56 protein-coding genes and 1 tRNA gene (1 of these 57 running past the window's edge) are annotated in these 57,671 nt (G+C 30.5%); 36 read left to right on the top strand and 21 right to left on the bottom strand.

Annotated features, from left to right (window positions below):
- Positions 1-90: 90 nt before the first annotated feature.
- On the top strand, positions 91-318 hold the full coding sequence (locus tag ACEWL1_RS05120; RefSeq protein ID WP_409232204.1) for a hypothetical protein: 228 nt from the start codon (positions 91-93) through the stop codon (positions 316-318).
- Positions 319-329: 11 nt separating this feature from the next.
- On the opposite strand, the gene ACEWL1_RS05115 is transcribed toward ACEWL1_RS05120, so the two are convergent.
- Positions 330-1,106, bottom strand: coding sequence for an alpha/beta fold hydrolase (locus tag ACEWL1_RS05115; protein WP_409232203.1), 777 nt, complete (start codon positions 1,104-1,106; stop codon positions 330-332).
- 82 nt (positions 1,107-1,188) lie between these two features.
- On the bottom strand, positions 1,189-1,911 hold the full coding sequence (locus ACEWL1_RS05110) for a pyridoxine 5'-phosphate synthase (protein WP_409232202.1): 723 nt from the start codon (positions 1,909-1,911) through the stop codon (positions 1,189-1,191).
- Positions 1,912-1,984: 73 nt separating this feature from the next.
- Here ACEWL1_RS05110 and ACEWL1_RS05105 point away from each other — a divergent pair, with 73 nt between their 5' ends.
- The 8 genes from ACEWL1_RS05105 to murI all read left to right on the top strand — a co-directional run bounded on the left by ACEWL1_RS05105 (position 1,985) and on the right by murI (position 9,817).
- The gene (locus tag ACEWL1_RS05105; RefSeq protein WP_409232201.1) at positions 1,985-2,641 is read left to right on the top strand and encodes a CBS domain-containing protein; all 657 of its coding nucleotides are present in this window, start codon (positions 1,985-1,987) and stop codon (positions 2,639-2,641) included.
- Between the two features lie 3 nt (positions 2,642-2,644).
- Positions 2,645-3,544, top strand: a complete 900-nt coding sequence (locus tag ACEWL1_RS05100; protein ID WP_409232200.1) for an NAD kinase — start codon at positions 2,645-2,647, stop codon at positions 3,542-3,544.
- Positions 3,545-3,649: 105 nt separating this feature from the next.
- A complete protein-coding gene (gene porG, locus ACEWL1_RS05095) occupies positions 3,650-4,327 on the top strand; it encodes a type IX secretion system protein PorG (RefSeq protein ID WP_409232199.1) in 678 nt (225 codons plus the stop codon).
- A gap of 3 nt (positions 4,328-4,330) precedes the next feature.
- Positions 4,331-5,083, top strand: a complete 753-nt coding sequence (locus ACEWL1_RS05090; protein ID WP_409232198.1) for an isoprenyl transferase — start codon at positions 4,331-4,333, stop codon at positions 5,081-5,083.
- Positions 5,076-7,601: an outer membrane protein assembly factor BamA gene (bamA, locus tag ACEWL1_RS05085; protein ID WP_409232197.1), complete on the top strand. Its 2,526-nt coding sequence runs from the start codon at positions 5,076-5,078 to the stop codon at positions 7,599-7,601. The genes ACEWL1_RS05090 and bamA overlap by 8 nt, the downstream gene beginning before the upstream one ends.
- 69 nt (positions 7,602-7,670) lie before the next feature.
- Positions 7,671-8,405 (top strand): OmpH family outer membrane protein, encoded by a 735-nt coding sequence (locus ACEWL1_RS05080; protein WP_409232196.1) that lies wholly within the window; start codon positions 7,671-7,673, stop codon positions 8,403-8,405.
- 36 nt (positions 8,406-8,441) lie between these two features.
- On the top strand, positions 8,442-8,951 hold the full coding sequence (locus ACEWL1_RS05075) for an OmpH family outer membrane protein (protein ID WP_409232195.1): 510 nt from the start codon (positions 8,442-8,444) through the stop codon (positions 8,949-8,951).
- A 71-nt stretch (positions 8,952-9,022) separates the two neighbouring features.
- Positions 9,023-9,817: a glutamate racemase gene (gene murI / locus ACEWL1_RS05070; RefSeq protein WP_409232194.1), complete on the top strand. Its 795-nt coding sequence runs from the start codon at positions 9,023-9,025 to the stop codon at positions 9,815-9,817.
- 1 nt (position 9,818) lies between these two features.
- On the opposite strand, the gene ACEWL1_RS05065 is transcribed toward murI, so the two are convergent.
- Positions 9,819-10,781 (bottom strand): PorP/SprF family type IX secretion system membrane protein, encoded by a 963-nt coding sequence (locus tag ACEWL1_RS05065; RefSeq protein WP_409232193.1) that lies wholly within the window; start codon positions 10,779-10,781, stop codon positions 9,819-9,821.
- A 161-nt stretch (positions 10,782-10,942) separates the two neighbouring features.
- Here ACEWL1_RS05065 and ACEWL1_RS05060 point away from each other — a divergent pair, with 161 nt between their 5' ends.
- Complete coding sequence (locus ACEWL1_RS05060) at positions 10,943-11,956, top strand: M20/M25/M40 family metallo-hydrolase (protein WP_409232192.1); 1,014 nt, start codon at positions 10,943-10,945, stop codon at positions 11,954-11,956.
- Positions 11,957-11,987: 31 nt separating this feature from the next.
- On the opposite strand, the gene ACEWL1_RS05055 is transcribed toward ACEWL1_RS05060, so the two are convergent.
- A complete protein-coding gene (locus ACEWL1_RS05055; protein ID WP_409232191.1) occupies positions 11,988-13,043 on the bottom strand; it encodes a radical SAM protein in 1,056 nt (351 codons plus the stop codon).
- Positions 13,044-13,735: 692 nt separating this feature from the next.
- A tRNA-Met gene (locus ACEWL1_RS05050) sits at positions 13,736-13,808 on the bottom strand.
- A gap of 139 nt (positions 13,809-13,947) precedes the next feature.
- Between ACEWL1_RS05050 and era the strand changes: the two genes are divergently transcribed.
- Positions 13,948-14,829, top strand: coding sequence for a GTPase Era (gene era, locus ACEWL1_RS05045; protein ID WP_409232190.1), 882 nt, complete (start codon positions 13,948-13,950; stop codon positions 14,827-14,829).
- An 8-nt stretch (positions 14,830-14,837) separates the two neighbouring features.
- Here era and ACEWL1_RS05040 read toward each other — a convergent pair whose 3' ends face one another.
- Complete coding sequence (locus ACEWL1_RS05040) at positions 14,838-15,569, bottom strand: SIMPL domain-containing protein (RefSeq protein ID WP_409232189.1); 732 nt, start codon at positions 15,567-15,569, stop codon at positions 14,838-14,840.
- 79 nt (positions 15,570-15,648) lie between these two features.
- Between ACEWL1_RS05040 and der the strand changes: the two genes are divergently transcribed.
- Together der and ACEWL1_RS05030 are read left to right on the top strand one after the other, a co-directional pair.
- On the top strand, positions 15,649-16,962 hold the full coding sequence (gene der, locus ACEWL1_RS05035; RefSeq protein ID WP_409232188.1) for a ribosome biogenesis GTPase Der: 1,314 nt from the start codon (positions 15,649-15,651) through the stop codon (positions 16,960-16,962).
- Between the two features lie 83 nt (positions 16,963-17,045).
- Positions 17,046-19,424 carry a GAF domain-containing protein gene (locus ACEWL1_RS05030; RefSeq protein ID WP_409232187.1) on the top strand — a complete coding sequence of 793 codons (2,379 nt, stop codon included), beginning with the start codon at positions 17,046-17,048 and terminating at the stop codon, positions 19,422-19,424.
- Positions 19,425-19,426: 2 nt separating this feature from the next.
- Here ACEWL1_RS05030 and ACEWL1_RS05025 read toward each other — a convergent pair whose 3' ends face one another.
- The gene (locus ACEWL1_RS05025; protein ID WP_409232186.1) at positions 19,427-20,635 is read right to left on the bottom strand and encodes a Pycsar system effector family protein; all 1,209 of its coding nucleotides are present in this window, start codon (positions 20,633-20,635) and stop codon (positions 19,427-19,429) included.
- Between the two features lie 35 nt (positions 20,636-20,670).
- Between ACEWL1_RS05025 and ACEWL1_RS05020 the strand changes: the two genes are divergently transcribed.
- Positions 20,671-24,354, top strand: coding sequence for a metallophosphoesterase (locus tag ACEWL1_RS05020; RefSeq protein ID WP_409232185.1), 3,684 nt, complete (start codon positions 20,671-20,673; stop codon positions 24,352-24,354).
- Here ACEWL1_RS05020 and ACEWL1_RS05015 read toward each other — a convergent pair.
- From ACEWL1_RS05015 to ACEWL1_RS04990, 6 genes are read right to left on the bottom strand one after another with little or no spacing between them, the layout of a single operon-like run.
- Positions 24,337-25,173, bottom strand: coding sequence for a hypothetical protein (locus ACEWL1_RS05015; RefSeq protein WP_409232184.1), 837 nt, complete (start codon positions 25,171-25,173; stop codon positions 24,337-24,339). The genes ACEWL1_RS05020 and ACEWL1_RS05015 overlap by 18 nt on opposite strands.
- Before the next feature lie 11 nt (positions 25,174-25,184).
- The gene (locus ACEWL1_RS05010; RefSeq protein WP_409232183.1) at positions 25,185-26,012 is read right to left on the bottom strand and encodes a TPM domain-containing protein; all 828 of its coding nucleotides are present in this window, start codon (positions 26,010-26,012) and stop codon (positions 25,185-25,187) included.
- A complete protein-coding gene (locus ACEWL1_RS05005; protein ID WP_409232182.1) occupies positions 26,009-26,446 on the bottom strand; it encodes a TPM domain-containing protein in 438 nt (145 codons plus the stop codon). Before ACEWL1_RS05005 ends, ACEWL1_RS05010 begins: the two co-directional genes overlap by 4 nt.
- Positions 26,446-27,051 (bottom strand): LemA family protein, encoded by a 606-nt coding sequence (locus tag ACEWL1_RS05000; protein WP_347175489.1) that lies wholly within the window; start codon positions 27,049-27,051, stop codon positions 26,446-26,448. The genes ACEWL1_RS05005 and ACEWL1_RS05000 overlap by 1 nt, the downstream gene beginning before the upstream one ends.
- Before the next feature lie 18 nt (positions 27,052-27,069).
- Positions 27,070-27,399: a MerR family transcriptional regulator gene (locus ACEWL1_RS04995; RefSeq protein WP_409232181.1), complete on the bottom strand. Its 330-nt coding sequence runs from the start codon at positions 27,397-27,399 to the stop codon at positions 27,070-27,072.
- Positions 27,399-28,370: a M23 family metallopeptidase gene (locus ACEWL1_RS04990; RefSeq protein ID WP_409232180.1), complete on the bottom strand. Its 972-nt coding sequence runs from the start codon at positions 28,368-28,370 to the stop codon at positions 27,399-27,401. Before ACEWL1_RS04990 ends, ACEWL1_RS04995 begins: the two co-directional genes overlap by 1 nt.
- A gap of 210 nt (positions 28,371-28,580) precedes the next feature.
- Here ACEWL1_RS04990 and alaS point away from each other — a divergent pair, with 210 nt between their 5' ends.
- The 10 genes from alaS to ACEWL1_RS04940 all read left to right on the top strand — a co-directional run bounded on the left by alaS (position 28,581) and on the right by ACEWL1_RS04940 (position 39,007).
- Entirely contained in the window at positions 28,581-31,217 is a 2,637-nt protein-coding gene (alaS, locus tag ACEWL1_RS04985) for an alanine--tRNA ligase (protein ID WP_409232179.1), read from the top strand.
- Positions 31,218-31,307: 90 nt separating this feature from the next.
- Positions 31,308-32,258 carry a GSCFA domain-containing protein gene (locus tag ACEWL1_RS04980; RefSeq protein WP_409232178.1) on the top strand — a complete coding sequence of 317 codons (951 nt, stop codon included), beginning with the start codon at positions 31,308-31,310 and terminating at the stop codon, positions 32,256-32,258.
- Positions 32,259-32,327: 69 nt separating this feature from the next.
- Positions 32,328-33,053, top strand: coding sequence for a DUF6498-containing protein (locus tag ACEWL1_RS04975; protein WP_409232177.1), 726 nt, complete (start codon positions 32,328-32,330; stop codon positions 33,051-33,053).
- A gap of 90 nt (positions 33,054-33,143) precedes the next feature.
- On the top strand, positions 33,144-33,554 hold the full coding sequence (locus ACEWL1_RS04970) for a hypothetical protein (protein ID WP_409232176.1): 411 nt from the start codon (positions 33,144-33,146) through the stop codon (positions 33,552-33,554).
- Positions 33,555-33,556: 2 nt separating this feature from the next.
- Positions 33,557-34,060 carry a hypothetical protein gene (locus tag ACEWL1_RS04965; protein ID WP_409232175.1) on the top strand — a complete coding sequence of 168 codons (504 nt, stop codon included), beginning with the start codon at positions 33,557-33,559 and terminating at the stop codon, positions 34,058-34,060.
- 216 nt (positions 34,061-34,276) lie between these two features.
- Complete coding sequence (locus tag ACEWL1_RS04960; RefSeq protein ID WP_409232174.1) at positions 34,277-35,599, top strand: hypothetical protein; 1,323 nt, start codon at positions 34,277-34,279, stop codon at positions 35,597-35,599.
- Positions 35,600-35,615: 16 nt separating this feature from the next.
- The gene (locus ACEWL1_RS04955) at positions 35,616-35,909 is read left to right on the top strand and encodes a hypothetical protein (protein ID WP_409232173.1); all 294 of its coding nucleotides are present in this window, start codon (positions 35,616-35,618) and stop codon (positions 35,907-35,909) included.
- Positions 35,891-37,846 (top strand): tetratricopeptide repeat-containing sensor histidine kinase, encoded by a 1,956-nt coding sequence (locus ACEWL1_RS04950; protein WP_409232172.1) that lies wholly within the window; start codon positions 35,891-35,893, stop codon positions 37,844-37,846. Before ACEWL1_RS04955 ends, ACEWL1_RS04950 begins: the two co-directional genes overlap by 19 nt.
- 56 nt (positions 37,847-37,902) lie before the next feature.
- On the top strand, positions 37,903-38,556 hold the full coding sequence (locus ACEWL1_RS04945) for a response regulator (RefSeq protein ID WP_409232171.1): 654 nt from the start codon (positions 37,903-37,905) through the stop codon (positions 38,554-38,556).
- Positions 38,557-38,611: 55 nt separating this feature from the next.
- Positions 38,612-39,007, top strand: a complete 396-nt coding sequence (locus tag ACEWL1_RS04940; RefSeq protein WP_409232170.1) for a hypothetical protein — start codon at positions 38,612-38,614, stop codon at positions 39,005-39,007.
- Here ACEWL1_RS04940 and ACEWL1_RS04935 read toward each other — a convergent pair.
- A complete protein-coding gene (locus ACEWL1_RS04935) occupies positions 39,004-39,312 on the bottom strand; it encodes a rhodanese-like domain-containing protein (protein ID WP_409232169.1) in 309 nt (102 codons plus the stop codon). The two genes, ACEWL1_RS04940 and ACEWL1_RS04935, sit on opposite strands and share 4 nt — an antisense overlap.
- Before the next feature lie 24 nt (positions 39,313-39,336).
- Positions 39,337-41,079, bottom strand: coding sequence for an aromatic amino acid hydroxylase (locus ACEWL1_RS04930; protein ID WP_409232168.1), 1,743 nt, complete (start codon positions 41,077-41,079; stop codon positions 39,337-39,339).
- A gap of 142 nt (positions 41,080-41,221) precedes the next feature.
- On the opposite strand from ACEWL1_RS04930, the gene ACEWL1_RS04925 reads away from it, so the two are divergent.
- The 5 genes from ACEWL1_RS04925 to ACEWL1_RS04905 are packed head-to-tail and all read left to right on the top strand — an operon-like array spanning position 41,222 to position 45,926.
- Positions 41,222-42,343, top strand: a complete 1,122-nt coding sequence (locus tag ACEWL1_RS04925) for a carbohydrate-binding family 9-like protein (protein ID WP_409232167.1) — start codon at positions 41,222-41,224, stop codon at positions 42,341-42,343.
- A gap of 4 nt (positions 42,344-42,347) precedes the next feature.
- On the top strand, positions 42,348-43,424 hold the full coding sequence (locus tag ACEWL1_RS04920) for a family 10 glycosylhydrolase (RefSeq protein WP_409232166.1): 1,077 nt from the start codon (positions 42,348-42,350) through the stop codon (positions 43,422-43,424).
- A 43-nt stretch (positions 43,425-43,467) separates the two neighbouring features.
- Positions 43,468-44,985, top strand: coding sequence for a 2,3-bisphosphoglycerate-independent phosphoglycerate mutase (gene gpmI / locus ACEWL1_RS04915; protein WP_409232165.1), 1,518 nt, complete (start codon positions 43,468-43,470; stop codon positions 44,983-44,985).
- A gap of 8 nt (positions 44,986-44,993) precedes the next feature.
- Positions 44,994-45,515 carry a thioredoxin family protein gene (locus ACEWL1_RS04910; protein WP_409232164.1) on the top strand — a complete coding sequence of 174 codons (522 nt, stop codon included), beginning with the start codon at positions 44,994-44,996 and terminating at the stop codon, positions 45,513-45,515.
- A gap of 3 nt (positions 45,516-45,518) precedes the next feature.
- Positions 45,519-45,926 (top strand): BT0820 family HAD-type phosphatase, encoded by a 408-nt coding sequence (locus ACEWL1_RS04905; protein WP_409232163.1) that lies wholly within the window; start codon positions 45,519-45,521, stop codon positions 45,924-45,926.
- Positions 45,927-45,928: 2 nt separating this feature from the next.
- Here the strand turns inward: ACEWL1_RS04905 and ACEWL1_RS04900 are convergent, their stop codons facing one another.
- Positions 45,929-47,197: an acetyl-CoA hydrolase/transferase family protein gene (locus tag ACEWL1_RS04900; RefSeq protein WP_409232162.1), complete on the bottom strand. Its 1,269-nt coding sequence runs from the start codon at positions 47,195-47,197 to the stop codon at positions 45,929-45,931.
- Between the two features lie 138 nt (positions 47,198-47,335).
- Here ACEWL1_RS04900 and map point away from each other — a divergent pair, with 138 nt between their 5' ends.
- Genes map through ACEWL1_RS04885 form a run of 3 tightly spaced genes read left to right on the top strand, consistent with a single transcriptional unit; the run spans position 47,336 to position 49,114 of the window.
- Positions 47,336-48,139 (top strand): type I methionyl aminopeptidase, encoded by an 804-nt coding sequence (map, locus tag ACEWL1_RS04895; RefSeq protein WP_409232161.1) that lies wholly within the window; start codon positions 47,336-47,338, stop codon positions 48,137-48,139.
- 9 nt (positions 48,140-48,148) lie between these two features.
- Positions 48,149-48,346 (top strand): gliding motility protein GldL, encoded by a 198-nt coding sequence (locus tag ACEWL1_RS04890; protein ID WP_409232160.1) that lies wholly within the window; start codon positions 48,149-48,151, stop codon positions 48,344-48,346.
- Positions 48,347-48,388: 42 nt separating this feature from the next.
- On the top strand, positions 48,389-49,114 hold the full coding sequence (locus tag ACEWL1_RS04885; RefSeq protein WP_409232266.1) for a class I SAM-dependent methyltransferase: 726 nt from the start codon (positions 48,389-48,391) through the stop codon (positions 49,112-49,114).
- Here ACEWL1_RS04885 and ACEWL1_RS04880 read toward each other — a convergent pair.
- Together ACEWL1_RS04880 and ACEWL1_RS04875 are read right to left on the bottom strand one after the other, a co-directional pair.
- Positions 49,111-50,394: a hypothetical protein gene (locus tag ACEWL1_RS04880; RefSeq protein ID WP_409232159.1), complete on the bottom strand. Its 1,284-nt coding sequence runs from the start codon at positions 50,392-50,394 to the stop codon at positions 49,111-49,113. The two genes, ACEWL1_RS04885 and ACEWL1_RS04880, sit on opposite strands and share 4 nt — an antisense overlap.
- An 84-nt stretch (positions 50,395-50,478) precedes the next feature.
- A complete protein-coding gene (locus tag ACEWL1_RS04875) occupies positions 50,479-51,456 on the bottom strand; it encodes an FAD:protein FMN transferase (protein ID WP_409232158.1) in 978 nt (325 codons plus the stop codon).
- Between the two features lie 128 nt (positions 51,457-51,584).
- On the opposite strand from ACEWL1_RS04875, the gene ACEWL1_RS04870 reads away from it, so the two are divergent.
- The 4 genes from ACEWL1_RS04870 to ACEWL1_RS04855 all read left to right on the top strand — a co-directional run bounded on the left by ACEWL1_RS04870 (position 51,585) and on the right by ACEWL1_RS04855 (position 55,100).
- Positions 51,585-52,451 (top strand): OmpA/MotB family protein, encoded by an 867-nt coding sequence (locus tag ACEWL1_RS04870; protein WP_409232157.1) that lies wholly within the window; start codon positions 51,585-51,587, stop codon positions 52,449-52,451.
- 74 nt (positions 52,452-52,525) lie between these two features.
- A complete protein-coding gene (locus ACEWL1_RS04865; RefSeq protein ID WP_409232156.1) occupies positions 52,526-53,701 on the top strand; it encodes a hypothetical protein in 1,176 nt (391 codons plus the stop codon).
- A 350-nt stretch (positions 53,702-54,051) separates the two neighbouring features.
- On the top strand, positions 54,052-54,513 hold the full coding sequence (locus ACEWL1_RS04860; protein ID WP_409232155.1) for a mobile mystery protein A: 462 nt from the start codon (positions 54,052-54,054) through the stop codon (positions 54,511-54,513).
- Positions 54,504-55,100 (top strand): mobile mystery protein B, encoded by a 597-nt coding sequence (locus ACEWL1_RS04855; RefSeq protein WP_409232154.1) that lies wholly within the window; start codon positions 54,504-54,506, stop codon positions 55,098-55,100. Before ACEWL1_RS04860 ends, ACEWL1_RS04855 begins: the two co-directional genes overlap by 10 nt.
- A gap of 144 nt (positions 55,101-55,244) precedes the next feature.
- On the opposite strand, the gene ACEWL1_RS04850 is transcribed toward ACEWL1_RS04855, so the two are convergent.
- The 3 genes in view from ACEWL1_RS04850 to ACEWL1_RS04840 are tightly spaced (at most 41 nt apart) and all read right to left on the bottom strand, a layout consistent with a single transcriptional unit that may run on beyond the window.
- Positions 55,245-55,610 carry a Na(+)-translocating NADH-quinone reductase subunit F gene (locus ACEWL1_RS04850; protein ID WP_409232153.1) on the bottom strand — a complete coding sequence of 122 codons (366 nt, stop codon included), beginning with the start codon at positions 55,608-55,610 and terminating at the stop codon, positions 55,245-55,247.
- 2 nt (positions 55,611-55,612) lie between these two features.
- Complete coding sequence (locus tag ACEWL1_RS04845; protein WP_409232152.1) at positions 55,613-56,971, bottom strand: DEAD/DEAH box helicase; 1,359 nt, start codon at positions 56,969-56,971, stop codon at positions 55,613-55,615.
- 41 nt (positions 56,972-57,012) lie between these two features.
- Positions 57,013-57,671 carry the 3' portion of an alpha/beta hydrolase gene (locus tag ACEWL1_RS04840; RefSeq protein WP_409232151.1) on the bottom strand. It continues 139 nt past the right edge of the window, so 659 of the gene's 798 nt are visible here — the last part of the coding sequence; its start codon lies off the right edge, out of view — the gene reads right to left on this strand; the stop codon is at positions 57,013-57,015.

Below are 57,671 nucleotides of genomic sequence, written 5' to 3'. Positions count from 1 at the left end.
AAAGGCAGCTATTTTTTTACTAAGTTATAAAAATGAAACATTCTGTCAGTTTTTTAACGATAAGGTTGTACTTTGCACTAAACTCATATTATGAAAAAAATAGTTCAGATTACACTTATTTGCTTTTTAGCATTATCTATGACAGGTTGCGCTACGCTTCTTGGTGGCCCAGTTACAGAATATCAAAAAACAAAACCTGCACCAGGACAACCTCAAAGAGAAGTTAGAGTTATCGCTTTAATTGCTGATATTATATTATTTTTACCTGGAACAATTGTTGATTTTGCGACTGGAGCAATTTACAGACCGAGACAATAATATTTTTACTTTTATCGTTTTAGAAAACTTTCAACAGCCGTTAAAAAATCTGTTGGATTTTCGGCATGCAACCAATGTCCTGCATTTTTTATGGTTACAATTTTATGATTCGGAAAATGCGCATTAATTATTGACTCTTCTCTTGAAGTTATATACCCAGAATTTTCTCCTTTTAAAAACAAAGTTTCTCCATCAAAAATGGTAAAAGAAGGCAAAGCTGCACCAATTTCATGATTGTTTTCTGTTAAAGAAGGCAAGTTGAAACGGAAGTCTAATTTTCCTTTTTCTTTCCAATAAATATTTTGTGCTAAAAATTGACGAACTCCGACTTCTGGAATCTTTTCTGCAAGTTTTTCATCCACCAAAGCTCTTGAAGTTTGCTTTGTAAAATCAATAGAATTTAAAGCGTCTAAAATATCTTGATGATGTGGTTTATACATTCTCGGAGAAATGTCTGCAACCATTAATTTATCTACTAATTCTGGGTATTCAACTGCAAAAAGCATTACTGTTTTTCCGCCCATAGAATGCCCTAAAAGATGTACTTTTTCTAATTGATAATGCTCTATATAATTGCGTACATCTTCTACCATTAATTCATAGTCAAATGCATCTGCATGAAAACTACGACCGTGATTTCTTTGATCTATCAAATGAACCTGAAAAGTGTCTGACAATTTAATCCCTATCGATTTCCAATTATCGCCATTGCCAAAATAACCGTGTAAAATTAACAACGGTTGTCCTTCTCCAAGGATTCTAGAATGTAATATTTGTTTTTTTGACATCTCTTTTAGATTGTTAGAGTTTTGAATTGTTAAAGAGGTCTCTACTCCGCTCGACCAGATATTATCCTTTCTACTTTTGCCTTTAGCCTTTTGCCTTTAATCTGAGTAAATACATATTTACCACATTTTCTAATCCTAAATACAAAGACTCAGAAATTAGCGCGTGACCAATAGAAACTTCTGCTAAATTCGGAATATTCTCTTTAAAAAACTGAATATTTTCTAAACTTAAATCATGTCCTGCATTAATTCCTAAACCTAAGTTATTTGCTAAAATTGCAGCTTCTGTATATGGTTTTATAGCATTTTTATTACCTAATTCAAACTGAGTAGCAAATTCTTCTGTGTACAATTCTATTCGGTCTGCTCCTGTTTTTGCAGCTGCTTCAATCAATTTTAAATCTGTATCAATAAAAATTGAAGTTCTAATTCCTGCATTTTTAAACTCAGAAATTACTTCTTGTAAAAAAGATTGATTTTTTATGGTATCCCAACCCGCATTTGAAGTCAATGTATCAACACTATCAGGAACCAACGTTACTTGTGTTGGTTTTATTTTCAACACCATTTCCATAAATTTCGGAATTGGATTTCCTTCAATATTGAATTCTGTTTTTACAATTTCTTTTAAATCATACGCGTCTTGGTAGCGAATATGACGCTCATCTGGTCTTGGATGAATAGTAATCCCTTCTGCACCGAAAGATTCGATATCGCCAGCAACTTTTATAAGATTTGGAACATCTCCACCACGAGAATTACGCAACGTAGCAATTTTATTTACATTTACACTTAACTTTGTCATCTTCTAAAATTAAACCACAAAAGTACAGATTTCATCAAAAATTATTAGCCTTTTTATCTTATATTCGTATCGCATGAATATTACAGAATACATATTAAACGACTTTATGCCTTTAACAACGCAAAGTACAGTTAAAGAAGCATTAAAACTTTGTGAAACCTATCCAATTACGCATATTCCGGTTGTAGACAATGCACATTTTGTTGGTTGCATTTCTCAAACTGATGTTTTAACGATAGAAAATAAAGAAGAGTTATTAAAAGAATCTGTAGATATATTTGAACACTTTCAAACAAACAACAACGAATCTTTGCTAGAAGTATTAAAGATTTTTGCGGATAATGAAACAAACATTCTTCCGGCAATTGCAAATCAAAAATACCTTGGTTACCTAGATCTTAATAATGTTTTAGATGAATTTTCTCAAACACCATTTTTAAATGCTGAAGGCATTGTTTTGGTCATTGAAAAAAGCACGAAAGACTATACGATGAGCGAAGTTTCTCAAATAATTGAGTCCAACAACGGAATTGTTTTAGGCGGTTTCGAATCGAAAAGATCTAGCGACAAAGTAGAAGTTACACTTAAAATTTCATCACAAGAAATAAATGAAATTATTCAAACTTTTAGACGTTATGATTACACTATTATTAGCGAGCATAAAGATGATATTTATTTGGAAGAATTAAAAAATAGATCAGATTATCTACAAAAATTCTTAAATACCTAGTCAATGAAAAAAGTAGCAATTTACGGTCAGTCTTACAATACAAACTCAATTAATGAAGTATTGTTATTGATTGACGTTTTGCAAGAAAAAAAAATCGTTGTTTTCTTTGAAAAAGAGTTTTATGATCTTTTTCAGAAAGAAAATTTACTACCAAAAAAGTATCCAACATTTTCTCATTTTAATGATTTAAACAACTCGTTTGATTTATTTTTTACAATTGGCGGAGACGGAACTATATTAAGATCTATAACGTATATACGTAATTTAAATATTCCTGTATTGGGAATTAATACGGGTAGACTTGGTTTTTTAGCAACCATCCAAAAAGAAGAAATTAACCAAGCTGTAGAATTATTATTACTTGAAGAATACAAAATTCAAGAAAGAACACTTTTAAGTGTAAAAACAACCCCGAAAACAGAAGAGCTTTCTGAAATTAATTTCGCCCTAAACGAAGTTACTGTTGCTAGAAAAAACACTACTTCTATGATTGGAGTAAAAACATTTTTAGACGAAGAGTACTTAACAAATTATTGGGCTGACGGATTAATTGTTTCAACTCCAACAGGATCAACCGGGTATTCTTTAAGCTGTAACGGGCCCGTTGTTTTGCCAGATTCTAAAAGTTTAGTTATTACACCAATTGCACCGCATAATCTAAACGCTAGACCCTTAGTGATTTCGGAAAACACAAAAATTAAACTAGAAGTAAGTGGTAGAGAAGATACCTTTTTAATGTCTTTAGATTCTAGAATTGCAACCATCAATGAGGACACTCAAATTTTTATCGAAAAAGCAGCTTTCACTATTAAAACGATTGCACTTACCAATCAATCGTTCTTAAAAACATTAAGAAGTAAATTATTGTGGGGAGAAGACACTAGAAACAACTTAAAACATTAATTACAGACTACAATATTTCCCTAAAATAATAGTTATTCAAAAAAGACAAGTTATTAACTTTATAAAGCAAATTGAATTAACTATATTTGCACGCTATTTTTTAAGATGAAGAAACAACTTTTAGCAATAGTATTTATTTGTATCACAAGTATTTCATGGGCACAAATAAATGAAATTGGAGTGTTTATCGGGGGAAGCAATTATGTTGGTGATGTAGGAAGAACTACTTATATGTATCCAAATAACATTGCTGCAAGCCTTATTTACAAACACAATTTAAATCCAAGAATTGCTTTAAGAGGTACTTTAAGTTATTTACCTATCAGTGGAGATGATTCAAAATCATCAAATTTAGTTAGAGTAAATAGGAATTTTAATTTTAAGAATTCTATAAAAGAAGTAGCCGTAGGAATTGAATATAATTTTTTTGAATATGACATGACTTCTGAAGATAAAATATACACACCGTATATTTTACTAGAAGTTGCGGCATTAGGTTATGATAGTGTTGAGTCTGAGATTGTTCCAGGACAATACAATTTAAAAACTAAAATTTCATATGCAATTCCGTTTGGATTAGGGTTTAAAGGAAAGTTGAGTGATAATATTGGATTTGCATTAGAAACAAGAGTAAGATATACATTTACTGATGATTTAGATTATACAACAAGCAACGTTCCATCATTAAATTTTGGAGGAAACTCTAACGATTGGTATATGTTTACTGGAATTTCATTAGTATACGCATTTGGAAGACCAGCTTGTTATGCAGAGTTAAGATAATATATGGATAAAAAACTACACATTAATTTACAAAAAGTACCACAACATGTTGCTGTTATTATGGACGGTAATGGTCGTTGGGCTAAAGGTAAAGGTATGGAACGTATTTTTGGTCATAGAAATGCCTTAACAGCAGTAAGGGAATCTATAGAAGCAGCTGCAGAAATTGGTGTAAAAGTAATTACGTTGTACGCTTTCTCTACAGAAAATTGGAATCGCCCAAAAATGGAGGTAAATGCTTTAATGAAACTCTTAATTACATCATTAAAAAAAGAATTGCCCACTTTTCAAGAAAACAGTGTTAAAGTAAATGCTATTGGAGACATTACTAGTTTGCCTGACAATGCTCAAAAAGTATTATCTGAAGTTATCGATATTACTAAAAACAATTCTAAAATAACTTTAACTATGGCATTAAGTTATGGTTCTAGAGAAGAAATTGTTAATACTATCAAAAACATATCTAAAAAAGTTGTTAATAACGAACTTCAAATAGAAGAAATTGACGAAAAAGTTATTAATAATCATTTATATACATTTAATTTGCCCGATGTTGATTTAATGATTCGTACAAGTGGCGAGCAGCGCATCAGTAATTTTTTGCTTTGGCAGATGGCATATGCCGAATTGTATTTTACAAATATACTTTGGCCAGATTTTAGAAAAAGCGATTTTTTTGACGCAATAATTGAATATCAAAATAGAGAACGACGCTTTGGTAAAACAAGCGAACAAATTGAAACACCAAATGAGTAAATATACTATTGTAGTACTATTTTTATTAAGTTTTTTAACTGTAAATGTTAACGGACAAACCAATAATACATCATCTAAAGATACAATCCCAACACAAATATCTTATGTAAAAGGACAAGAATATGTTTTAGGAGGAATTACAGTTACTGGATTAAAAAAGTTTAGCGAAGAAACAGTAAAAATATTTACTGGTTTAAGAAACGGACAACTTATTAAACTGCCTGGAGATAAATTAACAAGCGCAATTAAAAAGCTTTACGAAAGCAAACAATTTAGCGATGTTGATGTATATATTTCAAAGCTTGATGGTGATGTTGCTTATTTACAATTTAACGTAACAGAATTACCACAATTAAAAGAAGTTACTTTTTCTGGAATTAAAAAATCAAAAAGAAAAGAATTAAAAAAAGATACAGATCTTAAAACTGGCGCAATGGTAACTGACAATTTAATTGTTACCTCAACCAATTATTTTAAAAAGAAATTTACTGACAAAGGTTTTTTAAAAACCAAAGTATCTATAAACACATCAAAAGACACTTCAGACATTAATGTTGTAAATATAGATGTTCATATAGATAGAGGAACACGTATTAAAATAAAAGATATTTCTTTTATTGGCAATAAAGAATTTTCTGACAGTAAGCTTAGAAAAGCGATGAGCAATACCAAAGAAAAAATGTTTGGTAGGTTTTGGAAATCTTCTAAATATATTGAAGATAATTATAGAGAAGATTTAGAAAGCATTTTAGAAAAATATAGCAGAAATGGTTATAGAGATGCACGTATTTTAAGCGACAAATTAGTTTGGAATGACGACAATACAATTAGTTTAGAAATTGAAGTAGAAGAAGGAAGACAATACTATTTTAGTGATATTAATTATGTTGGAAACAAAAACTTTACGGTAAATCAATTGTCAAGAATACTTGGTATCGACAAAGGCGATGTTTATAACGGAACTGTGTTAAAAGAAAGAGTAAAAGGAGATAACACTCCAAATTCTCAAGATTTACAAACCCTGTATCATAATAACGGATTTCTTTTTGCTACAGTTGATGCCGTTGAAACAAAAGTAGAAAACGACTCCATTACAGTTGAGGTTAGAATTCGTGAAGACGAAAAAGCAACTATTAAAAAGGTTACTGTTTTTGGAAACGAAAAAACTAACGACCACGTAATATATAGAGAATTAAGAGTAAAACCAGGAGATTTATTTAATAGAGCAGAAATCATTAGATCTATTAGAGAAATAGGTCAATTAGGTTTTTTTGACACAAATGTTACTCCAGAAGTAAAACCAGATTGGCAAAATAAAACTGCCGATATCGATTTTACAGTTACAGAAAAAGGAGGTAGTCAAATAGAATTACAAGGTGGTTATGGTGGTGGTGCTTTTATCGGAACGTTAGGATTATCGTTTAACAATTTCGCTATTAGAAACATGTTTAAAAAAGAAGCTTACAAACCTTTACCAACAGGAGATGGTCAAAAACTATCTTTACGTTTACAAGCAAGTAGAACATACAGCACCTATAGTTTTTCATTTACAGAGCCATGGCTAGGTGGTAAAAAACCACAATCATTCTCATTCTCAATTTACAACTCAAATCAATATCAGTACGATTATAGAACGGGTATTGTAGATAAAGATCAAAATTTAAGTATCGTTGGTGTTACGCTTGGTCTTGGAAAAAGATTGCAATGGCCAGATGATTATTTTCAACTATCACAATCTATAAGTTACCAAAACTTTAGTTTAAACAATTATGGGTTTAGAGTTGGTACAGATATTTTAAGCAATGCCAATTTAAATAATTTATCCTATAATATTCAGTTAATTAGAAACTCAGCCGGACCATCACTAATATTCCCAACCTACGGATCAGAATTTAGTATTGGTGCTAAGTTAACATTCCCTTACTCGTTAGTAAACGGAAAAGATTATACAAACATTAGCCTAGCTGAAAAGTATAAATGGATGGAATATTACAAGTTAAGTTTTAAAGGAAAATGGTACACAGCATTTACAGATAAACTTGTTTTAATGATGAATGCTGAAGGTGGATTCTTAGGAAACTACAGCAGTAAAGTTGGTGCAACTCCATTTGAAAGATTTTTTGTCGGTGGAGATGGGTTAGCCGCTTATCAATTAGACGGAAGAGAAACCATTGGATTAAGAGGATATGAAAACAGTCAGCTTTCTTCTATTCAAGGTGGAACAATATATAATAAATTTCAATTAGAATTACGTTATTCTATTACTGACAAACCTGCAACTTCTATTTATACTTTAGGTTTTTTAGAAGCTGGAAATTCTTACGACAATTTTAGCAGTTATAATCCGTTTGAATTAAAAAGGTCTGCTGGTGTTGGAATACGTATTTTTATGCCTGCGTTTGGATTGCTAGGAATTGATTTTGCTCACGGATATGATGCATTACCAATTTATAACAACTCTCCAAATGCTCCAAAATCTGGTTGGCAAACACATTTTATTATTGGAAGGCAGTTCTAAAAATTAGATATCTAGCTAGTAAAGTATTCTATTTTTGGCACGGTTTTTTCAAAACAAAAACTATTAAAGATGAAAAAAATATTCGTATTAATCGTTGTTTTGTTTACCCTACAAAATAGCATTGCGCAAAAGGGTCAGAACCTAGCATATATAGATATGGAATATATTTTAGAAAATGTTCCTGAATATGTAACCGCACAAAATAATTTAAATGCTAAAGTTGAAAAATGGAAAAGCAATTTATCTAAATTAGAAAGGCACATAGAAGTTCTTAAAACAGATTTAGCAAACGAAAAAGCAATTTTAACAAAAGATTTAATTGAAGAAAAAGAAGAAGACATTACTATAAAAAAAGAAGAACTGGCAAGATTAGAGTCTCTATATTTTGGTCCGCAAGGAGATTTATTCATTTTAAGAAAGCAATTGGTAAAACCAATACAAGATTTGGTTTATAATTCGGTTCAAAGTATTGCAAAAAGAAAAAAATATGACTTTGTTTTAGATAAATCTAGCGAATTAGTCATGTTATATTCAAATAAAAAATACGATATTAGCGAACTCGTTTTAGCAAGCATTGTTAAAGACCGAAAAATTAAAACTTCTAAAGACAATGTTGCTGCAAAAAAAACAGCAGCTCAAGAAAAGTTAGAAGCAATAAAACAAGCTAGACTAAAGAAAATTGAAGATCAGAAAAAAGCAATACAAGCAAAAAGGGAAGCTAAAATAAAAGAAAGAGATGCTAAAAGAAAATTACTTTTAGAAAAAAAGAATGCTGCAAAAAAGAAAAACGAAAAGAATAAATAACAAAGAATAAATAAATTAAAATTAAAACAAGGAGAAATGAAACAATTTAAAAAGTTATTATTAATAGCTGTATTTATGTTAGGTGTAGGAGGAGTTGCCAATGCACAAAAAATCGGTCATATAGACACTGCTAAGTTAGTGCAAAATATGCCAGATACTAAAAAAGCAAACTCTGAACTAGAAAAGATTCAAAAAACATATAAAGATGATATTGAGGCTAATATAAAAGCTTATCAAACGAAAGCACAAAGATATGCTGCTGAAGAAAAATCTCAAACTCCAGAAACAAATGCTAGAAGAAAAGCCGAATTACAAAGTGATGCAGCTAAAATTCAACAAGCAGAGCAAATTGCTACTCAAGAGTTAAGAAAAAAAGAAATTGAGTTGAAAAACCCAATCTACGAAAAGGCTCAAAAAGCAATTCAAGATGTTGCTGCAGCAAAAGGATTAGTATATGTTTTTAATTCTGCTCCAGGCGGTGGATTAATTATCTTTGAAAAGGGAACAGACATTTACGATGCTGTAAAAGCTAAATTAGGATTCTAAAGAAATCTACTTTAATTATAAATTAAAAAAAACCTACTTAATAAAGTAGGTTTTTTTATTTTTGTTAGTATATGAATCTAGCTTCTAAACAATCTATTGGCGTCTTTGATTCTGGTATTGGAGGAACTTCTATTTGGAAAGAAATACATGAACTTTTACCAAATGAAAACACCCTTTATTTATCAGACAGTAAAAACGCACCTTATGGTCAAAAATCAGAAAAAAAGATTCTTGAATTGTCTATAAAGAATACAGAATTCTTACTCCAAAAAAACTGCAAGTTAATTGTAGTTGCTTGTAATACGGCAACAACAAATGCTATTGATTATCTTAGAAATAATTACAGTGTTCCATTTATCGGAATTGAACCAGCTATTAAACCAGCTTCAATAAACACCAAAACAAAAAATATTGGCATTTTAGCCACAAAAGGAACTTTAAATAGCAGCTTATTTGCTACAACATTAAACAAAATAAATCAAGAAGTATCTATCGTTGAACAAGTTGGTGAAGGCTTGGTAGAACTGATTGAAAATGGACAATTAGTTTCTTCAGAAATGACTCAGCTATTAACCAATCATTTACACAAATTACTTCAACACAATATTGATTACCTGGTTTTAGGATGCACCCATTATCCGTATTTAATCCCTCAAATACAAGAAATCATTGGAAATGACATCACAATTATAGATTCTGGGCAAGCGGTCGCAAAGCAGACCAAAAGAGTTTTAGAAGAAAATGGTTTATTAAATACTCAGAACTTACAAAGCAATCACTTATTTTACATCAACACAAACACCAAAGTGTTGGAATTTGTTTTAGGAAACAATCAAAATTATAGTGTAGAAAAATTAGACTTCTAGTTTAAAATGAAGCGTTAATATTAGGACAAGCTGCTGCTCTTTGTCTTTTTTGAAAAACATTTATTCCTAAAGTAATTTGATGGTATCCAGAATCAGAAAATACAATATCACCTAATTGTTTTGTATACGTATAAGAAACCATCATTTGATTGTAATTAATACCAACAATTGGAGAAAGGTAGTTGAGATTTTCTATCGCTCCATTATCAAAACTTCTTCGGTAAGATACCGCTGCCCAGAGTTGGGCTTTGTTAAAGTTTTTGTACGCTTTAATATTAAAATCTGTAATTACTTCGCCTGTTCCTTCACGTAATTGCAACATAAAAGAAGGCTCTAAACTTATAATATCTCTATGCTCAAAATAATAGCCTGCACTAAAAATATAATTTCTTAAATCTAGCGGCTCTAAACTATTATTCAAGTTGTTTTTAGCAGAAAGCAATAAGTTTTTCACAGTAAAGTACGATGAAAAACCAACTTTATGATACGCAACACTAAAGTCTGCATTAAAATAACTTGTACTTTCTATAAGTTGCTGAACAGTTCTATCGCCAAAGAAGGTTCTTTGATCGGATTGATTTTGAACCGCTGTTGCAGACAATCCAAAAGACAATTGCTCAAATACACTTCCGTTACCAACATTTAAATGAAATGCATAACTAGCCTGAATTCCTTTTTGAGAGTGGTATCCGTTTTTATCATTAAAAACAACAAAACCTAATGCTGCTTTTTCGCCAAATCTATTGTGAAAACTCAAGGTTTGTAATTCTGGTGCATTTTCAACACCTTGCCATTGCTTTCTTCCTGTAGCTCTAATTTTACCGCTAGATCCAATTCCTGCTGCCGATGGATGAATTAAAAATACATTATCAGACAAATAATCAGAATAAATTGGAAGTGTCTCTTGACCTAAAGCAGACAAGGAGCTAAAAAGAAAAAAAAGAAAAATTAGTACTCTTTGCAAAGTGTTGTATTTTAAGCTTTCAAATATAACATATTCAATTAATGATACCATTTTTAAACTTAAAATAATATTGAGAAAATCAATTCTAATTAAAAATAGTGTTTTTCAATTCTATTATTCTTTATCTTTATCCATTAATCAATCATTAAACTGTTTATCACATGAAAATTAAAGCTGCTTTTTTCGCCCTAATATTTATTCTTCTTTTCGTTGGATGTAAATCAAACGAGCTAAAACTACCAAATCAATTAAATGCTGTTGCTTCTTCAAACAACATTAAAATTGATGAGCCGCAATTATTAAATAACATAAAAATATTAGCTAGCGATTCTTTAGAAGGAAGAGGTTTTACGAAACCAGGTAACTATAAAGCACAACAATTAATTGCAAACGAATTTAAAAGATTGCAATTAGCAACCGTTATAGAAAATGGATACATTCAAGAGTTTAAAACCACTTATAAAGGCGCAAGAAGACAACGTATGTTTCCTGTAAAAGGCAAAGAAAGAAACGACGCAAATGTACCTGACACCACAGTAGTTGGTGGAAATGTAATAAGCATGATAAAAGGAAAATCTAACAAAGTAATTGTAATTACTGGACATCATGATCATTTAGGAATTAGAAACGGAAAGATATATAACGGAGCAGATGATGACGCTTCAGGAACTGCTGCTGTAATTGCAATTGCAGATTATTTTAAAGATAAAACTCCAAATCATACCTTAGTTTTTGCAACTGTTGATGCTGAAGAAGCAGGAATGCATGGTTCTGCTTATTTGGTGAAAAATTTTCCTTTAGGAAAAGAGAATATCGTTTTAAATATTAATATGGATATGATTTCTCGAAATGATAAAAACGAATTATACGCCTGTGGTATATTTCATTATCCGCACTTAAAAGAGCCTTTAACAAAGGTAAAATCTTCAATTACTTTATTATCTGGACATGATGACCCGAATGATAAAACAAAACAAAACTGGACAAATTCTTCAGATCATAGATCTTTTCATAAAGAGAAAATTCCGTTTATATATTTTGGTGTAGAAGACCACAAAGATTACCATAAAGACACAGATACTTTTGAAAACATAAATCAAGCGTTTTATGTAGAAGCCGTGAAATTAATTATTCAATCTATAGAAAATTACGACACATTTTTGAAAACAAACTAACAATAAAAAAATAAATTTCATAACAAGAAATTTAAATCTGAATATAATTATCGTATTTACTCTCTACTTTAAACTCAATAAAGTCAAAATGCATAAAACTTTCATTAATTCCGGTTAACTTCACTTTATGGAGTGAATTTCCTAGTTTCGAATCCCAATTAGCTTTAACTTTCACATGATTATCTGTATAACCATATATATAATCCCCTCTTCTTTTCTTCTCAAACAGAACGGTTTTTTCTTTACCTAATTGACCTTCATAAAAAGTTTTTAATTTCTTTTTAGAAAGCTCTATCAGCATCTTTTCTCTTTTTCTACAAACTGAATCTGAAACAATTCCTTCCGTTATTTTAGATGCTTTAGTCCCAATTTTATTTGAATAGACAGTCGTCTGTATATTTGAAATATCTACTTCCGATAAAAACTGAACAGTCTCATTGAATAACTCGTCTGTTTCTCCAGGAAAACCAACAATGATTTCTACAATTATATAAGCATCTGGCATTATTTGTTTAATATTAGAAAATAACTCTTTATAGTGTTTTAAAGGAAAAGGGCGATTCATTTTTGTTAATATTTCATCGCTCGCACTATCCATTCTGATACTAAAATAAGGCGAAAATCTTTTAGATTTTTTTATAAAGTTCAACGTTCTATCACTAAACATAGGAGTGGTTACAGATAAAAAGCTAAAACGATGTATATCCCCAATTTTATCTAACTCCATTAAAAGCTCTAAAAAACTATGATCATGTTTTAAGTTCCCTTTTTCTCCCGTTCCAAAATCGCCAATGTTATCTCCAATTAACACAATGTCTTTGATCCCTTCTTCTGCCATTCTTTCTGCATTTGCAACGATGTTCTGCAATGTATCACTTCTAGAGCGCCCTTTCCTTATAGGAATTGGACAATATGCACATTCATGATCACATCCTTCTTGTATTTTCAAAAAAACAGAAGTTTTCTCTTTAGAGATTTTTGACAAATAGCCTTTTCTCTCTGCATAGCTTGTAAACCAAGCAAAGAAAACATAAAACACAATTGTAAAAAGCATTTCTATTGCAATATAAAAACCTATCTCTTTCATAATAAAAAAATGATACAAAACAAGTATTATCATACTTACTGCCAAATATTGTGACACAACAACAGTAAGCCGCTTTTTTCTAAGCAGTAAAATGATTGCAAGTAAATTGGTTATAACAATTATTAAATAAATGTAGTTCGTCCATATGGGAGATTCATTTAGAATTTCTCTTGTAGTTTTTGGTAAAAAATTAAGAAAATAATCAATTTCAAAAAATCGAACTACTCCCAAAAAAAAGAAAAGTAAACTCAAAAAAATTGTAAAAAAAGTAATAATTCTAAACGAACTCAGGTATTTAATTCTTATATAAGAGAGCATAATAACGGGGGATTAATAAGCACAAATATAATTAAAATGCAACTAAGATGACTAAGCAAATTTCTTAAAATACATCTACTTAAGGAAAGTTCAAGTTATAAATTTGAATGGAGTTAAAATGTAAAGATAAACGAAGTGTCCATCTTTAAATATCTTTAGTCCATTATCATGGCTTTTAATTTTTAAAAGCGGGGCTTTGTCAAAAACAGAAATTACAGTATAGCTGAGTGTATTATAAAAGAAAGTAACTATTTCTAATTACTCTTTTTGTTGCGGAAATTGGACTTACTTCTACAAATATCAGTATAAGCTTCTCGTCCAATCTGCTTTAAACGATAAAAAGTCAAAACTTAACTGTTTTGACTTTTTATTAGTAGCGGGAATTGGACTCGAACCAATGACCTTCGGGTTATGAGCCCGACGAGCTACCTACTGCTCTATCCCGCGATTTGGACTGCAAAGATACAACCATTTTCTATTTCTTTCAAAAAAAATCAACTTTTATTTTAAAAAAACTTAATCCGCTCAACTACAATATCCTAACTTTTAAAGGTTGATAAATTAAAAAACAAACTATCTTTGCAGCATGACACATAAAGCAGGTTTTGTAAATATTATTGGAAATCCGAATGTTGGGAAATCAACATTAATGAATGCCTTGGTTGGAGAGAAATTATCTATTATAACTTCTAAAGCACAAACAACAAGACATCGGATTTTAGGAATTGTAAATAACGACGATTACCAAATTATTTTTTCTGATACACCAGGGATTATTCAGCCTGCATATCAATTACAAGAGTCTATGATGGATTTTGTAAAGTCGGCTTTTGATGACGCCGATGTGTTAGTGTATATGGTAGAAATGGGCGAAAAAGAGTTAAAAAACGAAGCTTTTTTTAACAAAATTATCCATAGTAAAATTCCTGTTATATTATTATTGAATAAGATTGATACTTCTAACCAAGATGAAGTTGAAGAAAAGCTTTCATATTGGACAAAAAAAGTACCAAATGCATCAGTCTTTATCATTTCTGCTTTAGAGAAATTTAATATTGATGTTGTTGTAAATAAAATTATTGAGTTTCTACCAGAAAGCCCAGCTTTTTATCCGAAGGACCAATTAACAGATAAACCAGAACGCTTTTTTGTCAATGAAAAGATTAGAGAAAAAATTCTGATGCATTATAAAAAGGAAATTCCGTATTCTGTAGAAGTAGAAACCGAAGAGTTTGTAGAGGAAGAAAAAATTATCAGAATTCGTTCTGTAATTATGGTTGAACGCGATACTCAAAAAGGAATTATCATTGGGCACAAAGGAGCTGCAATAAAGCGCGTTGGTACTGAAGCTCGAAAAGATTTAGAACTCTTTTTTGATAAAAAAGTTTTTATGGAACTGTATGTAAAGGTCAATAAAAACTGGCGAAACGACAAAAATCAATTAAAGCGTTTTGGCTATAAAGACTAATTCTTTTCTTAGTCAGCCTTGTACGTTAACTTCATTGTAATAGAAGCAGTTTTTAATTTTGATGTTGTATTAAATGTTCCGCCCCAAGAATAATCTTCTTTAGAATTTTGACCCGTAATTTGAAAGATTCCCATTTTTGCAGAGATTAAATTCCCTAATTTTCCTCCAGAATTGGTGGCAATATTATCTGCTCTTAATTTTGCATCAGATGTTGCTTTAGAAATCATTTCTAATTTTAAATCTGCTAATTTTGTATAATAATATCTTGGTGGTTGCGAGTAAAATTCGATTCCTTTATTTAACAATTCTGTAATTTCTCTAGAAATTTTTTCTACTTTTTCTACATCATTAGAATCAACTTGCAGCGATTGTGTTAAAATATACCCTAAAAACTGTTCGCCAATATATTTCCCCTCTTTATTATAACTTGCTTTTGTGTTTTTTCTACTTGTTACCGCTTTAAAAACTAGTTCGTTTGGTTTAATTCCTTTAGAAAACAAATAATCAGAAATTATTTTCTTTGATTTTTCTAAATTGTTATAGGCCAATTTCAAATTTGTGCTTTCGTTTGAAAAAGAACCTTCCCAAACAATTAAATCTGATGTAAAATCAGCATTCCCTAATCCTGTAACAGAAATAATTCCGTCTGTATTATTTCTATTTACAATAGAATTTCCTAATAAAAATGCCGCAATTACAATAGCAATTGAAAAAATGATGGCTGTAAAATTGTTTTTCATGGTCGTAAAATTTATAACTCTTTAAAATTAAACAAATATCATTCCCTAATTAGTATCTTTGCAAAAATATTTTTTTTAGATGAATAATAGTATTGTTGCCATTGTAGGAAGACCAAATGTAGGGAAATCGACGTTGTTTAATCGATTGGTTCAGAGAAGAGAAGCGATTGTAGATTCTGTTAGTGGAGTAACTAGAGATAGACACTACGGAAAATCTGATTGGAACGGAAAAGAATTTTCTGTAATTGATACCGGTGGATATGTGGTTGGTTCTGATGATATTTTTGAAGATGAAATCCGCAAACAAGTTCAATTAGCGTTAGACGAGGCAGATATTATTGTTTTTGTGGTTGATGTAGAGCAAGGAATTACTCCTATGGATTCTGAAGTTGCAAAATTGTTGAGAAAGGTAAAAAAACCGATTTTTACTGCAGTAAATAAAGTTGATAACGCCATGCGTGATGCAGATGCTGTTGAATTTTACAATTTAGGACTAGGAGATTATCACACAATTTCATCCATTAACGGAAGTGGAACTGGAGAATTATTAGACGCATTAGTCGAAAAAATGCCAGAACCAGAAGAAGTTGATTTAGAAAAAGAAGAATTGCCAAGATTTGCTGTTGTTGGACGACCAAATGCAGGAAAATCATCTTTTATAAATGCTTTAATTGGCGAAGAAAGAAATATTGTAACTGATATAGCAGGAACAACAAGAGATTCTATTGACACAAAATACAATCGTTTTGGATTTGATTTTAATTTGGTTGATACAGCCGGAATTAGAAAAAAATCGAAAGTAAAAGAAGATTTAGAATTCTACTCTGTAATGAGAGCAGTTAGAACCATTGAATATTCTGACGTTATCATTTTAATGATTGATGCAACTCGTGGTTTTGAAGGTCAAGATCAAAACATTTTTTGGTTGGCAGAAAAAAACAAAAAGGGGGTTGTCATCTTAGTAAATAAATGGGATTTAGTTGATAAAGAAACCAACACCGTAAGAGATTACGAAGCTGCCATTAGAAAAGAAATTGCTCCGTTTACAGATGTGCCAATTATCTTTGTTTCGGTACTTACAAAGCAGCGTATTTTTAAAGCAATAGAATCTGCTGTACAAGTATTTCAGAATAGAAAAAACAGAATTCCCACTAGCAAACTAAATGAAACCATGCTAGAGGTTATTAAAAACTACGGACCACCAGCAATAAAAGGAAAATTTGTAAAAATTAAATACTGTATGCAATTGCCAACTCCAACGCCGCAATTTGCCTTTTTTGCAAATTTACCACAGTATGTAAAAGATCCATACAAAAGGTTTTTAGAAAATAAAATGAGAGAGATTTACGATTTTTCTGGAGTTCCAATTATTATTTATTTTAGACAGAAATAGCGTCTTTTCATGCAAGGTTTTTATAATTACTCGACTACAAGTTAACATTTCGTACTTTTGTTAATCTAAAGTAAGTATCATTTATGAAAATAAAGCGCACTAATAATAATGAATCTATAGAATTGCCTTTACAGATTTCTGTGAGTTTTGAAAAGGTGTTTTTGATGTATAAAAATTATTCAAAAGACGAATATAAAGAACATCCAAATCATTTAGCTGCAAAAAACCTAGTCGCTGAAATTGCAAAAACTCCTGCGTTGATTGACGGTTTCTCAGATTTTACGTTATTTGATACTCATAAAAAAAATATTGACTTATTATTAAATCCGCTTTTTCCAGAACCGCTTTTATTGAACGAAATCAAATCAGCAACCATACCGTTTACATTTACTTCTTTTAAATTTACTACTCGGTTCGAAAATATTATAAAAAATGCTGGAACTGATTTTGAAGTGAAGATTCGAAATTTCGAAGACGATTTATTATATATTTATGCTTGTACCATGATTCTAGGTTCAGTTTATAAATATCCAGTAGATTTAAAAAGACCTTTCTTTTTTGACATTCCCGATACAACAACGGGAAACCTAAAGCATTATAGAGCCGCTTTTAACAACGATTTTGGTGAAGTGATTCCTACCGAAAACGCTCCTAAAATTTCAGAAGAAGATTATAAAATTTTAATAAATAATTTTGACAATATCGCTATTTGGAAAGAAAAATTTCCTCCAAATAGTTATATCTACAAAGGCTTTGGAATTATGAATTTGTTTGATGTTACAACAGATGAAATTATTTCTAACATTAGAACAAATTTATTAAAAAGTGGAGATGATTTAATTTCAGAACTACAAAAAGATCTTCGCAAATTTTATACGATTCCAGATTTAAAATTAGGCTATTCGATATTTGACAATATCAATGTTAAAATTTGTGAAACTACCATTAACAAATCTAATAGTATTATTTTAAACAGTTCTGAAGAAGTTATTTGCGATTCGTATTTCTGTGATGGTATTATGCAAACGGTTTTTAAAAATCATGAATCGCTTAGTATCTCTGATGTAGAAAAATATGGCAGACAAACCAATGAAAACCCATTTTATCAAAATCTAAAAAAACAAGGCATTCAAAGTATTACTTTAATACCAATTAAAGCAACAGAAAACAATGATTTGGCTTTGTTAGAAATAGCATCGCCAAGACCTTTTGAATTAAATTCGGTAAACTTAAACAAGTTAAAAGACATAATCCCTGTATTTGAAGTTGCTGTAAAAAGAGCTTCAGATGAATATCAAAACACCGTTGAAGCGTTAATTCAAGAACATTATACTACCATTCATCCAACAGTAAAATGGCGCTTTAAAGCAGCAGCTGATAAATATATTTTACAAGCTTCTAACCAAGAAGAAAATATCAAATTAGACGAAATTGTTTTTAATGATGTATATCCGCTTTTTGGACAAAGTGATATAAAGGGTTCTTCAGTTGCAAGAAATATTGCCATCAATGAAGATTTAACACTACAATTATCATTGGCTATACATGTTTTAAATGAAGCATATAAAGTAGAAAAATTACCCATTTACGAAGAACTTATTTTTAGAGTAAAAGACTATTTACTAAATATTAATAAAGGCTTAAAAGCAGGTGATGAAATTGCAATTATCGATTTTTTAAAGCGAGAAATTTATCCTGTTTTCAATCATATTAAAAAATTAAATACCACATTAAACGATCATGTTTCTGTGTACATGAACAGATTGGATAAAGATTTACATGTAGTGTATGAAAAACGTAAAGATTACGAAGACAGTGTTACTCTTTTAAACAACAAGCTTGCTGCTTTTTTAGATCAAAAACAAGAAGAAGCACAACGTATGTTTCCTCATTATTTTGAGCGTTACAAAACAGATGGCGTAGAATACAATATGTATATAGGAAGTTCTTTAACTGATAAAAAAACGTTTGATAATTTGTATTTATACAACTTGCGCTTATGGCAATTGCAGACCATGTTTGAGTTAGAAAATATTGCTTTTAAAACGCGTGATCAAATGAATCACGATTTAAGAGTTGCTTCGTTAATCTTAGTACATAGCAATCCGTTATCTATTAAATTTAGAATGGATGAAAAACAATTTGATGTAGATGGAGCTTATAATATTAGATATGAAATTATTAAAAAAAGAATTGATAAAGCTCATATAAAAAACACAACCGAACGCATAACTGTTCCAGGTAAAATAGCAATTGTGTATTCTCAAGATAGTGATGCTAAGGAATATTTAAAATACATTCATTTTTTACAATCTAAAAAATATTTAGGCAAATTAGAAAAATTAGAAATAGAAGATTTACAAGGTGTATCTGGTCTAAAAGCATTACGAGTAGAAGTGCTTTACAACCCATATAAAGAAACTATTTCTTTAAACGATTTAATAGAAGAATTAAGAAGTTAAATCTAAAACAAAACACCTGTTTCTTTAATTTTAAATGCAATTCCGAAACTCAAAACAGACACAATAATACCAATCATAAAAACCATATAAGTTATTCTTAACAACTTATATTTTCTATCCAGCACTTTTCCTAGAAAGTACAAATCTTTGGTCATAGAATTGTATAAATAATCTTTGTCTTTCATCAACTCTCCCATAGCCCATTCAAAGTCTTTCAAACTCATTTTATGAAAGTTCCCAAAGAATAACAAGTTTACCTTTTTGTCTTCAACATCTTTTTTTGAAAATTTACCTTCAGTTACATTAGGCCTGGTTGCTAAAACAGATAAAATAATAGATGTAATTGTAAAAATCACAAAAACAATTGTCGGAGCTATTAAATATTGATTTGAAGGGTTGTCTAACTTTGGCAATAAACTAGAAAGTGCTAATGAAATAATAATAGCATTTACAGAAAGTAGAATATTTGCTTTTGTGTCTGCAATGTCACTAAGGGTGATGTGGTTTCTTAACGTTACTCTAAACATGGTTTCTATTCCACGTTCAGGTGTTTTCGCTTTTTGTTTTTTTATTTTTAATTCTTCTTTCTTAATAGAATTCTTTTGGTCTACCTGTGCTATTTTTTTTTGATTTTTAAATAGTTGTGCTAAATTTTTATCTTTTCCTTCTTGCCAATTTTGTTGGGCATAATTTGTGTAGTAATAATGTTTACTTGTTAAAAAATTGATATTTTCTTGAATCCATTCTGAGTCTGTAAAATTTTTATCACAAACTTTATTTAACTCTTCTTTTAACAAATCGCTAATATCAGAAAAACTCTTTTTACTTAAATGTACACAATCTGCATCTTTTATAATTTTCTCTAAAATATCATCGGCTTCAACATCCATTTTAGTTGCTCTAATTAACCTATTTACTGTATTAATTATGCTTTCATCTATATTATATTCTTCTAAGAAATTAGTGGCAATTCTAACACTTGATTCTTCATGATTTTCAGTTCCTTTTATATATCCAACATCATGAAACCATGCTGCTAACAATAAAAGATTTGCATCAACTTCAGAAATATGTTCTCCAACAAGTAATTCTTTAGTTGCATTAACGACTCTTTGAGTGTGATTTAAATTATGATAAAAATAATCACCACTTAACTCTTTAGTTAATAATGAAAAAACATATTTTTCGGCATTCAGCAATAAAGTCTCCATAAAAGAATTATTTTTACTAATGTAAAAAAAATTAGATGAACAGTCCAAAGTATTATTGCTTAATTATTTGTTTACTTGTGCTAAGTAATTGTGCAACGTATCTTCCACAATACAAAAAATCTAACTCAACTTCTACGAATTTTACTAAAGAAGACGTAGTACATTCTTTTTACTTACTTGGCGATGGAGGAAATTCTCCAATAGGTTCTGAAACAACTACTTTAAAAAGATTAAAAACCGAGTTACAAACTGCATCAAAAAACAGCACTTTATTGTTGTTAGGAGACAATATTTATCCAGCAGGGATGCCAAAAAAAGAGCATCAACAAAGGGCTTTTGCCGAACATCAACTAAACATACAAACCAATATTACCACAGGTTTTAAAGGGAAAGCCATTTTTATTCCGGGGAATCACGATTGGTATTCTAACGGATTAAAAGGATTGGAAAGACAAGAAAAATATATAGAAAAAATTCTAGGAAAAGATTCTTTTTTACCTAAAAATGGTTGCCCAATTGACAAAGTCAATATCTCTGAAGATATTGTTTTAATTACCATTGATAGTGAATGGTTTTTAACCAATTGGGATATTCATCCAACCATAAATGACAACTGCGAAATAAAAACTAGAACTCGCTTCTTTGATGAATTTGAAAGTTTAATAAAAAAAGCACGTGGTAAAACCACCATTGTTGCCATGCATCATCCAATGTTTACAAATGGTCCACATGGCGGTCAGTTTTCTTTAAAACAACAACTATTTCCAATTGGTGGTTCTATTCCTTTACCAATCTTTGGCACACTCATCAACTTAGTTAGAAAAACAAGCGGAATTAGTAATACAGACATCCAAAACAAACGGTATTTAGAGTTTAAAAACAGAATTGTAACGCTTTCTCAAGAAAACGAAAAAGTAATTTTAGTTGCTGGTCACGAACATACTTTGCAATATTTAAATCAAGATCATTTACCTCAAATTATAAGTGGTTCTGGATCAAAAATTTCAGCTACAAGAAATGTTGGTAAAGGTTTATTTTCTTACGGAGCGCAAGGTTATGCAAAATTAGATATTTTAAAAGATGGTTCTTCTCATGTTACATTTATTGCCTCAGAAAAGAATGAAATTGTGTATCAAACACAAGTGCTAAAACCAAACCATCCTAAAAACGATTTTACTTTTACTAAAAACCAACATCCATATACTTCAGCATCAATTTATACAGAAAAAGAAGTTACAAAAGGAAAATTCTACACAGCTGTTTGGGGAGAACGCTACAGAAAGTATTACGGAACAAAAGTAACTGCAAAAAACGTAAATCTAGACACTCTTTTTGGCGGTTTAAAACCTGTTAGAAAAGGTGGCGGACATCAATCCAAATCTTTGCGATTAGAAGACAAAGACGGAAGAGAGTATGTAATGCGAGCGTTAAGAAAAAGCGCTACTCAATATTTACAAGCTGTTGCTTTTAAAAACCAATATGTAGAAGGTCAGTTTGATGATACACTTTCAGAAGAGTTGTTATTAGATGTTTTTACTGGTTCTCATCCTTATGCTCCTTTTACCGTTGGCACAATGGCAAAAGCTATTGATGTTTTACATTCAAAACCTCAACTTTTCTATGTTCCAAAACAACATGCTTTGGGTCATTTTAATAATGAATTTGGCGATGAATTGTACATGATTGAAGAACGAGCAGCTTCTGGACATGGAGAAAAACCAAATTTTGGATTTTCTAACAAAGTAATTAGCACAAACGATTTATTAAAAAAACTCACTAAAAATACCAATTCAAAAATTGATGAAGGTACGTATATAAAAGCGCGTTTGTTTGATATGCTGTTAGGCGATTGGGACAGACACGAAGATCAATGGCGTTGGGCTGCATTTGAGGATGGAGAAATCACTTTGTACAAACCTTTTCCTAGAGATAGAGATCAAGTTTTTTCTATTATGGCAGATGGTTTTCTGTTAAATATTGTTACTAAAACGATTCCTGCTTTGCGCTTAATGCAATCTTTTGATGATGAAATAGCAAATACAAAATGGTTTAATTTAGAGCCGTATCCTTTGGATATTGCATTGATAAATCAAGCAACAAAAAGTTCTTGGGATAATCAAGTTGCTAATATCCAAAAAAACTTAACTGATGCTGTTATCGAAGAAGCTTTTACTCATTTCCCTAAAGAAGTAACAGATCAAACCATAACTGATATTAAAAGAAAACTAAAAGGAAGAATTCAAAATCTCCAAAAAATTTCTGACGAATATTTTAAATACATCAATATGTTTTCGGTAATCAAAGGAACCAATAAAGATGATTTATTTGAAGTTGAAAGATTTAAAAATGGTAGTACAGAAGTTAGAGCATACAGAATTAAAGGGGGCAAAAAAGGAGAACTTTTTCATCAGAAAAAATACAGCAAAGAATTAACCAAAGAAATCTGGATTTATGGTTTAGATGATGATGATGAATTTCATGTATTTGGAGAAAAATCTAACGCGATTAAAGTGCGAATTATTGGTGGGCAAAACAATGACACTTATAATATTACAAACGGAAATAAACTCACAATTTACGATTACAAATCGAAGAAAAACACCTTTAAAACCAATAAAGGGATTCGAAAATTAACGGACAAGTACAACATCAATGTGTACGATTATAAGAAGTTAAAATACAATACAACAGAAATGTTCCCAACTGTTGGCATGAACCCAGACGATGGAATTAATATTGGTTTGGCAACCACTTTTACCAATTTTGGTTTCGAAAGAAATCCGTTTACTTCTCAGCATACCATTGCAGGTTCTTATTATTTTGCAACAAACGGATTTGATATTACACTAAAAAGTGAGTTTGCAAATGTGATTAAAAATTGGAATCTTGGTTTAAAAGCAACATTTACAAGCCCAAATTATAGTGTTAATTTCTTTGGATTTGGAAATGAAACAACAAATCCATATTTTATTGATGAAGATACCTTTGACGAAGATTATAACAGAGTGAAAATTAGAAAAGCACAGTTTTCTCCTTATTTAATTTGGCGTGGAGAATTAGGCGGTAATTTTAGAATTGGATTGAATTATCAATCTATAAATGTAGAAAAAACCATTGGAAGATATATTGCAACAACGGCTTTAGCTAACAAAAATACTTTTTGGGGAACAGAAGCACATTACAATTTTGAAAATCAAGATAACAAAGCGTTTCCTACCTTAGGAATGAAAGCTGATTTCACTATTGGCTATACTGCTAACACAACTACAAAAGCTACCTTTAGTTATTTCATTCCGTCGTTGAGTTTTAATTATAAATTAATTTCTAACGGACAATTGGTATTTGCAACAAAAGTAAAAAGTCATCTAAATTTTGGGAACGGATTTGAGTTTTATCAAGCGGCATCAATTGGCGGTAATGATGGTTTACGTGGCTATAGAAATCAACGTTTTACTGGTAAAACCTCTTTTTATCAAAGCTCAGATATCCGCTTAAATTTACGCAAAATAAAAACAGCTTTACTGCCTTTAAACATTGGCGTTTATTCTGGTTTTGATTATGGTAGAGTTTGGTTAAAAAACGATGTTTCTACAACTTGGAATACTAATTTTGGTGGAGGAATTTTCTTAAACGGTGCAGATATGATTTCTGCTAATATTGGCATTTTTAAAGGAACAGAAAGTGCAAGAATTGCATTCTCTTTAGGATTTAATTTTTAAATTGTATAAATTCCCTCCAATTTTTTTCACTCTTTCCTCAGTAATAAACAAGGTGTTTTCATCTTTAAAGTTAATTCCTTCTTTTTGAGAAGTATGTTTTAACGGGATTTCTTTAATCTTACCAGAGAAAAAATTTTCACCTGTAAAATTGGTTATGATAAAAACTGATGCATGATTTAACAACGCAATTTGCTTTCCGTTTTCAGAAATATCTGCAGCTGTAATTCTACATTCTGGAGCATTGCAAAACTCATATTCAGAAATAAACTCTGCAATGTGTTTTCCTTGTTTATTAGGAACTTTAAATAACAATGTACTTCCTAAGTTTTTCTTCTTTCTGCTTTTTGTAAAAATGTAAAATTGGTTTTGAAAGTAAAAAAAAGCTTCTGCATCAAAAGAATTTTTCTTTTTATCAAGTTGTGGATATTCAAATTCGATGCTTTCAACGGCAACACTTTCGCCATTTAACAAATCTTGATTTGTAATTTTTAAAATCGTTAACTTTTTTCTTTTTAGATTGTTATTTCCAAAATCGCCAATATATAAGTTTCCTTTTTCGTCAGATGTTAAATCTTCCCAATCATTGTTTTTGGCTTGTACTTTTATAACTTTAGTGAGTTTTCCTAGCTGATGTACCCCAAATATTTCTGAGGTATTTCCAGAATCATTTAGCATCCAAATCAAGTCTGAATTCACAATCATTTCATTCCCAGAGACTTCTTTTAATGAGGAGGATAATTGAGAAACGAAGGTTAATTGCCCGTAATTAGTACAAGAATAAAAAAGAAAAAGAATACTATATAGAATTGTTTTTTTCATCTTTTGCAAGTTTACCAACCTCCAGAAGAACCTCCACCGCCAAAACCGCCACCGCCGAATCCGCCACCAAAGCCACCACCAAAGCTTCCGCCAGATGAACCTCCAAAACTTCCTCCGCCACCACCAAAACCTCTTCCGGCGTTGCTTAAGATTATTGCGTCTAAAATAGAGAAGCCACTTCTACGCTTTCCTCCTTTACCGCCGCCACGATTGTTTTTATTAGAAAGGATGATGAATAAAATAATGAAAAAGATAATTGGTATCATTCTAAAGAAGCTTGAATCTGTTTTCTTTTTTGATTTTCTACTTCCTTTAAACTCTCCTTTTAAAGTTTTAAAAATTGCATCAGAACCTTTATCTAAACCAGCATAATAATCGCCTTTTTTAAACTCTGGAGTGATGATATTTACTCGAATATCTGTTGTAATATAATCAGTCATTAAATGTTCAACACCGTAACCAGTTTGAATACTTAATCTTCGATCATCTTTAGCAACTAAAATAAAAACTCCATTGTCTTTACCTTTTTGTCCAATTCCCCATTTATGAGCCCAGTTTGTTGCTAAAAACCCAACATCTTCTCCTTCGGTTTTTGAAATTATGGCAACAACAATTTGGGTTGAAGTTGAATCTGAATACCGAATTAATTTCTGCTCAAGATTGGTTTTTTGGCTTGGAGAAAGCAACTCAATATAATCATAAACACTGGTTTGTAATTTTGGTTTCTCCGGAATTTTATATTGTCCAAACGCAGACTGAATCAATAAAAACCCAACAAAAAACAAATATTTTGTAATTGTTAATTGTTTACTGCTCACTGAAAACTGTTTACCTATCATCCTTTAGAAATTTCGTTAGACAATTCGTTTTCGTCATCAGTTTGCCAAGGAAAAAACTGCTTTAATTGAATTCCAGCACTTAAAATTCCTGCTACAATTCCGTTTTTAAAATTTCCTTTTTTAAAATGTTCTGCAATAGTATCTCTTGTAGAATCCCAAAAATCATCAGCAACTACATTATTGATACCTTTATCGCCACAAATCACAAATTTTTGATCTTCTGTTGCTACATAAATTAACACACCATTTCTTTGTTCTGTTTGATGCATTTTTAATTCATTAAAAACATCCAAAGCTCTTTCGTAGGCGTCTTTAGTTGCTTTTCCTTCTATGTGGACTCTAATCTCTCCAGAAGTGTTCAGTTCCGCTTCTTGAATAGCGTTTATGACTTCCTTCTCGTCAGATTCAGATAAAAATAAGTGTGCTTTTGGCATTATTGTTTTTTGTTAAAATCAAAATTTACATCTGGCGCATTTTCTGCTCCTTTATCTGAAGCATATAAACTCATTGCTTCAAAACCGGCAATGTTTGCAATTATATTACGTGGAATTTTTTTAATGTAGATATTGTAAGCTCCCGCAGAAGTATTAAACCTGTTTCTTTCTACATTAATTCTATTTTCTGTTCCTTCTAACTGATTTTGCAATTGCAAAAAGTTCTGATTTGCTTTTAAATCTGGATACCGCTCAACAACAACCATTAACTTAGACAACGCGCTACTTAAACCTGCCTGTGCTTGTTGAAAAGCTGCCATTTTTTCTGGCGTTAAATTGCCAGCATCAATTGTAGTAGAAGTTGCTTTTGCTCTTGCATTGATTACTTCTGTTAGCGTATTTTTTTCAAAATCTGCTGCACCTTGAACGGTTTTTACTAAATTCCCGATCAAATCATTTCTACGTTGATACGAGCTTTCTACATTTGCCCAAGATATTTCAGCTTTTCCTTTCATATCTATCATTGTATTGTTCATTCCAATTCCCCATCTAACTAATGCAAAAATTAAAACTCCAATAATTATAAGTGGTAACCATTTTTTCATAATTGTATTTTTTAATATTTATAATTGATTTTTTATCTTATTTAATTCCGCTTTTACAGATTCTAATCTACTGATTATTTCGTGATTATTGATAGTGCTTTCTGGATTATTTTTTAGTTTCTGTTTTGCTCCATCTAGCGTAAAACCGCGCTCTTTTACTAGATTAAAAATGAGTTTAAAATTAGCAATATCTTCTTGGGTAAACAATCGATTTCCTTTGGCGTTTTTTTTAGGTTTGATTACATCAAACTCTTTTTCCCAAAAACGAATTAAGGATGTATTTACTTCAAAGGCTTTGGCAACTTCACCAATTTTATAATACCTTTTTTCTGGTAAATTGATGTGCATTAATCTAAAGATTGATTTTCTCTTGAAGCTAACTCTAGCATCCTATCATATTCTTCTGGAGTTAAATCGTTAAAGTAATAATACACAGGATTCATTTTTCTATTTGCTTTATGAACTTCGTAATGCAAATGCGGCGCAGTAGAAATTCCTGACGTACCAACATACCCAATTAAATCTCCTCTTTTTACTTTTTGATTTTTACGAACAACATATCTTTCCATGTGTCCGTAAACAGTTACATATCCAAAGCCATGATTAACTTTAACATAATTTCCTAAAGCACTTCTAGTTCTAACAGCTTTTTGAACAACACCGTTACCTGTTGCATAAACAGGTGTTCCTTTTGGAGCGGAAAAATCCATACCCCAATGAAACTTTCTCGTTTTATAAATTGGATGTACTCTATAACCATATCCTGAAGCCATTCTTTTTAGATCTTTATTTGATACAGGTTGAATTGCCGGAATTGAGGCTAACATTTCTTCTTTATTTTTTGCCAATCGAACAATTTCATCTAGCGATTTAGATTGTACAACCAATTGTTTAGATAAAATATCCAACTCTTTTGTTGCTTTTTTAATCATTGAAGAATTGTCAAACCCTTCTAAATATTGATATCTATTTACACCACCAAAACCAGCTTTTCGTTGCTCTTCCGGAATTGGGTTTGCTTCAAAATAAACTCTATAAATTGCATTATCTCTTTCTTGCAGCTCAGTTAATACCTTGCTACTTTCTTCTATTCGTTTACTGAGCAGTTCGTAATGTAATTTTAAGTTCTCAAATTCTCTTTTTTGAGCTCTTTCGTTTGGAGACATTAAAAATTGACTAAAACCTATAAACCCAAAGAATGCTACTAAAACAACAGCAAGGGCAATAAAACTAGCCTTTTTATAAATGCTGCTTTTATTCCGTTCAATCTTTCTGTACGATAAAGTATCTGCGTCGTAATAATATTTTACCTTTGCCATAATCTTAAATGTACTATTTTTGTGTTCTCTTTATTGTAAAATTTATAGTTAGAAAACATGCAAATTTACAAAATGTTTTACAACTGCCTTTTTTTAGTATTTATTTAAAGGTAAATTAACTTTTAAGAGCAAAACATTATGCTTTAGTATCTATAAGTAGATAAACTTTACAAAATGTTACATATTTATTATTGATTGAAATTATTATAGATGAAATCGCAAGACGTTAGAGCTACTTTTTTAAATTTTTTTAAAGAAAAAAAACACAGCATTGTGCCTTCTGCACCAATGGTTTTAAAAGACGACCCAACATTGATGTTTACCAATTCTGGCATGGCACCTTTTAAAGAATATTTTTTAGGAAATGCTACTCCGAAAAACAATCGTATTTCAGATTCTCAAAAATGTTTGCGTGTTTCTGGAAAACACAACGATTTAGAAGAAGTTGGTTACGACACCTATCATCATACGATGTTTGAAATGTTAGGAAACTGGTCTTTTGGAGATCCTGCCCGTCCGGCAGGCGGGTATTTTAAAAAGGAAGCAATTGCTTGGGCTTGGGAATTGTTAACCGAAGTTTATAAGATTGATAAAAACATTTTATATGTAACTGTTTTTGAAGGAAGTGAAGATGCAGACAATTTAAATTTAGATCAAGAAGCATACGATTACTGGAAAGAAATTATTCCAGAGGATCGTATTTTGATGGGGAATAAAAAAGATAATTTCTGGGAAATGGGAGAACAAGGTCCGTGTGGTCCGTGCTCAGAAATTCACGTAGATATTAGAACTCCAGAAGAAAAAGCCAAAGTAGACGGAAAAACGTTAATCAACATGGATCATCCGCAGGTTGTAGAAATCTGGAACTTGGTTTTTATGCAATACAACCGCAAAGCAAACGGAACTTTAGAAGATTTACCTTCAAAACATATTGATACCGGAATGGGGTTTGAGCGTTTGTGTATGGTTTTACAAGATGTAAAATCTAATTACGACACCGATGTTTTTACACCATTAATTAGAGAAGTAGAAACCATTACAAGTGCTGATTACGGAAAAGATGAAAAAACAGATATTGCAATTCGTGTTATTATAGATCATGTAAGAGCTGTTGCTTTTTCTATTGCAGACGGACAATTACCAAGCAATACGGGAGCCGGTTATGTGATTAGAAGAATTTTAAGAAGAGCAATACGATATGGTTTTACTTTTTTAGACAAAAAAGAACCTTTTATTTACAGATTGGTTGATGTTTTATCAAAAAGAATGGGAACTGCTTTTCCTGAATTAAAATCACAGAAACAATTAATCGAAAATGTAATTAAAGAAGAAGAAGCATCCTTTTTAAGAACTTTAGATCAAGGTTTGGTGTTGTTAGACGGAATTATTTCAACATCAACATCAACAAAAATTTCTGGTGAAAAAGTTTTTGAATTATACGATACTTTTGGTTTCCCTGTAGATTTAACTGCCTTAATTTTATCTGAAAAGGGATATACTTTAGATGAGAAAGGCTTTAACGAAGAATTACAAAAACAAAAAAATCGTTCGCGTGCTGCTAGTGAAATGAGCACAGATGATTGGACAATCGTTTTAGAAAACGCTGAAGAAGAATTTGTTGGTTATGATTCATTAGAAGCATCTGTGAAATTAACAAGATACAGGAAAGTAGTTTCTAAAAAAGACGGAGAAATGTATCAATTGGTTTTTGATAAAACTCCATTTTATCCAGAAGGCGGTGGACAAGTTGGCGATAAAGGTTATTTAGAAGATTCTTACGGAGATGTTCTTTATATTTTAGACACAAAAAAAGAAAGCAATGTAATTATTCATTTTTCTAAAAACTTACCAAAGCATTTAAACGAAACTTTAAAAGCTGTTGTAGATAAAAAACAACGTTATAGAACAGAATGTAATCATACCGCAACACATTTATTACACCAAGCATTAAGAGAGGTTTTAGGAACACATGTAGAACAAAAAGGCTCTGCGGTTCACTCAAAATATTTACGTTTCGATTTTTCTCATTTTTCTAAAATGACTCCAGAACAAATACAAGATGTTGAAAATTTTGTAAACAGAAGAATTGCAGGAAAATTACCCTTAGAAGAAAAAAGAAATATACCAATGCAACAAGCAATTGACGAAGGTGCAATGGCGTTGTTTGGAGAAAAATACGGTGATGAAGTTAGAGCAATAAAATTTGGTCAATCTATAGAGTTATGTGGTGGAACGCACGTAAAAAATACGTCGGATATTTGGCATTTTAAAATTAAATCTGAAGGCGCAGTTGCAGCAGGAATTAGAAGAATTGAAGCGATTACAAATGATGCTGTTAAAGATTTTTACTCAGAAAACAGTCAAACTTTATCACAAATAAAGGAGTTATTAAATAACGTTAAAGAACCTGTAAAAGCTGTTCAAAAATTACAAGATGAAAACAGCTTTTTGCAAAAACAAATTGAACAACTATTAAAAGACAAAGCGAAAAATTTAATTGGTGATTTAGAAAGCCAGTTAGAAGAAATAAATGAGGTACAATTTTTAGCAACAGAAGTTGATTTAGATGCAAACGGAATTAAAAACTTAGCGTTTGATTTAGGAAAAAAACACCAAAACTTGTTTTTAGTTTTTGGTTCTAAAAACAACGAAAAAGCAATTTTAACGTGTTATGTTTCTAAAGAAATTGTGGAAAGTAAAAGTTTAAACGCTGGCACAATTGTTCGAGAATTAGGAAAATACATTCAAGGTGGCGGTGGCGGTCAGCCATTCTTTGCTACTGCTGGAGGAAAAAATCCTGGAGGAATTAAAGAAGCAATCGAAAAAGCAAAAGAGTATATTTTGTAGAAAATTGCAAAGTGTAAAAACTTATAAGGTTCAGAGTATTGTTTTACTTTGAACCTTTCTTTTTATATTTATCTTTTGAAATAGAAATTTATGATTTTACAAACTCAAATTCCGATTGCCAAAGAAAGGTACAATCCGATAACTTACGATTCAAAAATCTTGTTACTAGGTTCGTGTTTTTCAGAAAACATTGGCAACAAATTAGCGTATTATAAATTTCAATCGAATCAAAATCCATTCGGAATATTATTCCACTCAAAAGCCATTGAAAACTTAATTTCAAATGCCATCAACGAAAAAGAATACACAGAAAACGATGTTTTCTATTTAAACGAACGCTGGCATTCTTTTGATGCACATTCTAGTTTAAGTTCTCCTGATAAAAATGAATTACTTAGTCATTTAAATCGGCAAATAACAGCAACAAATCAGCAGTTAAAAAATGCTTCTCACATTATAATTACCTTAGGAACTTCGTGGATTTACAGGTTTATAGAAACCGATACAGTTGTTGCAAATTGTCATAAAATTCCGCAGAAAAAATTCTTAAAAGAATTGCTTTCGGTTGATGAAATTACAGAAAGTTTAGAAGCAATCATTGCCCTTTTAAAATCAGTAAATCAGAAAGTAAATGTACTTTTTACGGTTTCTCCAGTTCGTCATTTAAAAGACGGATTCACACAAAATCAGCAAAGTAAATCGCATGTAATTTCGGCAATACATCAAGTTGTAGAACCAAGAAATTACACACATTATTTTCCGAGTTATGAAATTATGATGGACGAACTACGTGATTATCGTTTTTATGAAGAAGATATGATACATCCTAATAAAACTGCAATTAATTATATCTGGGAAAAGTTTTCCGATTCATGGATTTCAGAAGATTCCAAAGAAACCATGAAAGAAGTTTCTACAATTCAAAACGGATTAAACCACAGGCCTTTTAATTCGAACTCTGAAAAACATCAACAGTTTTTAAAAAATTTGGAAACCAAAAAACACCAATTACAACAACAATTTTCTTGGATGACATTTTAAATACGTAAAATGGCGTATTGTCTGTTTTGTTAACTTTTAAGTATTTTACATTACTAAAAAAACAATGCAATGTTAAAACACATCTTCTATCCAACAGTTCAAAATATTTTTGTTTGGATAAGCGCAATGTACCTTCTTATATTACTTTTTATTGGAAAGGCTGATGCAATGGCAATCCTTTTCTCCTACTTTTTAGAAACTATTATTATTGGTGTTTTTAATGTTTTAAAATTAATTTGGACAATTCATTTCAATACAAAAAAGAGTTCTAGCTCTGGAATTACTGGCTACGGACTTGTTCTTTTCTTTTTGGTTCATTATGGTTTCTTTGTTGCGATACAATCAGTTTTTGGATTTGCTTTATTTAGTTTTGGGGATACCGAAATTATTAAAGAGCCTTTTAATCTTCTTGAAAATTATCAAATCATTTTAAACTTAGAAGGGATAAAATATGCACTTCCTGCAATTGTTTTTATGCATTTCGGAAAATTTATAGTCGATTTTATTATGGGTAAAAAATATTTAAAATTTACTCCAGAAGACATTATGATAAAACCCTATGTTCGGATATTTATTCAGCAATTTGTAGTGATTATAGCATTCTTCTTTATCGTTTTTAATCAAGTCGGAATTATTGCTGCAATCTTGCTAATTACATTCCGTTTAGTGATTGATTTAACTTTAGAGGCCATTCGAGAAAATTCAAAAACCTTAGATTTTTTATCTGAAAAATTGGCCAACGAAAAGGCAACAAAAAGCGAAGTAAAAAAACAACTGATTAACTTTACAGAATAAATACGACATTATACGTATTGATTTAACTTCCCTTTTTATAGACTTTTGAGTCTCTAATTACAATACTAATGCAATTTAAACTCAATTATGATGAAAAAACATTTTAAAACCCTTGTATTTCTTAGTTTAACTTTATTGTTTTTAGCTTGTTCTGGTTACGGAAAAAAACTAGATTATAAAGGTACAGAAGTATATTACACAAGTAAAGTGAAAAAAGCTGACGCTGAAAAATTAGGAGATTATCTATTGAGTTCAAAATTTGCTGATGGCGGAGAAAAATCGGTTCAGCTTACAAAAGATGAAAAAACAAATACTTTTGTTTTTAGAATGGTAACTACAAAAGAAGCAGCAGAAAGTAAAATGTACGAAGCTGTTTTCAAAATATTTGCAAAAACAATATCCGATTCAGTTTTTAACAAGCAGCCTGTAGATTTTCATGTGTGTAACAATACTTTTAAAACACTAAAAGTAATTGCATTTAAAGACAATAAAGTAGATTAGCCGTGAATACTGACGAACATATCAAAATACTAGCTCATTGGAAATACACAACCAAACAGTGGGACGAGTTTGTTACAATTGAAAAAGGAAACAAAAAAGAGGATAGTATTTATTTTGGTATTGGAATTCTAATAATAGCATCGTTAGGTTTAATGGTTTTGAGAGGAACTACTTTTGTAATTGGGTTATTATTTGCAGTACCGTTTGCAATTTTAATTCCCTTTTTACGGTTGACATTTAGTTACAGGCATTTAAAAGAAGGAGTTAAAAATCCAGAAGTAAAAATAACTTTTGAAAAATTATACATCAACAATCATATTGTTGAATTACAAAACAAAAAAAAGCGAGTTAAAAGCATGAAAATTATTGAAGCAAAAAATAATTTAAAGTTGTTAGAATTTGATGTACAATGGCTTACTCGAAAAGGGCCAACAAATGATGAGTTTAGAATCTTAATTCCTGAAGACAAAATAGATGAAGCCGAAAAATTAATTTTATGGTTATAATTTCTTTCGTTTTTAATTCTAAAAATACGTCAGATGACGTATTTTTTTTTGCCCTGAATATTAGCAACTTTGAATCATAATTTAAAAAACAGCAAAAACTTTAAAAAAGAACAACGATTGTTTTTAGGGTTAAAGGTGGCTAGTAACAACTCGTAAAATCTAGCCATCTCCTTTAAAACAGTTTATAAAATCAAAAAAACCTTAAAAACAAGGGTCATGAAAAAAATAATCTTCTTATTCATTGGGGTATTAGCTATCTCAAATAACAATTATGCTCAGTCTGAACTTTTTAATCTAGAGTCTCAAAAATTGCACAAAAAAGTAGCAAAAACAATTGAACATTATTATACATATCACGAAAGAAGTGGTGGTTTTGTAAAAGTTTCTACTACCATTAACACTTATAATGAGGATGGCAATTTAACACAAAGATTCTCTCAATATAATAGTACTTATTCTGGTGCTTCCACAACAACAGAAACCTTATATAATTACGACACAAAAGGGAGAATGACAAGTACACAAGATATTAGTGCAAAAAAAAGTAGTTATTCAAGTTATAATAAATTTACCTACAATAATTACGGGAGTTTAACTAAAAAAGAAACGATTTATGAAAACGGAAACACATATATTTCCAATTACTATTATGATAGAAAAGAGCGATTAACTAGGGTTGAAAGTTTTGATTCTAAAGGGAAGTTAAGTGCTAGAGAAAACTACACATATAACGGTAACAAAAAAACAAAAACTCGAAAAAGTTACGATACAAAAACAGGCAATGTTATTGGCACTTATACAACGTATTACAAAAAAGACATCAGCAATCGTTATGTAACAAAATCTAAGTATAGCAATAGCGATATTTCTTATAAATATGATAAAAATGACAATTTAATAAGTACCATCTATAAAAACAAACCAGCTTCTAACAGCATCAATTCTTATGAATATGACAACAAAAAAAATTGGATAAAAAAACATTATAAATACAGCAATACAACTAATAATTTTTATTTCAGAGAAGTAATTTTCACCAATGGAGATAAAGCTGGAAGTATAGATTTTGACAAAAATTATATTCATAAAAACGGGAATTTTGCCAATGTAAATGTTGTTCCAATTGTTAAATACTCTAAAACAACAAATACCAATACCGTAACAACATCAGACCCAAAAATGCCAGTATTTAAAAATAAAAATTTTGTTTTTAACTATGTGAATTTAGATAAAAAAATAAACACACTTGGAGGAGAAGTTACGATTACTGTTACAGATAATGATAGAATGTCTAAAAATAGTACTGTAAAAATTTCTTATGCTTTTGGTGGCAAAACATATACAGACACCTATAAAGTTATTGCGTATTCTAGCTTAGAAGAATATAATTTTTGGTCATTAAAATCTACCACCAAAACAACCACTATTGCTTTTTCTATCAATTATAAGAAGAAATTTATAGCTTCTAGAGATCTGTATTTAGCAGGTATGTTAAACATGACTTTTAATGGTAAAACCACTGGGTTTTATTTAGAATAAACAAAAAACATCTCCCATGATTCAAGACAATTTTATACTACTTATTTGTTTGACCTTTTTTGTTTTTTCTTTTGGAATATTTCAATATATAGAAATACTTAAAACGAAGAAATCAGCAGTAATTCAAATACAATTATTACGCAATCAGATTGAAGAAGAAAAAAGTATTTTAAAAAAATTTGATTCAGAAGAAGTAAAAGTAAATGAACTAAATAAAAACACCCAACTAAAATTAAGTATAATAAAAACAAAAATAGTAACTTTAGATTTCTCTTTTAAAGAATTAATAGAATGTATCACAAGAGATTAACCGCTTTATGTTTTGTTGTTTTATGTTGTATTTCTACAACTTTTTATGGTCAACAAAAACAGATCGAAACCATAAAAAAACAGCTAAAAGGTAAACAAGTTACCGATTCTCTAAAAATTAAATTACTCGGAGATTTAGGCTGGTATTATGGGAATGTAAATATTGATTCTTCCTATTTTTACACAAAAAAAGGCTTACAATTAGCTTTAAAAACAAATAATCAAAAAGGAATTGGACAATCGTACAATGATCTCGGGATTATTTTTTACAGAACTTCTCGTTTTGATTCTGCTATTACTTACTACAACAAATCTTTAAAAATTAGAAAAAAATTAAATGATTCTGTTGGCATTGCTGGTTTATATTCTAAAATAGGAATTACATTTCAGCAAACCTCAACACTAGACTCTGCATTGCTCTATAACAATGCCTCTTTAAGGGTTTATGAATCTTTAGAAATGCCAAGGTTTGTTGCTATAAATCAAAACAACATTGCTAATATTTATTTAAACTTGAAGCAATACGACAAAGCGTTAGAAATGCATTTTAATGTTTTAAAAGGTAGAGAAATTACTAAAACACCAAATGAATTATCAGAATCTTATATAAATATTGGTAATGTTTATCAACAACTTTTAGACTTTAAAAATTCTAAAAAATATTACAATCTTGCAATACCTATCGCAGAAAAAAATAATTTGATTCGTCAGTTGTCTATCGTTTATAACAATTATGGTAATATTTATAAAGAAGAAAACAACATCAAACAAGCATTGGTTTATTATCAAAAAGCATATGATATTAGAAAAAAACTAAGTGATGATTTTGGACTTGCAAGTGTAATTGGAAACCTAGGTACAATCTATTTTGAAATTGGTCAGTTTAAAAAAGCTGAAAACTATTATTTCGAAGGCGCTACATTAGCAAAAAAAATTGGAGCAAAAGAACTAGAACTTAGTAGTTATAGAGGCTTACTACAATTAAAAAGTTTTCTAAAGCAACCCGACAGCACCGTATTTTATCAAAAAAAATACGACGATTTAAATGACGTAATTAGAAACGAAAATGTTACCAAACAAATTACAGAAATAGAAACCAAATACGAAACCGAAAAAAAGGAAAAAGAAATTGCAATCCAAAAAGAACAATTATTAGAGAGTAAACTTAAAGTAAAAAACAGAAACTTATACGCCATTTTGATTACAGCAATTTTATTAATATTAGGCGTACTTTATTACGGTTTTTATAAAAGAAATAAACTAAAAAGAGAGCAACTAGAAAAAGAAATCGATTTAAAAGATGCGCTTGCAATCATTAAAACACAAAACCAACTGCAAGAACAACGCTTGCGGATTTCTAGAGATTTACACGATAATATTGGCTCTCAGCTTACATTTATTATTTCTTCAATTGATAATCTAAAATTTGTTACCAAGGATGCAAACGAAAAACTAAAAAATAAACTTTCTTCAATTAGCTCGTTTACTTCAGATACCATTTTTCAGCTCCGCGACACCATCTGGGCAATGAATAAATCAGAAATTACTATTGAAGATTTACATGCACGGATTTTATCGTTTATTGAAAAAGCAAAAACAGCAACAGAAAACACCGAATTTCTTTTAAACAATTCCATAAATACGAATAAAAAATTTACTTCTTTGGTTGGTATAAATCTATTTAGAGTTGTACAAGAAGCAATTAATAACGCAATTAAATATGCAGAAGCATCAGAAATAAAAATTGACCTTTTTGAAGAAAAAAATCAACTAAAAATCGTTATAAAAGACAACGGAAAAGGCTTTGATAAGAATTCTATAATTTTAGGAAATGGCTTAAGTAATATGGAGAAAAGAATGCGTGAAGTTAATGGCGAAATAATAATAAACACTAAATTAAATATAGGAACAAGCATTCTTTTTAGCTTAAATACGTAATATTACTAATCTATTTTCCAAACAATAAGAGTTATATTTGATGAAAATCAACTATTATGAGTATTAAATTAGCCATTACTGAAGATAACTATTTTTTGGGAAAAGCTATCGAAGAAAAACTTTCTTTCTTTAACGATATCAATCATAAATTTACAGCAAAGAATGGTGCTGAATTGATTGGAACTTTAGAGGAAAATCATCATTTGGATGTAATCTTAATGGATATTCAAATGCCAGTAATGGACGGAATCAAGGCTACAGAGATTGTAAAAAATAAATATCCTCATATCAAAATAATTATGCTAACTGTTTTAGATGATGATGATTATATTTTCAACGCAATAAAAGCTGGAGCAAATGGCTACTTACTAAAAGAAATTGAAGCAGAAAAGCTTCACAAAAGTATTATAGAAGTTTTAGAAGGCGGAGCGCCCATGTCTCCAAGTATCGCTTTAAAAACACTTAATTTACTTAGAAACCCAGGTTCTGTAGAAAACAATGAATTAAATTCAGAAGAAATTTCCTTAAGTAAAAGAGAAACAGAAATTTTAGAGCACTTAAGTAAAGGCTTAAAATACAATGATATTGCAGGGAATTTAATCATTTCTCCAGCAACCGTACGTAAACATATAGAGAACATTTACAAAAAATTACATGTTCATAATAAAATGGAAGCCGTAATTAAAGCACAACAACATAAATTAATTTAAGTTATTAAAATAATTTTCACTAAATTTATCAAGTATTAATTTCCCCGATAAAAAAATGATTCAAAAAATATTAATTGGAATTATTATTGGCTGCATAATTGGTCTTTTTACTACAAGTTTCTTTTTGCCTTCCGACACGGAGTTAATTGAAATATTTTGGACTAAAATTACTGCAACTTCAATTGTTACAGGATTCTTTTGCGGAATTTACGCCCACTTATCAAAATCTAAACTTCAAATATTTTTAGTTTCTATACTGATTGGAATGATGGTATTCTTTCTTAAGTATTTAATTACAGGACATAATTTTGATCCACTAACAATGGGTGCCTTTACTGGAGCCTTATTAGGAGGAATTCTTTCTGTTTTAAGAAAAGTTGAAACAACTATAAAAATTATGAGACGTTTAAAAAGACGTAGAGAAAATGGATTTAATAATTACGGTTACTAAAGATGTTGGTCAACATTTTGCCAAGGCCCGCCATTAATTGCATCTATTCCATTGTTTTTTAAAAACTGAACAGCTTGCCCACTTCTTCCTCCGCTTAAACAAACCGCAATTACAGGTTTATTCCAAGATTTAATTTCATCTATTTGTAACGGAATTAAATTTAAAACAATATGTTTAGCGCCGTTAGAATGTCCTTGATCCCATTCTGTTTTTGTTCTTACATCAAGTACAACTGCGCCTTTATCTAAATATTCTTTAATTTCTAATCCCATATCTTTTCTTTTAAACATGTCAAAAAATCCCATGTAAATTTATTTTAATCGTTAATTTTAATTTTTGCACAAAACTATACCTTTTTCTATAAGTGTTGTGTAGCTTTTGTTACATTTTAATTCTTCGAGCTTCTTTAATACACTTTTTTGAATAGAAAAATTAAACTTTACAGAAAGTTCATAAAGTTCTAATAACAACAACCAATCTGAAGAAAAATTTCTAATAAGTACATTAAAAATTTCTTCTATATTCTTTTCTGAAACATTATTTTTCTTTCTAAAATCTCTGACTTTTTGATACAAAGCATACAATTCTTTATCAGCATCTGAGTAGTTAATTTTATGAGTTTTAGTTTCAGAAACCTTATTAACATCTGTAAAAGAAAGTACAGAAGCTGGACCAGCATAAGCAGAAACTATCTCTTTACCAACTGCCATGTCATAAACACCCCAAGAAGGATCAAACAACACAGTATCTTGATGTGTTACCGTACAATCTTTAAAAGAAATTAATTGGATTTTTCCTCGCAAATCTCTTGTACCAGTAATTACTTTTCCTACTACTTTTATTCCGCCTTCAAATTCTAAAGTTGTTTGTTTTCCCTCATAAATTCCGTATGCTTCTAAATCTCTCGGGCTCATGTTTTCAATTGGAATATTAATTCCTTTTAGTTTCCCAATCGGACTTCCAAATCCTTCTGCATGATATTCAACTCCATGGCCAATTAATTCTTTATCTCTATTTGACAAAGCGGTTTTACCGGTAGTCTGAATATAAATTGGTTTGTTTTCAAACTCTATGACATTAGAAAAATTTCCTGAAATTTGTAAACCAGTGCTTAATTCAATGGTTCCTAAATTTTTAGAATCTATTAATTTTTTCACTCCATTTAACCCACCTTTTCTTATTGCCATTGTATTGGCAAACTGCTCTAACACCAAACTTAATTCAGCAAAATTTGGTGTCACAAATAATTGTGGTTGGGGTTTTGTAATATCAAAATTAATATTAGCAGCTTCTAAAGAATACGGTATCTTTTTTACTTGATCTGTTAAACACCAAGCGCTTTCTCCGATAGAAGAAAGTAACCCAGCTCCATAAATTTTTGGTTCATCTATTGTGCCAATCAAACCATATTCTACCGTCCACCAATGTAAATTTCTTATTTGTGCCATTTCAGACAATTCGCCCATCGAATTCTGTAATTCTTCTACCTTTTTTTGAGCATCTTCAATTTCTTCTTCTGTACTACTTGGATCTTCTTTTAAGATTGATAACAATCGAATTGCCTCATACATTTCATAATCTTTTGATGATGAAATTGCTTTGCTTCCGATTTCTCCAAATCGTCTTAAATATTCTGCATACTCTGGGTTTGCAATAATGGGCGCATGACCCGCGGCTTCGTGAATGATATCTGGAGCTGGCGTATACTCTATATGATTTATAGTTCTCATATCAGAAGCAATGACCAATACATTATACGCTTGAAATTCCATAAAAGCATTTGGTGGAATAAATCCGTCTACAGAAACAGCGGCCCAACCAATTTCTTTTAAAATCCTGTTCATTCCTTCCATATGCGGAATTGAATCAACAGAAATTCCTGTTTTTTTCAAACCTTTTGCATACGATTTATGCGCAACACGCTTTAAATAATCTATATTTAATCGCATTACATAACGCCAAACTGCTTGATTTTGTGCTGTGTATTCTTCGTACGGCTGTTTTACAATAAACTTGTGTAAATGCTTTGGTAGTTTTTTGGTGACTTCATTCAATTCTAAATGATTTTCCATTGTGACTATTTAATTGAAAAATAAGAACTCTTTTTATACTTTTTACAGATGTAAAGTTACATATTTTGTGATTGATTTGCATAATATTATTATTTAAAAGCACCTATTTATTATCTTAGCTGTCATCAAAATAAAATTCAACTTGAAAAACCATTTTTCTAAATTTACCTGCGTCCTCTTTTTAGCATTTTTAATTTCTAATTGTAATACACAAAAACCAATTGCAATTAATTTGGATGCTGATATTATAAATCCAAAAACGTATGTTGTTTACAAAACAACTAATGCACTAATTATTGATGGAAAAGCAGACGAGCAAGATTGGAAACATGCAAAATTTACATCAAATTTTATCGATATTGAAGGCGTTAAAATTCCAAATCAGCAAACAAATGTAAAAATGCTTTGGGATAAAAACTTTTTATATGTCTATGCAAAGTTGCATGAAAAACATATTTGGGGAGACATCACAAAAAGAGATCAAGTCATTTTTTACAACAACGATTTTGAGGTCTTTATCAGTCCGTCTAACGATACACACAATTATGGAGAAATTGAAATCAATGCATTAAACACTGTTTGGGATTTGGTTTTAAACAAACCGTATAATGTGGGTGGAAAACCTAAAAACAACTGGAATTTAAACACATTAAAAACGGCTGTTTTTATCAAAGGAACAGTAAACAATGCTGATGACATTGATGCCTTTTGGTCTGTAGAAATGGCTATTCCGTTAAGTGCTTTTGCGGAGTTAAAAAATCGCCCAAAAACAAAACCAAAAAATGGTGAGCAATGGCGAATTAACTTTTCTAGAGTTCAATGGAATCATGATATTACAAATGGAAAGTACTCCAGAAAAAAAGTAAACAATAAATTCTTACCAGAATACAATTGGGTTTGGTCTAATCAAGGTGCCATTAATATGCATTTGCCAGAAAACTGGGGATATATTCATTTTTCTGATAATAATCCTACAGAACAAATAGAATTTAAACATCAAACAGATGTGTTAACAGAACAAGTAACGTATGCCTTATATAGAAATATCGCTTTTAAAAAATTAAATTATTTAAAAAAAGAAAAAACTGGATTTCAAGTTCAGTTTGAACCTATAAAAATAAATAAAGAAACTATCAATGCCTCCTTTTTAAAAACGCATACAGGTTTTACTTTGCAAACGCAAAACACACAAAAAAACATCCTATATTCAATCAGTGAAAACGGATTAATTCATCGTAAAAAAATCAATAACACTAAAAAATAATCCATTGAAAAAAATCGTTTTATTAGCAATATTAACTCTTGTCATTTCTTGTCATCAAAAAGAAAAAAAACAAGAAAAATCAACCAAATTTATTTTTAGTTCTTGGGTACATGCTGGAAAAGAATTTAAAAAAGAAACCTGGATTAAAAAACTCAACTTTTATGATTCATTAGGAATTAGCGAAATTTTAATTGGAGGATCGCCTGAAATAGTAGCAAAAATAATTCCGCTAGCAAACAAAAAAAATATCAAAGTTCATGGTTGGATGTGGACTTTAAACAGGCCTGGAGATACAGTTGCTCAAAAACATCCAGAATGGTACGCAGTAAACAGAAATGGACAAAATTCTTTAGAATATAAAGCCTACGTAAATTATTACCAATGGTTAAGTCCGTTTCATCCAGACGCAAGAAAATACATCATTAACAATGCTAAAAAAATGATGGCTGTTAAAGGTTTGGCTTCTGTTCATTTAGATTATGTTCGGTATCCAGACGTAATTTTAGGAGCAGATTTACAACCGAAATACAATTTGGTACAAGAAACAGAAATGCCAGAATACGATTACGATTATCATCCAATTGCAAGAGCTGGATTTAAAAAAATTTTTGATAAAGATCCTATGGATTTTAAACATCCAGAATTATCTACAGAATGGCGTCAATACAGATTAAATGCCGTTACAAGTTTGGTCAATGAAATTATTAATATTGCACATTCAAAAGATAAAAAAGTTACTGCAGCGGTTTTTCCTTTTCCAGAAATGTCTCGACAAATGGTTCGACAAGCTTGGAACGATTGGAAATTAGACGCTGCATACCCAATGTTGTATCAAAATTTTTACAGAGAAAACATCAATTGGATTGGTTTTGCAACCAAACAAGGCGTTTCTGATGTAGGTTTTCCAATTATTTCGGGATTGTATGCTCCGGCTTTAAGAAATTCAAAAGACTTAGAAAAAGCAATAAAGATTGCCAAAGAAAATGGCGCAAAAGGAATTTCTATTTTCACTGCTGATGAATTGACGAAAGAACAACAAGCAGTATTTGTAAAGCTCAAAAAAATGAACTCAAAAAAATAAATCAACGTCTAATTGTTTTGTACTTTTACACTTTATATGTCTTATGAATAAAAAAGTAATCTTACTTATTTTAGATGGTTGGGGAATAACTCAAGAACCAAAAGTATCTGCAATATACAATGCAAAAACACCTTTTATCAATTCGTTATACACCAATTTTCCGCATGCAAGTTTAAGAACTGATGGCGAACATGTAGGTTTACCAGAAGGACAAATGGGGAATTCAGAAGTTGGCCATATGAATTTAGGAGCTGGCAGAATTGTGTATCAAAATTTGGCACGAATCAATAAAGCAGTAAAAGAAAACACCTTATCACAAGAAAAAACTTTGGTAGCAGCTTTTGATTACGCGAAGAAAAACAATAAAAATGTCCATTTTTTAGGACTGGTTTCTAACGGCGGAATTCATTCGCACATCAATCATTTAAAAGGACTGCTAAAAGCTGCAAAAGAAAATGATTTAGAAAATGTGTTTTTACATGCTTTTACTGATGGAAGAGATTGTGACCCAAAGTCTGGAAAATTCTTTATTGATGACATCCAAAAAACCATGCAAGAAACAACTGGAAAATTAGCTTCAATTACGGGTAGATATTTTGCAATGGACAGAGACAATCGGTGGAAAAGAGTACAATTAGCATACGGCGGATTGGTAAACGGAACTGGAGAAAAAACGAACAACGCATTAGAAAGTATTCAAAAAAATTATGATAATGGCGTTACAGATGAGTTTATCAAGCCAATTATTATAGTTGATAAAGACAACAATCCAACAGCAACAATTCAGAAAGATGATGTGGTTATTTTCTTTAATTACAGAACTGATAGAGGAAGACAATTAACCAACGCGTTAACTCAAAAAGATTTTGTTGAACACGGCATGAAAAAATTACCGTTGTATTTTGTAACCATGACAAGTTATGATGATACCTTTAAAAATGTACACATCATTTACCACAATAGCAATCTTAAAAATACCTTAGGCGAAGTTTTAGAAACTGCCAACAAAAAACAAATTAGAATTGCAGAAACAGAGAAATATCCACATGTAACATTTTTCTTTTCTGGTGGAAGAGAAAAAGAATTCAATGGAGAAAAAAGATTGTTATGTCAGTCTCCAAAAGTAGCAACCTACGATTTAAAACCCGAAATGAGTGCCTACGAAATTAGAGATGCCATCGTTCCTGAATTAGAAAAGGGCGATGTAGATTTTGTGTGTTTAAATTTTGCAAACGGAGATATGGTTGGTCATACTGGGGTTTTTGAAGCTGCTGTAAAAGCATGTGAAACTGTAGATCACTGTACAAAAGATGTTGTAACCACAGCTTTAAAACATAATTATACAACCATCTTAATAGCAGATCACGGAAACTGCGAAACAATGATAAATCCAGACGGAACTCCACACACTGCACATACAACGAACCCTGTTCCTATCATCTTAATTGATAAGGAAATAAAATCAATAAAAAATGGTATATTAGGCGATATTTCTCCCACCATTTTAAAATTAATGGGTATAAAACAACCCGAAGAAATGACACAGAAACCTTTAGTTTAGTTTTAAAAATGAAGAAAATTATTATTTTATTTGCGTTAACTTTTATCATTAACAGCTATGCACAACAAACAAAAGCAACAAGAAATGCTTCTGGAGATTTAGTTGGAATTGTTCATAAAGAAGATTTTAATCAACAACCCTATTCTAAATGGTTTGTTAAAAACTACGACAACTACACACCAGATGCTAAAAGTATTTCTAAATTAAAAAAGAAACTTAAAGATGTTAAAATAAAGGCATTTGTTGCTACTTGGTGTCACTTAAGTAAAAAAGACATCCCAAGAACCTATAAAATCTTAGAGCAAGCTGGTTTCGATTTTAATGATATCGAATTTATAACATTAAACAGAGGGAAAAGCACACCTGATAATTTACAAAAAGATCTAGATATTAGAAGCGTTCCTACCTTTATCTTTTATAAAAAAGGAAAAGAAATAGGAAGATACATTGAATATCCCCATCAGAATTTAGAAAAAGATTTTTTAACCATAGTAAGTGGTAAAAAATACAAGCAAGATAAAACTAAGTAAAATATGTTGCCAAAAAATCATTTAATTATAGCGGTAGATTTTGACGGAACTATTGTAGAAGATGCATATCCAAGGGTTGGCAAACCTATGCTTTTTGCTTTTGAAACATTACTCAAATTACAAGCAGAAGGTCATCGACTTATTTTATGGACCTACAGAAGCGGTAGAGCTTTAAAAGAAGCTGTTCAATTTTGTAAAGAAAACGGCATCGAGTTTTATGCTGTAAATAAAAGTTATCCAGAAGAAGAATTTGACGGTAAAATAAGCCGAAAAATCAACGCAGATTTATTTATTGATGATAGAAACGCTGGTGGTTTTATTGGCTGGACAGAAGTTTACAAGCTCATTTTTAATTACACTCCAGAGATTCCTAAAAAAAAGCGAAAAGGACTCTTTTTTAGATTAAAATAAACTTACTTAATTCCGTCTACATAACTTCTTTCTATACTTTCTCTAAAACCTGGATGTGCAATGTTTACTAATTCTTTTATTCGTTGTTTAATTGTCTTTCCATATAAATTTGCAATACCATATTCTGTTACAATATATTGTACATGAGCTCTTGTCGTAACAACTCCGGCTCCTTGTTTTAAAAACGGCACAATTCTACTAATTCCTTTGTTTGTAATAGATGGCAAAGCAATAATCGCTTTTCCACCTTCACTTAGTGAGGCTCCTCTAATAAAATCCATTTGTCCACCTACACCAGAATACATATTTTGACCGATAGAATCTGCACAAACCTGACCAGTAACATCAACTTCTATAGCAGAATTTATAGCTACCATTTTAGGATTTTGTTTAATGATGGCAACATCATTTGTATAATTTGAAGCTCTCATTTCTATAAACGGATTATCATCAACATAATCATATAAACGTTGCGATCCAATAAAAAAAGTGGCCAAAGCTCTTCCTCTATTTACCTTTTTATAATTCCCGTTGATCACATCTTTTAAAATTAAATCTATAACTCCGTCAGAAAACATTTCAGTGTGCAATCCTAAATCTTTATGATTTCCCAATCTAGACAAAACTGCATTTGGAATACTTCCAATTCCCATTTGCAATGTGCTTCTGTCTTCAATTAAACTTGCAACATGATTTCCAATTTTATTTTCTATTTCTGATGGCGGAGCAATTTCATGCCCAGGTAATTGAACATCACAATCAACAAAAGCATTGATTTCTGAAACATGTATAATACCAGCACCAAAAGTTCTAGGCATTTTTTTATTTACTTGAGCAATTACATGTGTTGCATTTTCAATAGCTGCCAAAGTTGCTTCTACAGAAACACCTAGAGAGCAATAACCGTGTTTATCTGGTACAGAAACATGAATTAAAGCCACGTCTAAGTCAACAATATTACGTTTAAACAACAACGGTAATTCACTTAAAAACACTGGAGTATATGAACCGTTTCCTGCTTTTAACGTATGACGAACGTTTTTCCCAATAAAAAAAGAATTAACATGGAAACTGTTTTTAAGTTCTGGGTTTGCATATGGAGCTTCACCCTCAGTATGTAAATGACAAACCTCAACACTTCTCAACTCTTCATGTCTTGCAGACATCGCATTTATTAATAATTGTGGCGCAGCTGCAGCAGCTTGAACATAAATTCTATCATTGGATTTTATAATTTTCACAGCTTCTTCTGCTGTTATTGATTTATACATGACGGTCTGTTTTCTATTTTATGTTGCAAAGTTATAGACTGCACTTTATAAAAAAGCTGTCAAAAGTCATGTTTTAAAGAATATTCCGTTTTTTATTAGTCGTTTTTTAAAGTATCTTTGCCCATTAATTTTACCTTTATGATTCAAATAAAAACCTTAGAAGAGATCGAAATAATGCGAGAAAGCGCATTGATTGTTTCTAAAACGTTGGGAATGCTTGCCAAAGAAGTAAAACCTGGTGTTACTACGCTTCAATTAGATACATTGGCAGAAGACTTTATAAGGTCTGAAGGCGCTATTCCTGGTTTTTTAGGACTGTATGATTTTCCAAACACCTTATGTGTGAGTCCGAATGCACAAGTTGTTCACGGATTTCCTACAGACGAACCTTTGGTTGAAGGTGATATTATTTCTATTGATTGCGGTGCTTTAAAAAACGGATTTTATGGTGACCACGCATATACTTTTGAGGTAGGAGAAGTTGCTCCTGAAACAAAAAAATTATTAGACGTCACTAAACAAAGTTTGTACGAAGGAATTCGTGAATTTAAAGCAGGAAACAGAGTTGGCGATGTTGGTTTTGCAATTCAAAACTATGCAGAAAAACATGGATATGGTGTTGTTAGAGAATTGGTTGGTCACGGTTTAGGAAGAAAAATGCACGAAGATCCAGAAATGCCAAATTATGGAAAACGAGGAAGAGGAAAAAAGTTTGTAAACGGAATGGTTGTTGCCATTGAGCCGATGATTAATATGGGAACACATCAAATCAATCAATTAAAAGATGGTTGGACTATTTTAACTAGAGACGGAAAACCTTCTGCGCATTTTGAGCACGATGTTGCTATTGTCAACGGAAAGCCAGAATTACTTTCTACTTTTCAATATATTTATGATGCATTAGGTATCGTTTCTAATGAAGAAGATGAATTTAGAGCTTAAAGCTATCGTATGAAACTAAAATATATCATTTTTATTTTTATCACAGGTATTATTTTAATATGTGCTGGAGCTTTATTTAAAATACTTCACTGGATGTTAGGTCCAGAATTACTTACAATTGGAACAATTCTACAAATAATTGCTTTCCTTTTATTTATTATAAAACTGTTTGCCAATAAAAAATTTAAAGACCTTTTAAATCAATAATTGAAAATCTTTAAAATCATATTAAATACTTTTCCAAGACCAATGCTTATTAAATTAAGTTATTTGGCAAAACCATTTATTGCTTTTTGGCTAAAAGGAAACAACTTTACAGATCCAATTGACGGAAAAAGTTTTCGAAAATTTTTACCGTATGGATACGAACATCAACGTAAAAATGCTTTATCGCCAAGTACACTTTCTTTAGAAAGACATCGTTTACTTTGGTTGTATCTACAAAATGAAACAGATTTTTTTACAGCACAAAAGTCTGTTTTACATATGGCTCCAGAACAATGTTTTTTATCCATTTTTAAAAAACAAAAAAACCTAGATTATATTACCGCAGACTTGTATTCTCCGATTGCTGATGTAAAAGCAGACATTCTTAATTTACCTTTTGATGATACTTCTTTTGATGTTGTTTTTTGCAATCATGTCTTAGAGCATATTTCTGATGACACAAAAGCGATGCAAGAATTATATCGTGTTTTAAAACCAAACGGAATGGGGATTTTTCAGGTTCCACAAGACTTATCTAGAGATATAACTTTTGAAGATGACACTATTACTGATCAAAAAGAACGCACAAAAATCTTCGGACAATACGATCATGTACGAGTTTACGGAAGAGATTATTTTGACAAATTACGTTCTATCGGTTTTAAAGTTGACGAAGTAGATTACACAAAAAAAATCGCTCCAGAAATGGTAGAGCGATTTTGTTTATCTAAAGACGAAATTTTGCCTGTTTGTTTTAAAGTAAATTAAGGATGTTTTCTTAAAAAATCTTCTAATGGTTCTAATTTTTCTACACCAAGAATAATAAATTTTTCTCCATCAAATTCTTGATGTATCTGGTAGCCACCAGTTTCTAATTTTATTAATTGAGATTTTCCTGGATATTTACCAGATTCATTAGTTGCAGCACTTACTTTTGTCCCGTTTTGATTTACCCAAAAAGAATCTGCACCATTTGCAACATGTGCTTTACCGTTGTAAAAAGGCCCTAAATTATTAAATTCAGTTGCTTTTAAGAATTTTCCATCAATTCCGCATAAAAAGCCAGCCAATGTGTAGTCTGGTAAATATAATGGATAGATTCCGCCACCGATGTGTCCGCCAAATTCGTACCATACTTTATTGATTCTTACTTGTCCTTCTTTATTGTATTTTTCAATTTTATCGGTTTTTCTTAATTCTTTAAATAAGTCTTTTTCATTAGATACATTTACAAACTTCTTCGTAGCAATATCAAAAACTAATGCCTTTAAAGAATTGTTTGGATAGGTAATAATTCTACCACTTCCTCTTGGCAACATTACTTTTCCAAAATGCGTAGAGAGGGTATTAAAATCGGCAATGTTGGGCAATAAAAACCCTTTTTTAGTTTTGCTATCAAAACAAAAAATTTGAGTTGGATTTTCTTTTTTATTTAAGAGTAAAATATAACCATCAAAGGTTTTAACATTTTTATAGGTATTGGCTTCAACAAAAACTGCTCCAACATCATTCATTACACCAAAAAAATCATCTTTCTGAAAAACAGTAATTCCGTGCTTATTAAAAGCTTGGATAGATTTAAACGGAAGTGTTAACGCATCAGATTTATTTTCCCAAACGGTTTTTAAAGAATCTATTCTTCTAAGTTCTTTTTCTCTAGCAAGTCTTGCTATCTCTAGCTTTTTATTTTCAAGCTCAATTTTCTCTAACTCTTCCTCAATACTCACATATAAGTCTAACAGTTGTGTATACGTTTCTGTTTTTTTATTTTTAACTAAAATAAAATATTGTTTTGCGTAATTTTTTGCGTTTTGAAATTGATTTAATTCAAACTTAATTAATGCTCCTAATCTTGCGATATCTGCTTTTGTAATTGTATCTAATAATTTAATCGCTTTTTCAAAATTTTTATCGGCATCATCTATTTCTAATTTCGAATAACTAGTTTCTGCTTTACGAATATAAACTCCTGCAATTTCTGTATTAGATTGTCCAAAAGTTGACAAACTTAAAAACACTATTGCTAGTATAAAAAATAGGTTTTTCATAGTTGGTTTGTTGATTATCACCATTATTGATATGATTTGCAATATAGGGAAAATTAAAAAAAACTTACAAATAATGGTGCTAAATTAGAAATTTCTATATTCTTCTATAGAGTTATCTTCGTTTAAATAAATTAAAATGACTTTGACGTTGTTGTGTGATTTTAAAAATGCTTTTGTTTTTTCGAATCCCATCGCCATAAAAGCTGTTGCATACGCATCTACATCAGCACAATCTAAATTTGAAATTACTGAAGCACTTAACAAATTGCTTTCTTTGGCAAAGCCAGTTTTAGGATTTACAGTATGTACGTATTTTTTGCCTTCATTAGAAATTCTATATTTTCTATAATTACCTGAAGTTGCCATTGAACTATTTTCTAACTGAACGGTTGTTTGAAAAGATTGTGTTCCGTCTGTATTTGGTTTTTCTATGGCTACATTCCAAAAATTCCCTTTCTTATTTTTTCCTCTAGCTCTTATTTCTCCGCCAATTTCTACCAAATAATCATGAACCTTTTTACTTTCTAAAAAACGACCCACGACATCAATTCCAAAACCCTTGGCGATCGAATTAAAATCTAAATAGGTTTCTTGAAATTGCTTTTCAATTTTATTTTTTTTCAATTGGACTTTGTCTAAACCAACAAATCGCATCATTTTATGAATAGACAAACTATCTATTTCTTTTTTAGATTTGTTAGGTCCAAAACCCCAAGCATTTACCAAATTGCCAACCGTTGGATCAAAATAGCCATCGGTTTCTTTAAAAATTCGTTTAGATTTTTGAAAAACTTCTGCAAATAATGCATCCACAATTACGGTAGAATCTCCAGAATTAATTTTAGAAACATCTGATGTTGTAATGTACGTTGAAAGTGATTTATTTACCAAAAAAAACAAACTATCAATAGCCTTTTGATAGTTGACATTATCCTGATGTAAAATTGTAATATGATAGGTTGTTCCAAAAACAAATCCTTCAAAATTAATTGTTTGCGTTTCTTTTTCAGAAGCACATGAAAATAAAAAAACTGCAAAAAGTAGTAAAAAAGACTTTTTCATTCCTAAATGTTAAATAAAAACAAAGATACATTATAAAATACTCATAAAGTCATCATAAAATATTGTTAATCTTCATGTAATTAGAATCTATTTCATAAATTTGCATAACAAATAATTTTTAATAAAAAATGAAAAAAGTACTACTTTCCCTAGCCGTTGTTTTTTTACTTGGTTCTTGTGTCTCTAAAAAAGATTATGTAGCCTTAGAAGCAACACATCAAAAAACAAAAGATGAATTACTTGCTGTTAAAACCAATTTAACAAAATGTTTAATTGAAACAGAAAAAAATCAATCTTTAGCAAGTTCGTATAAATCTAAAATTTCTGATTTAGAAACCACTGTAAAAGACTTGCAAAAAGATAAGAGAAAAACATTAGAGTTTGTAGACAACTTAACTGTACTTACTAAGGGAGCTAACGACAACATTAAAGAAACGTTAATTCAATTAAGTAAAAAAGACCAGTACATTAAGTATATCAGAAAAGCAATGACGAAGAAAGATTCATTGAATCTTGCTGTTGCATTTCACTTAAAGAAAGAGTTAAAAGAAGGTTTAGATGATGAAGATATTGAAATTAACGTTGAAAAAACGGTTGTTTTCATTTCTATTTCTGATAAATTATTATTTAAAAGCGGAAGTTACAATGTAACTGAGAAAGCTTATAAAGTATTAGAAAAAGTAGCAACTGTTTTAAAAGGACAGCCTAATATGGATGTAATGATTGAAGGTCATACAGATTCTAAATCTATTAAAACAGAATTCTTAGAAGATAACTGGGATTTATCTGCTAAAAGAGCAACTTCTATTGCTAGAATCTTACAAAATAGATTTAGCGTAAACCCAGGTAGATTAATTGCTGCTGGTAGATCTAGCTATGTGCCTTTAGCACCAAACGACACGGAAGCTAACATGTCTAAAAACAGAAGAACAAAAATTATTATCATGCCAAGATTAGATCAATTCTTTGATTTATTAGAAGAAAAAGCTGAGTAATTTTTTACCACATATTTTAGAAAACCTGTTTCATTGAAACAGGTTTTTTTGTTCAAAATCTAAAAAATAAATAGATGAATAAAAGATTTATAACTAATTTAATTTTCATTGTCGCTTCTATTTCTGTTTCTTCTCAAACATTAGATATTAGTAAGTTGAATACAATGCATTCAATAAAGATAAGTTCAAAATATTTTAAAGAGCCAATTGAATATAACATAACTCTACCTGAAAGCTACAGTACAAAAAAAGAAAAAAAATATTTCATCCTTTTCGATTTACATCCACGAAGTCATCATTTCTTAAGTGGTTTACATGACTGGCTAAGTCATAATGGCGAATGGCCTTGGTTTGAAACCATAGTAATTACACCTGCAAAATACAATCCAGAATTTGCAAAATTATTTGAACAGCTTGAAAGTAATCCGCAAAATCAAACAATTCTTGATTTTTTTGAATTTGATTTACTCAATACTATAGATAAAAAATACAGAACAAATGGTTTCAGAATTTATAGTGGTTTCATGTCAAATGGGGCTTTTGGTTTATACTCATTAATTAATAGACCAAAACTATTTAATGCCTATATCATTTCTAGCCCAACGTTAGCTAATGATTTTGGAGCAGTAATATCTGATTCGAAAGCTAAATTAAATAAGTTAGATAATAAACTAAGATTCCTCTACTTATCTACAGGAAATCATCAATATGAACAAGGTAACTTATCTTCTTTTAATAAACTTGAAAAAATATTAAAAAACTCTTCAACAAAGAACCTTGATTGGCAAATTCATCGTAATAATAAAAACAACTATATGTCTCAACCAATTGTTTCTACCATAAATGGTATAGAAGCATTGTTTAATGACATACATACTAATCTTAAGGCTGATTCTGATATCTCAAAACGTGGAGCTCAAGCAATTATAAATTATTACAATAGAATTTCTAAAAATAAATATGGCTTTAATATTTCTGCTGAAGGATCATTAATAGCTCTTGCTAAATCTTTGATGGAAAATAATTCAACCAAAGGATTAATGATTTATCAAAAAACAGCCAAACTATATCCAGATTCTGCATACGCTTTGTCTTCTCTTGCTAAAGTATATTTAGAGCTTAATGACTTTGATAAAGCAATAAAATATCAAGCTCTAGCATTAGAAAAATCAAAATCTATGTCTATGTGGCATCAAAACAAGCACAAGAAACTTTTAAGTGATTATAAAATTAAATTAGAGAATAATTAACTCATAATTTCAGCAATTTGTTGAAGAAAAAGCTGAATAATATTTTTTTGAATATTTAAAAACCTCGCAATTTGCGAGGCTTTTTTTTGTTTTAAACAAGTGTTTTACTTATTGACTTTCTCTTCAAAAAAAGATAACTTCGCTAACTCTGAATATAATTCATTAAAACGGAACCATATTCTTAAATTGGCTTTAATTTAAATCAGAACCTTTTAGACAAGCTTATTCATACATATTTGTATGATTATTTACACAAAAGAATACATATGAGTATTCTTTTTTTGTTTATTTATACATATTTGTATACTTTTGTTTTAATTTACATACTTATATGTATAAAATGTTAACAAATGAGAAACAAGAAAAAACTACTCATAGAACAATTAGATCAAAAACTGGCTAATTTTAAAGATGCAGGAATGGTCCTGGTCCCACAAAAAGGGTGGGTAAATACTATTAGAACCACTCTTAATATGACAAGGGACCAATTAGGGACCAAACTTAACTTGACTAAAGGAGCTATTCAAAAAATGGAGGAACGTGAAGCTACAGGTCAGATAACCATCAATAAACTAAAGGATGTTGGCAATGCCTTGAATATGAAATTTATCTATGGTTTTATTCCTAAAGATGGGACCATCGAAAGTCTAATCAACTTAAAGGCTGAAAAACTGGCCCGTAAAATTGTTTTAAGGACCAATCAAAATATGAAATTAGAGGACCAAGGAATCAGTGAGGATAAAATTGAACATTCAATAAATGACTTGACTAATGAAATAAAAAGGGAAATGAAAAAGTCATTATGGGATTAGATTTAAAATACGCAGATGGCCAAACACCCTTAGATGAAGACGAAAAAGAAGGTCTAAAAATAAAATCAATAACAACGCAAAAAGAACTCGATGAATTTGAACAGTTAAATATTGAAAAAGCTGTAGAATGGACTATTCGAGCTAATTTAAAACCTGAAAAAATATTGACTGAAAAGTTTATAAAAGATTTACACAAAAAAATGTACGGCGATGTTTGGAAATGGGCAGGTGAATTTAGAAAGACTGACAAAAACATTGGAATAAGATGGACTCAAATCGGAATAGAACTGAAAAATCTAATTGATGACACTAAATATTGGCTAGAAAACAAGACTTATTCGCCTAAAGAAATTGCTATTAGATTTAAACATAGAATCGTAGCAATTCACTGCTTTCCTAATGGAAATGGTAGACACTCAAGAATGATGGCTGATATAATTATTGAATCTATTTTCGGAAAAGAAATTTTCAGCTGGCACAAGTCAAATATGGTTAGAGCAGATGAAACAAGAAAAGAGTATATCATAGCATTAAGAAAAGCTGACAATGGAAATATAAAACCATTAATAAAATTTGCAGAAAACTAAAAAACTAAAGCCAACACCGTATATAATTTATTGCTAGTGCTGGCCTACTTACGAAAGTCCTAGCGGATTTTCTATTCGGTTTTTATTTGCTAAATTAGGTGCTTAAACCACGCAACAAACCATACACAAACACGTTAGCGAAACCTACTCCAAAATCTTAATAAAATCCTCAAACGCAACATAATAAGGTTGGTCTTTAAAAACAGGATTTTCGGTACTTTCTGCATTGGCAATTCCTACACCAGCAAACCAAACTTTGGCATTTTGTTTTTTTGCGTGTTCTTTAAAAGTTTCCATCCAAAGCACATCATATTCTTCTGGAGTTTGAATATTATTGGTTGTTTTTACCAATACAAAAATGGTGGGTTCTCCTTTTTTAAACAATACAAATTGCGGATGTTTTTTTAATTCGCTATTCACTGCAACAAATTCATAACCCATTTCTTGGAGTTTTTTTCCAACGATGTTCATTCCTAAATTATGCAATTCTTGCGCAGTTAAAACTTGCATTCTTATTTCTTTTTATTGTGCTTGTTGTAATTTTTGTCGCCTCGAGTTTTTGGCTTTTTGTATTTCTTCGCGATTTCTCTTCGATAAGAACCACCTTGATTGGTTTTACTATTCTTTTCGCTTTTTTCATGAAATGCTTCACCAGGAACATATTCTTTTCTCGTTCTATTTTTAGAACGTTCTATATCTTCTCTTGGACGTTCGTCTTCTGTTAACAATTCAGAAATTGCAACTTCTGAAGGAAAAGCTACTTTCGGAATCTCATAATTCATTAATTCCTCAATAGCCGTTTTATCTTCTTGCTCTTTTGGTGTGGAAAATAAAATGGTTTTTCCTTCGTGTTCTGCTCTACCAGTTCTACCAATTCTGTGCATGTAATTTTCAGGGAAATTAGGTGTGTCAAAATTGATAACATGACTAATTTCTTCTAAATCTAATCCACGTGCCATTACATCGGTTGCTACCATAATTCGGTTCATCCCGTCATCAAACTGACGAATAGAACGAATTCTATAATTTTGTGTTTTATTAGAATGAATCACACAAATTTCATCAGCAAAAGATTCATCTAACGATTCGAACAATCTGTCTGCACCACGTTTATTTGCAACAAAAACCAACACTTTGGTAAAGGTCTTTGTATCTTTTAATAAGTGATTTAATAAATTTACTTTGGTGTAAAAGTTAGGAACATCATAACATTCTTGTGCAATATTATCTAACGGCGTTCCGCTTACTGCAATAGAAACCTTTTCTGGCGATTTAAAAAAGTCTGTAATCAATCCGTCTACATCTTCTGTCATCGTTGCAGAAAACATAATGTTTTGTCGGCGTTCTGGTAAAATATCAAAAATGTTTAAGAGTTGAAAACGAAAACCCAAATCTAACATTACATCCACTTCATCAATCACCAATTTTTGGATAGATTTCATGTTCAATGTTTTACTCAACGCTAAATCGTACAACCTTCCTGGAGTTGCAACAATAATATCTTGACCTTGTAAAATGGCTCTTTTTTGCACGTTGATGTTTGCGCCACCATAAACTCCCAACACACGTAATGTAATATATTTTGCTAGTTTTTCTATTTCTTCTACAACTTGCAACACCAATTCTCTTGTTGGAACCAATACTAAAATCCGGGGATGTTTTTGTTCTGTATATTTTAAATCTCTTAAAATTGGCATCATATACGCAAAGGTTTTTCCAGTTCCTGTTTGCGCAATACCAACTACATCTTTACCTGATCTTACTACAGAAAATGCTTGTTCTTGAACTGGAGTTGGATGTGTAAACCCTAAGTCTTCAATAGCGTTTAAAAGCTGTGTAGATAAGTTTAAATCTTGAAATGTAGTTTGCATAAAAAATAAATTATGTGGCAAAGATACCATTTCTAAAAATGTTAATTCTCTAAAATTGTTTTTAAAGTGGTTGTATATTCCTGAAAACTTCTTAGGTTGTGATGTGTTCCGTTTTTAAGCGGAATAAATTCTTTTTTTGTAGTTGTAATTAGCTTAAATAAATTTTGACTTCCTTCAATCGGAGTTGTTTTGTCTTCCGTTCCGTGAAAAATGGTAATCGGACTTTTAATCTTTGAAATGGACTCGTTGGATTTGAATTTAAAGTTCAATAAAAATTTCGGAATTACTTTGTATTTAAAATTTGCCGCATGATGCAAATTATAAAATGGCGCTTCTAAGATAACGTGCTTTGGATGGTTTTCTGATGCAACTTTTGTGGCAAATGTGGTTCCCAAAGAACGTCCGTACACAATAATCTTATCTTCAGAAAATTGCTTTTTTACATACTCATAACTTAATTGTGCATCAGCATACATTTCTATTTCATTAAAAGCTCCTGTGCTTTTTCCGTAACCGCGATAATCAATCACAAAAACATCATAATTAAATTGTGTAAAATAGGAAGTAATTTCTCCCCAACGAATTAGATTTCCTTTATTTCCATGAAAATACAAGATGATTCCTTTTGGGTTTTCTGCCTTAATATGCAGCGCATTTATAGTTTGATTGTCTTTTGTTTGTAGATTTACTTCTTCAAAAT

The sequence above is a fragment of the Polaribacter gochangensis genome (assembly GCF_046224025.1).
Taxonomy (GTDB): domain Bacteria; phylum Bacteroidota; class Bacteroidia; order Flavobacteriales; family Flavobacteriaceae; genus Polaribacter; species Polaribacter gochangensis.
The sequence above is the reverse complement of the archived record's forward strand: the minus strand, read 5'-3'. Positions and strand labels throughout refer to the sequence as shown.

Bases quoted from the DNA above. Each gene is read 5' to 3' on its own strand.
- ACEWL1_RS05120 (WP_409232204.1), top strand. From the start codon at position 91: ATGAAAAAAATAGTTCAGATTACACTTATTTGCTTTTTAGCATTATCT.
- ACEWL1_RS05115 (WP_409232203.1), bottom strand. From the start codon at position 1,106: ATGTCAAAAAAACAAATATTACATTCTAGAATCCTTGGAGAAGGACAA.
- ACEWL1_RS05110 (WP_409232202.1), bottom strand. From the start codon at position 1,911: ATGACAAAGTTAAGTGTAAATGTAAATAAAATTGCTACGTTGCGTAAT.
- ACEWL1_RS05105 (WP_409232201.1), top strand. From the start codon at position 1,985: ATGAATATTACAGAATACATATTAAACGACTTTATGCCTTTAACAACG.
- ACEWL1_RS05100 (WP_409232200.1), top strand. From the start codon at position 2,645: ATGAAAAAAGTAGCAATTTACGGTCAGTCTTACAATACAAACTCAATT.
- porG (WP_409232199.1), top strand. From the start codon at position 3,650: ATGAAGAAACAACTTTTAGCAATAGTATTTATTTGTATCACAAGTATT.
- ACEWL1_RS05090 (WP_409232198.1), top strand. From the start codon at position 4,331: ATGGATAAAAAACTACACATTAATTTACAAAAAGTACCACAACATGTT.
- bamA (WP_409232197.1), top strand. From the start codon at position 5,076: ATGAGTAAATATACTATTGTAGTACTATTTTTATTAAGTTTTTTAACT.
- ACEWL1_RS05080 (WP_409232196.1), top strand. From the start codon at position 7,671: ATGAAAAAAATATTCGTATTAATCGTTGTTTTGTTTACCCTACAAAAT.
- ACEWL1_RS05075 (WP_409232195.1), top strand. From the start codon at position 8,442: ATGAAACAATTTAAAAAGTTATTATTAATAGCTGTATTTATGTTAGGT.
- murI (WP_409232194.1), top strand. From the start codon at position 9,023: ATGAATCTAGCTTCTAAACAATCTATTGGCGTCTTTGATTCTGGTATT.
- ACEWL1_RS05060 (WP_409232192.1), top strand. From the start codon at position 10,943: ATGAAAATTAAAGCTGCTTTTTTCGCCCTAATATTTATTCTTCTTTTC.
- ACEWL1_RS05055 (WP_409232191.1), bottom strand. From the start codon at position 13,043: ATGAAAGAGATAGGTTTTTATATTGCAATAGAAATGCTTTTTACAATT.
- era (WP_409232190.1), top strand. From the start codon at position 13,948: ATGACACATAAAGCAGGTTTTGTAAATATTATTGGAAATCCGAATGTT.
- ACEWL1_RS05040 (WP_409232189.1), bottom strand. From the start codon at position 15,569: ATGAAAAACAATTTTACAGCCATCATTTTTTCAATTGCTATTGTAATT.
- der (WP_409232188.1), top strand. From the start codon at position 15,649: ATGAATAATAGTATTGTTGCCATTGTAGGAAGACCAAATGTAGGGAAA.
- ACEWL1_RS05030 (WP_409232187.1), top strand. From the start codon at position 17,046: ATGAAAATAAAGCGCACTAATAATAATGAATCTATAGAATTGCCTTTA.
- ACEWL1_RS05025 (WP_409232186.1), bottom strand. From the start codon at position 20,635: ATGGAGACTTTATTGCTGAATGCCGAAAAATATGTTTTTTCATTATTA.
- ACEWL1_RS05020 (WP_409232185.1), top strand. From the start codon at position 20,671: ATGAACAGTCCAAAGTATTATTGCTTAATTATTTGTTTACTTGTGCTA.
- ACEWL1_RS05015 (WP_409232184.1), bottom strand. From the start codon at position 25,173: ATGAAAAAAACAATTCTATATAGTATTCTTTTTCTTTTTTATTCTTGT.
- ACEWL1_RS05010 (WP_409232183.1), bottom strand. From the start codon at position 26,012: ATGATAGGTAAACAGTTTTCAGTGAGCAGTAAACAATTAACAATTACA.
- ACEWL1_RS05005 (WP_409232182.1), bottom strand. From the start codon at position 26,446: ATGCCAAAAGCACACTTATTTTTATCTGAATCTGACGAGAAGGAAGTC.
- ACEWL1_RS05000 (WP_347175489.1), bottom strand. From the start codon at position 27,051: ATGAAAAAATGGTTACCACTTATAATTATTGGAGTTTTAATTTTTGCA.
- ACEWL1_RS04995 (WP_409232181.1), bottom strand. From the start codon at position 27,399: ATGCACATCAATTTACCAGAAAAAAGGTATTATAAAATTGGTGAAGTT.
- ACEWL1_RS04990 (WP_409232180.1), bottom strand. From the start codon at position 28,370: ATGGCAAAGGTAAAATATTATTACGACGCAGATACTTTATCGTACAGA.
- alaS (WP_409232179.1), top strand. From the start codon at position 28,581: ATGAAATCGCAAGACGTTAGAGCTACTTTTTTAAATTTTTTTAAAGAA.
- ACEWL1_RS04980 (WP_409232178.1), top strand. From the start codon at position 31,308: ATGATTTTACAAACTCAAATTCCGATTGCCAAAGAAAGGTACAATCCG.
- ACEWL1_RS04975 (WP_409232177.1), top strand. From the start codon at position 32,328: ATGTTAAAACACATCTTCTATCCAACAGTTCAAAATATTTTTGTTTGG.
- ACEWL1_RS04970 (WP_409232176.1), top strand. From the start codon at position 33,144: ATGAAAAAACATTTTAAAACCCTTGTATTTCTTAGTTTAACTTTATTG.
- ACEWL1_RS04960 (WP_409232174.1), top strand. From the start codon at position 34,277: ATGAAAAAAATAATCTTCTTATTCATTGGGGTATTAGCTATCTCAAAT.
- ACEWL1_RS04955 (WP_409232173.1), top strand. From the start codon at position 35,616: ATGATTCAAGACAATTTTATACTACTTATTTGTTTGACCTTTTTTGTT.
- ACEWL1_RS04950 (WP_409232172.1), top strand. From the start codon at position 35,891: ATGTATCACAAGAGATTAACCGCTTTATGTTTTGTTGTTTTATGTTGT.
- ACEWL1_RS04945 (WP_409232171.1), top strand. From the start codon at position 37,903: ATGAGTATTAAATTAGCCATTACTGAAGATAACTATTTTTTGGGAAAA.
- ACEWL1_RS04940 (WP_409232170.1), top strand. From the start codon at position 38,612: ATGATTCAAAAAATATTAATTGGAATTATTATTGGCTGCATAATTGGT.
- ACEWL1_RS04935 (WP_409232169.1), bottom strand. From the start codon at position 39,312: ATGGGATTTTTTGACATGTTTAAAAGAAAAGATATGGGATTAGAAATT.
- ACEWL1_RS04930 (WP_409232168.1), bottom strand. From the start codon at position 41,079: ATGGAAAATCATTTAGAATTGAATGAAGTCACCAAAAAACTACCAAAG.
- gpmI (WP_409232165.1), top strand. From the start codon at position 43,468: ATGAATAAAAAAGTAATCTTACTTATTTTAGATGGTTGGGGAATAACT.
- ACEWL1_RS04910 (WP_409232164.1), top strand. From the start codon at position 44,994: ATGAAGAAAATTATTATTTTATTTGCGTTAACTTTTATCATTAACAGC.
- ACEWL1_RS04905 (WP_409232163.1), top strand. From the start codon at position 45,519: ATGTTGCCAAAAAATCATTTAATTATAGCGGTAGATTTTGACGGAACT.
- ACEWL1_RS04900 (WP_409232162.1), bottom strand. From the start codon at position 47,197: ATGTATAAATCAATAACAGCAGAAGAAGCTGTGAAAATTATAAAATCC.
- map (WP_409232161.1), top strand. From the start codon at position 47,336: ATGATTCAAATAAAAACCTTAGAAGAGATCGAAATAATGCGAGAAAGC.
- ACEWL1_RS04890 (WP_409232160.1), top strand. From the start codon at position 48,149: ATGAAACTAAAATATATCATTTTTATTTTTATCACAGGTATTATTTTA.
- ACEWL1_RS04885 (WP_409232266.1), top strand. From the start codon at position 48,389: ATGCTTATTAAATTAAGTTATTTGGCAAAACCATTTATTGCTTTTTGG.
- ACEWL1_RS04880 (WP_409232159.1), bottom strand. From the start codon at position 50,394: ATGAAAAACCTATTTTTTATACTAGCAATAGTGTTTTTAAGTTTGTCA.
- ACEWL1_RS04875 (WP_409232158.1), bottom strand. From the start codon at position 51,456: ATGAAAAAGTCTTTTTTACTACTTTTTGCAGTTTTTTTATTTTCATGT.
- ACEWL1_RS04870 (WP_409232157.1), top strand. From the start codon at position 51,585: ATGAAAAAAGTACTACTTTCCCTAGCCGTTGTTTTTTTACTTGGTTCT.
- ACEWL1_RS04865 (WP_409232156.1), top strand. From the start codon at position 52,526: ATGAATAAAAGATTTATAACTAATTTAATTTTCATTGTCGCTTCTATT.
- ACEWL1_RS04860 (WP_409232155.1), top strand. From the start codon at position 54,052: ATGAGAAACAAGAAAAAACTACTCATAGAACAATTAGATCAAAAACTG.
- ACEWL1_RS04855 (WP_409232154.1), top strand. From the start codon at position 54,504: ATGGGATTAGATTTAAAATACGCAGATGGCCAAACACCCTTAGATGAA.
- ACEWL1_RS04850 (WP_409232153.1), bottom strand. From the start codon at position 55,610: ATGCAAGTTTTAACTGCGCAAGAATTGCATAATTTAGGAATGAACATC.
- ACEWL1_RS04845 (WP_409232152.1), bottom strand. From the start codon at position 56,971: ATGCAAACTACATTTCAAGATTTAAACTTATCTACACAGCTTTTAAAC.